At 56.3% G+C, this 57,671-nt stretch carries 52 protein-coding genes and 1 tRNA gene (2 of these 53 cut by a window edge); 39 read left to right on the plus strand and 14 right to left on the minus strand.

What is annotated here, in order from left to right; genetic code table 11:
• Together ABY734_RS12145 and ABY734_RS12150 are read left to right on the plus strand one after the other, a co-directional pair.
• Positions 1-491, plus strand: the 3' portion of a protein-coding gene (locus ABY734_RS12145; RefSeq protein ID WP_372779458.1) for an ABC transporter ATP-binding protein. Its footprint begins 466 nt before the window's first position; only the last 491 of its 957 coding nucleotides appear in the window; its start codon lies off the left edge, out of view; its stop codon occupies positions 489-491.
• Positions 488-1,411: an oligopeptide/dipeptide ABC transporter ATP-binding protein gene (locus tag ABY734_RS12150; protein WP_372779460.1), complete on the plus strand. Its 924-nt coding sequence runs from the start codon at positions 488-490 to the stop codon at positions 1,409-1,411. Before ABY734_RS12145 ends, ABY734_RS12150 begins: the two co-directional genes overlap by 4 nt.
• Before the next feature lie 19 nt (positions 1,412-1,430).
• Here ABY734_RS12150 and ABY734_RS12155 read toward each other — a convergent pair whose 3' ends face one another.
• A complete protein-coding gene (locus ABY734_RS12155; protein ID WP_372779462.1) occupies positions 1,431-2,444 on the minus strand; it encodes a hypothetical protein in 1,014 nt (337 codons plus the stop codon).
• 268 nt (positions 2,445-2,712) lie between these two features.
• Between ABY734_RS12155 and ABY734_RS12160 the strand changes: the two genes are divergently transcribed.
• From ABY734_RS12160 to ABY734_RS12200, 9 genes are all read left to right on the plus strand, one after another.
• Positions 2,713-2,874: a hypothetical protein gene (locus tag ABY734_RS12160; protein WP_372779463.1), complete on the plus strand. Its 162-nt coding sequence runs from the start codon at positions 2,713-2,715 to the stop codon at positions 2,872-2,874.
• 202 nt (positions 2,875-3,076) lie between these two features.
• Complete coding sequence (locus ABY734_RS12165; protein ID WP_372779465.1) at positions 3,077-4,774, plus strand: AMP-binding protein; 1,698 nt, start codon at positions 3,077-3,079, stop codon at positions 4,772-4,774.
• 80 nt (positions 4,775-4,854) lie between these two features.
• Positions 4,855-8,736, plus strand: a complete 3,882-nt coding sequence (gene hrpA / locus ABY734_RS12170; RefSeq protein WP_372779467.1) for an ATP-dependent RNA helicase HrpA — start codon at positions 4,855-4,857, stop codon at positions 8,734-8,736.
• Between the two features lie 250 nt (positions 8,737-8,986).
• Positions 8,987-9,406 carry a hypothetical protein gene (locus ABY734_RS12175; protein ID WP_372779468.1) on the plus strand — a complete coding sequence of 140 codons (420 nt, stop codon included), beginning with the start codon at positions 8,987-8,989 and terminating at the stop codon, positions 9,404-9,406.
• A 17-nt stretch (positions 9,407-9,423) separates the two neighbouring features.
• Positions 9,424-10,251, plus strand: a complete 828-nt coding sequence (locus ABY734_RS12180; protein WP_372779469.1) for a DUF692 domain-containing protein — start codon at positions 9,424-9,426, stop codon at positions 10,249-10,251.
• The gene (locus ABY734_RS12185) at positions 10,251-10,994 is read left to right on the plus strand and encodes a DUF2063 domain-containing protein (RefSeq protein ID WP_372779471.1); all 744 of its coding nucleotides are present in this window, start codon (positions 10,251-10,253) and stop codon (positions 10,992-10,994) included. Before ABY734_RS12180 ends, ABY734_RS12185 begins: the two co-directional genes overlap by 1 nt.
• Before the next feature lie 80 nt (positions 10,995-11,074).
• A complete protein-coding gene (locus ABY734_RS12190) occupies positions 11,075-11,797 on the plus strand; it encodes a VacJ family lipoprotein (protein ID WP_372779473.1) in 723 nt (240 codons plus the stop codon).
• A gap of 93 nt (positions 11,798-11,890) precedes the next feature.
• Positions 11,891-13,078: a PP2C family protein-serine/threonine phosphatase gene (locus tag ABY734_RS12195; RefSeq protein ID WP_372779475.1), complete on the plus strand. Its 1,188-nt coding sequence runs from the start codon at positions 11,891-11,893 to the stop codon at positions 13,076-13,078.
• 262 nt (positions 13,079-13,340) lie between these two features.
• A complete protein-coding gene (locus ABY734_RS12200) occupies positions 13,341-13,826 on the plus strand; it encodes an STAS domain-containing protein (RefSeq protein ID WP_372779476.1) in 486 nt (161 codons plus the stop codon).
• Between the two features lie 9 nt (positions 13,827-13,835).
• Here the strand turns inward: ABY734_RS12200 and ABY734_RS12205 are convergent, their stop codons facing one another.
• Positions 13,836-16,340 carry an acyl-CoA dehydrogenase gene (locus ABY734_RS12205; RefSeq protein ID WP_372779478.1) on the minus strand — a complete coding sequence of 835 codons (2,505 nt, stop codon included), beginning with the start codon at positions 16,338-16,340 and terminating at the stop codon, positions 13,836-13,838.
• Between the two features lie 501 nt (positions 16,341-16,841).
• On the opposite strand from ABY734_RS12205, the gene ABY734_RS12210 reads away from it, so the two are divergent.
• Both ABY734_RS12210 and ABY734_RS12215 read left to right on the plus strand, forming a co-directional pair.
• Positions 16,842-17,348, plus strand: a complete 507-nt coding sequence (locus ABY734_RS12210; protein WP_372779480.1) for a 6-pyruvoyl tetrahydropterin synthase family protein — start codon at positions 16,842-16,844, stop codon at positions 17,346-17,348.
• Positions 17,348-18,052, plus strand: coding sequence for an SDR family NAD(P)-dependent oxidoreductase (locus ABY734_RS12215; protein ID WP_372779482.1), 705 nt, complete (start codon positions 17,348-17,350; stop codon positions 18,050-18,052). The genes ABY734_RS12210 and ABY734_RS12215 overlap by 1 nt, the downstream gene beginning before the upstream one ends.
• A gap of 29 nt (positions 18,053-18,081) precedes the next feature.
• Here ABY734_RS12215 and ABY734_RS12220 read toward each other — a convergent pair whose 3' ends face one another.
• From ABY734_RS12220 to ABY734_RS12240, 5 genes are read right to left on the minus strand one after another with little or no spacing between them, the layout of a single operon-like run.
• Complete coding sequence (locus ABY734_RS12220; protein ID WP_372779484.1) at positions 18,082-18,828, minus strand: queuosine precursor transporter; 747 nt, start codon at positions 18,826-18,828, stop codon at positions 18,082-18,084.
• 48 nt (positions 18,829-18,876) lie between these two features.
• A complete protein-coding gene (locus ABY734_RS12225; RefSeq protein WP_372779486.1) occupies positions 18,877-19,689 on the minus strand; it encodes an enoyl-CoA hydratase-related protein in 813 nt (270 codons plus the stop codon).
• 25 nt (positions 19,690-19,714) lie between these two features.
• Entirely contained in the window at positions 19,715-20,680 is a 966-nt protein-coding gene (locus ABY734_RS12230; RefSeq protein WP_372779488.1) for a biotin-dependent carboxyltransferase family protein, read from the minus strand.
• A complete protein-coding gene (gene pxpB, locus ABY734_RS12235; RefSeq protein ID WP_372779490.1) occupies positions 20,673-21,437 on the minus strand; it encodes a 5-oxoprolinase subunit PxpB in 765 nt (254 codons plus the stop codon). The genes ABY734_RS12230 and pxpB overlap by 8 nt, the downstream gene beginning before the upstream one ends.
• Positions 21,434-22,339: a LamB/YcsF family protein gene (locus ABY734_RS12240; protein ID WP_372779492.1), complete on the minus strand. Its 906-nt coding sequence runs from the start codon at positions 22,337-22,339 to the stop codon at positions 21,434-21,436. Before ABY734_RS12240 ends, pxpB begins: the two co-directional genes overlap by 4 nt.
• A gap of 239 nt (positions 22,340-22,578) precedes the next feature.
• On the opposite strand from ABY734_RS12240, the gene ABY734_RS12245 reads away from it, so the two are divergent.
• The 6 genes from ABY734_RS12245 to ABY734_RS12270 are packed head-to-tail and all read left to right on the plus strand — an operon-like array spanning position 22,579 to position 29,954.
• Positions 22,579-24,543, plus strand: a complete 1,965-nt coding sequence (locus ABY734_RS12245; RefSeq protein WP_372779494.1) for a TonB-dependent receptor plug domain-containing protein — start codon at positions 22,579-22,581, stop codon at positions 24,541-24,543.
• Positions 24,543-25,100, plus strand: a complete 558-nt coding sequence (locus ABY734_RS12250; protein WP_372779496.1) for a YfiR family protein — start codon at positions 24,543-24,545, stop codon at positions 25,098-25,100. The genes ABY734_RS12245 and ABY734_RS12250 overlap by 1 nt, the downstream gene beginning before the upstream one ends.
• Before the next feature lie 4 nt (positions 25,101-25,104).
• Positions 25,105-26,688 carry an ATP-binding protein gene (locus ABY734_RS12255; protein WP_372779498.1) on the plus strand — a complete coding sequence of 528 codons (1,584 nt, stop codon included), beginning with the start codon at positions 25,105-25,107 and terminating at the stop codon, positions 26,686-26,688.
• Positions 26,688-27,632, plus strand: coding sequence for a DUF3369 domain-containing protein (locus ABY734_RS12260; protein ID WP_372779499.1), 945 nt, complete (start codon positions 26,688-26,690; stop codon positions 27,630-27,632). The genes ABY734_RS12255 and ABY734_RS12260 overlap by 1 nt, the downstream gene beginning before the upstream one ends.
• Before the next feature lie 16 nt (positions 27,633-27,648).
• On the plus strand, positions 27,649-28,824 hold the full coding sequence (locus tag ABY734_RS12265) for an ATP-binding protein (protein ID WP_372779501.1): 1,176 nt from the start codon (positions 27,649-27,651) through the stop codon (positions 28,822-28,824).
• 11 nt (positions 28,825-28,835) lie between these two features.
• Entirely contained in the window at positions 28,836-29,954 is a 1,119-nt protein-coding gene (locus tag ABY734_RS12270; protein WP_372779503.1) for a diguanylate cyclase, read from the plus strand.
• Positions 29,955-29,961: 7 nt separating this feature from the next.
• On the opposite strand, the gene ABY734_RS12275 is transcribed toward ABY734_RS12270, so the two are convergent.
• Positions 29,962-30,912: a tRNA dihydrouridine synthase gene (locus ABY734_RS12275; RefSeq protein ID WP_372779504.1), complete on the minus strand. Its 951-nt coding sequence runs from the start codon at positions 30,910-30,912 to the stop codon at positions 29,962-29,964.
• A 114-nt stretch (positions 30,913-31,026) separates the two neighbouring features.
• Between ABY734_RS12275 and ABY734_RS12280 the strand changes: the two genes are divergently transcribed.
• The 4 genes from ABY734_RS12280 (at position 31,027) to ABY734_RS12295 (ending at position 33,507) form a co-directional block, all read left to right on the plus strand.
• On the plus strand, positions 31,027-31,752 hold the full coding sequence (locus tag ABY734_RS12280) for a hypothetical protein (protein WP_372779506.1): 726 nt from the start codon (positions 31,027-31,029) through the stop codon (positions 31,750-31,752).
• 28 nt (positions 31,753-31,780) lie between these two features.
• Positions 31,781-33,010: a sorbosone dehydrogenase family protein gene (locus ABY734_RS12285; protein ID WP_372779508.1), complete on the plus strand. Its 1,230-nt coding sequence runs from the start codon at positions 31,781-31,783 to the stop codon at positions 33,008-33,010.
• Between the two features lie 89 nt (positions 33,011-33,099).
• Positions 33,100-33,273: a rubredoxin gene (locus ABY734_RS12290; RefSeq protein ID WP_372779510.1), complete on the plus strand. Its 174-nt coding sequence runs from the start codon at positions 33,100-33,102 to the stop codon at positions 33,271-33,273.
• A gap of 75 nt (positions 33,274-33,348) precedes the next feature.
• Positions 33,349-33,507 (plus strand): DUF3012 domain-containing protein, encoded by a 159-nt coding sequence (locus ABY734_RS12295; RefSeq protein WP_372779511.1) that lies wholly within the window; start codon positions 33,349-33,351, stop codon positions 33,505-33,507.
• A gap of 86 nt (positions 33,508-33,593) precedes the next feature.
• Here the strand turns inward: ABY734_RS12295 and ABY734_RS12300 are convergent, their stop codons facing one another.
• The 3 genes from ABY734_RS12300 to ABY734_RS12310 all read right to left on the minus strand — a co-directional run bounded on the left by ABY734_RS12300 (position 33,594) and on the right by ABY734_RS12310 (position 37,060).
• Positions 33,594-34,775: an acetyl-CoA C-acyltransferase gene (locus ABY734_RS12300; RefSeq protein ID WP_372779512.1), complete on the minus strand. Its 1,182-nt coding sequence runs from the start codon at positions 34,773-34,775 to the stop codon at positions 33,594-33,596.
• A gap of 144 nt (positions 34,776-34,919) precedes the next feature.
• Positions 34,920-35,927, minus strand: a complete 1,008-nt coding sequence (locus ABY734_RS12305) for a Rieske 2Fe-2S domain-containing protein (protein WP_372779514.1) — start codon at positions 35,925-35,927, stop codon at positions 34,920-34,922.
• Positions 35,928-36,067: 140 nt separating this feature from the next.
• Positions 36,068-37,060 carry a GlxA family transcriptional regulator gene (locus ABY734_RS12310; RefSeq protein WP_372779515.1) on the minus strand — a complete coding sequence of 331 codons (993 nt, stop codon included), beginning with the start codon at positions 37,058-37,060 and terminating at the stop codon, positions 36,068-36,070.
• A 107-nt stretch (positions 37,061-37,167) separates the two neighbouring features.
• On the opposite strand from ABY734_RS12310, the gene ABY734_RS12315 reads away from it, so the two are divergent.
• The 8 genes from ABY734_RS12315 (at position 37,168) to ABY734_RS12350 (ending at position 48,823) form a co-directional block, all read left to right on the plus strand.
• Complete coding sequence (locus ABY734_RS12315) at positions 37,168-39,015, plus strand: beta-ketoacyl synthase (protein ID WP_372779517.1); 1,848 nt, start codon at positions 37,168-37,170, stop codon at positions 39,013-39,015.
• Positions 39,016-39,208: 193 nt separating this feature from the next.
• Positions 39,209-39,721: an SRPBCC family protein gene (locus tag ABY734_RS12320; RefSeq protein ID WP_372779519.1), complete on the plus strand. Its 513-nt coding sequence runs from the start codon at positions 39,209-39,211 to the stop codon at positions 39,719-39,721.
• A gap of 4 nt (positions 39,722-39,725) precedes the next feature.
• The gene (locus tag ABY734_RS12325) at positions 39,726-40,292 is read left to right on the plus strand and encodes a nitroreductase (RefSeq protein ID WP_372779521.1); all 567 of its coding nucleotides are present in this window, start codon (positions 39,726-39,728) and stop codon (positions 40,290-40,292) included.
• A 22-nt stretch (positions 40,293-40,314) separates the two neighbouring features.
• On the plus strand, positions 40,315-41,127 hold the full coding sequence (locus ABY734_RS12330; RefSeq protein WP_372779522.1) for a crotonase/enoyl-CoA hydratase family protein: 813 nt from the start codon (positions 40,315-40,317) through the stop codon (positions 41,125-41,127).
• A 93-nt stretch (positions 41,128-41,220) separates the two neighbouring features.
• A complete protein-coding gene (locus tag ABY734_RS12335) occupies positions 41,221-41,799 on the plus strand; it encodes a lysophospholipid acyltransferase family protein (RefSeq protein ID WP_372779524.1) in 579 nt (192 codons plus the stop codon).
• 36 nt (positions 41,800-41,835) lie between these two features.
• Positions 41,836-44,010, plus strand: coding sequence for a PQQ-dependent dehydrogenase, methanol/ethanol family (locus ABY734_RS12340; protein ID WP_372779526.1), 2,175 nt, complete (start codon positions 41,836-41,838; stop codon positions 44,008-44,010).
• Between the two features lie 328 nt (positions 44,011-44,338).
• The gene (locus tag ABY734_RS12345) at positions 44,339-46,039 is read left to right on the plus strand and encodes a hypothetical protein (RefSeq protein WP_372779528.1); all 1,701 of its coding nucleotides are present in this window, start codon (positions 44,339-44,341) and stop codon (positions 46,037-46,039) included.
• A gap of 93 nt (positions 46,040-46,132) precedes the next feature.
• Complete coding sequence (locus ABY734_RS12350) at positions 46,133-48,823, plus strand: TonB-dependent receptor domain-containing protein (protein WP_372779530.1); 2,691 nt, start codon at positions 46,133-46,135, stop codon at positions 48,821-48,823.
• A gap of 101 nt (positions 48,824-48,924) precedes the next feature.
• Here the strand turns inward: ABY734_RS12350 and ABY734_RS12355 are convergent, their stop codons facing one another.
• On the minus strand, positions 48,925-49,818 hold the full coding sequence (locus ABY734_RS12355) for a DMT family transporter (RefSeq protein WP_372779532.1): 894 nt from the start codon (positions 49,816-49,818) through the stop codon (positions 48,925-48,927).
• 84 nt (positions 49,819-49,902) lie between these two features.
• Between ABY734_RS12355 and ABY734_RS12360 the strand changes: the two genes are divergently transcribed.
• Entirely contained in the window at positions 49,903-50,328 is a 426-nt protein-coding gene (locus tag ABY734_RS12360; RefSeq protein WP_372779533.1) for a hotdog fold thioesterase, read from the plus strand.
• On the opposite strand, the gene ABY734_RS12365 is transcribed toward ABY734_RS12360, so the two are convergent.
• Positions 50,325-51,785: a DUF3336 domain-containing protein gene (locus ABY734_RS12365; RefSeq protein WP_372779534.1), complete on the minus strand. Its 1,461-nt coding sequence runs from the start codon at positions 51,783-51,785 to the stop codon at positions 50,325-50,327. The genes ABY734_RS12360 and ABY734_RS12365 overlap by 4 nt on opposite strands.
• A 242-nt stretch (positions 51,786-52,027) precedes the next feature.
• Here ABY734_RS12365 and ABY734_RS12370 point away from each other — a divergent pair, with 242 nt between their 5' ends.
• From ABY734_RS12370 to ABY734_RS12380, 3 genes are all read left to right on the plus strand, one after another.
• Positions 52,028-53,332, plus strand: a complete 1,305-nt coding sequence (locus ABY734_RS12370; RefSeq protein ID WP_372779535.1) for an ABC1 kinase family protein — start codon at positions 52,028-52,030, stop codon at positions 53,330-53,332.
• A 95-nt stretch (positions 53,333-53,427) separates the two neighbouring features.
• A complete protein-coding gene (locus ABY734_RS12375; RefSeq protein WP_372779537.1) occupies positions 53,428-54,237 on the plus strand; it encodes an enoyl-CoA hydratase in 810 nt (269 codons plus the stop codon).
• Positions 54,238-54,407: 170 nt separating this feature from the next.
• Positions 54,408-55,760 (plus strand): FimV family protein, encoded by a 1,353-nt coding sequence (locus ABY734_RS12380; RefSeq protein WP_372779539.1) that lies wholly within the window; start codon positions 54,408-54,410, stop codon positions 55,758-55,760.
• A 105-nt stretch (positions 55,761-55,865) separates the two neighbouring features.
• Here the strand turns inward: ABY734_RS12380 and ABY734_RS12385 are convergent.
• Positions 55,866-55,953 (minus strand) — tRNA-Ser (locus ABY734_RS12385).
• A 259-nt stretch (positions 55,954-56,212) separates the two neighbouring features.
• Here ABY734_RS12385 and ABY734_RS12390 point away from each other — a divergent pair.
• The 4 genes in view from ABY734_RS12390 to moaE are tightly spaced (at most 2 nt apart) and all read left to right on the plus strand, a layout consistent with a single transcriptional unit that may run on beyond the window.
• The gene (locus ABY734_RS12390) at positions 56,213-56,857 is read left to right on the plus strand and encodes an MBL fold metallo-hydrolase (RefSeq protein ID WP_372779558.1); all 645 of its coding nucleotides are present in this window, start codon (positions 56,213-56,215) and stop codon (positions 56,855-56,857) included.
• The gene (gene moaC / locus ABY734_RS12395; protein ID WP_372779540.1) at positions 56,857-57,342 is read left to right on the plus strand and encodes a cyclic pyranopterin monophosphate synthase MoaC; all 486 of its coding nucleotides are present in this window, start codon (positions 56,857-56,859) and stop codon (positions 57,340-57,342) included. Before ABY734_RS12390 ends, moaC begins: the two co-directional genes overlap by 1 nt.
• Positions 57,339-57,587: a molybdopterin converting factor subunit 1 gene (gene moaD / locus ABY734_RS12400; protein WP_372779541.1), complete on the plus strand. Its 249-nt coding sequence runs from the start codon at positions 57,339-57,341 to the stop codon at positions 57,585-57,587. Before moaC ends, moaD begins: the two co-directional genes overlap by 4 nt.
• A 2-nt stretch (positions 57,588-57,589) precedes the next feature.
• Positions 57,590-57,671, plus strand: partial view of a molybdopterin synthase catalytic subunit MoaE gene (moaE, locus tag ABY734_RS12405; protein ID WP_372779542.1) — the 5' end (the start) only. Its footprint extends 383 nt past the window's final position; only the first 82 of its 465 coding nucleotides appear in the window; it begins with the start codon at positions 57,590-57,592; its stop codon lies off the right edge, out of view.

A 57,671-nucleotide genomic window follows, 5' to 3' on the forward strand; every position in this document is an offset into this window, starting at 1 on the left:
AGCGGGCGGTGATCGCGATGGCGGTGGCCTGCGGGCCCTCTCTGCTGATCGCGGATGAGCCCACCACGGCGCTGGATGTCACGGTGCAGGCCGAGGTGCTGATGCTGCTGAGGGAGTTGTGCAGTGACGAAGGTTTAGGCTTGCTGTTGATTACCCACGACCTGGGTGTAGTCAAGGATATGGCTCGGCAACTTGCTGTCATGTATGCGGGCCGTATTGTCGAGTCTGGAAGCTGCGAGCAGGTGCTGCGTGATCCGGCCCACCCGTATACGCGGGCGCTGCAGGCGGCGATGCCAAGCCTCGGCGGAGAGGCGCAATCACTGCAAGGTATTGCCGGTACGCCGCCGGATCTGTCCCGGCAGATCGACGGCTGCGCATTCGCGCCGCGCTGCCCACAGGCCATGAATATCTGTCCCCGACGTTTGCCGCCGGCATTCAGCCCGGTACCGGAGCAGCGGGTGGAATGCTGGCTTTGGGAGCAGGCGCGATGAGTCTGCTGGAGATTGATCGACTGACCTGCCGTTTTGGTGAGGTCACGGCGGTGGATGAGGTCAGCCTGAGCGTTAATGAAGGAGAGTTGCTGGGGCTGGTGGGGGAGAGCGGTTCTGGCAAGTCCACCCTGGGACGCGCCATCTGTGGGCTGGTGCCCCCGTCGCAGGGCCGAATTCGCTTTGCCGGTCGCCCTTTGCCTGAACGGTTTACCGCCAGTACCTTCCGGCGTCAGGCCGCGCTGGTGCAGATGGTTTTTCAGGATGCTTACAGTGCTATGAACCCGCGCATGACCCTGCTCGACAGCCTGCGCGAACCTCTGCTGCTGCAAGGCAAACAGTGCGGCAAGGAATCTCGGCTGGCGCTGGACTGGCTTGATCGGATCGGGCTTCCCCGGCGCTTTGCCATGCGCTACCCCCATGAATTATCCGGTGGCCAGCGCCAGCGTCTGGGTATTGCCCGCGCCTTTATCACCGAGCCCAAGCTGGTGATCTGCGATGAGCCGGTTTCTGCGCTGGATGTGTCTGTACAGGCCCAGATCATCAATCTCCTGCAGAATCTGCAGCGCGATACCGGCGTCGCCATGCTGTTTATTGCGCACGATCTGGCCGTTGTGCGCCATCTGGCTGAGCGTACAGCGGTGATGTATCACGGGCGGGTGGTTGAGCTCGGGGGGCGGGATTTGTTCGCCAGGCCGCGCCACCCCTACACCCGGGCTCTGGTAGCTGCAAACCCCGGAGCGGGCGGTGAGCTTATGGAATCGAGGAGTCTGCTGCCGCCGGCAGCGACGGGCTGCGCTTATCGAAAGCGCTGTCCCTATGCGGCATCAGTCTGCGAAGCTTCAGTGCCGAAGCTGATAACTGACGAAGCTGACCGGCAGGTGGCCTGTCACCGGCTGGAGGACATTGACAAGCTGCGGTAGTGGAGAGAAATACGGAGGACTAACTATCCAGCGACTCCGGGTAAGCAATGATACGCGGCGCGTCGCGGTCGCTCGCATCCATCAGAATCACCATCTCTTGACCGCCGAATTCTTCGGGCATCTCTATATTCCAGCGAAAAAATGACACGCGGATGCGGTTTTCACCAGGCTGAATAACCGTGTTCGCTCGGTACTGATAGTTTCCCAGACCTTTGAAACGGTCGCTGTTCTTCTCCACTTCCTGTCCATTCACAAAGTGGCGAACATTCAGAATCTTGTTACTGCGAATCTTCAGACCGTCGCCACCGATGCGCAGCTGCAGGTTGGCAAGTTCCGTCAGCACCTGTGCGCGGCTGGTCAGCAGGGTGAAGTCGCGGTCCAGCTCCAGCGGTTCATTGCTGCTTGCCACTTTATTGTCGGGCTCTGACTTTGCTTTGGTCTCGGCTTTGGCGACCGGTTTTTCGGCGGCGGAGGGCTGGTTGTTGTTTGCCTGAGCGCGATTGCGGGCTTCGGCCTCAGCGCGCCGAGCCGCCTCTGCTTGCTGGCGCTCGCGATAGGCTGCAATTTCCCGCTTCATTTCAGGGATGCGTTTTTCGACCCGCTCAAGTTCACGGCGAACGCGGATCAGCTCGCTTTCCACGCCGTCCTGTTTGGCCTCCAGCTGACGCAACTGACTATTGGCTGAACGAAATTTGCGCTCTGCCAGATGCATCTTGAATTCGGCGTTGCGCAGCCGGCTTTTGTTGGTTGGTGTGGGGTCGGTTTCGTACTGCTCGCTGGCCTCTTCAAAACCGGCGACAGCTTCGTCGTAGGCGGCTTTTTCGGGCCCGTCCGACGGCTCCGTATTGGCCATCTGCTGGCTCAGCGAAACCGATTGCTCGCGCAGGGACTGAATTTCTTCCTGCAGCTCTGCCTGACGTGCCTGCAGGCGGGATAAATCCTGGCTTGAGGGTTGCGCCAACGCACTCTGGCTCACGATGCTGGCTGCCAACAGGCAAACTTTGCCCAAGCGAATAATATCTGAGGGTTTCATGGCTGAAGTGGAGGCTCTAAGCGATTTCTACAAAGGTGTCACTGGTATACAGTCATTATTGTTTTGCTTGTCTATTGTACAGTGAGGACGGCAATATCCCCGCCCCTACAAAACAGCGCCAACTATTACAGAAAATGGTCGTCGGGTCAAAAATCCTCAGTTCCGTTCATCCGATGGTAATCTTTCCGGTCTGGTCGACAGCGGAGCAGATTTTTTCAATCATGGCAATAACTTGTGAATTCTGGCGCGGCAGGTTTCGGGTGGGCTTGTGACGTCGAAACCCGAGTTGGCAGGCGGTTTGCGTCAGATCAGTGCTTTGAGCCTGAAAGCGGTCGTCTATATCGGCAGCATTCGGCTGGAGCGTGTGAAGGAGTGGACAGCGACCGATGCCCTTGCTCGCTCGATCGTTTGTGGAGAGGAGTTGAACTGAGTTCATCAAGCGCTTGTTTTCAATGGGTTTAGCTGGCGGGTCCATAGATTGCATGAATGCCCGCTATTGCCGCTGTAACCCCGGCAGAGTGCGTTGACAGGGTTATCAAAGACCGTTAGCTTCACCTAGCCCAAATTCAAACAAGACGGATAAGCCTGCGCCAAGGCTGACCGCGATAAATAATACCGATCGAGGAAGGACCGTGTCCGAACAAAACAAGACCGTGAACGAAGCCATTTCCGCCGCGCGTGCCCGGGCGCGAGTGCCCGAAACCATTGATCCAGACAAATTCAAGAATCTCGTCGAGCTGTTTCACTTTTGCGTAGAAAGCTACCGCTCACGCGATGCGGTCAGCAGCATCGGTCACACCCTGACCTATGACGATCTGGAGCGCCAATCGGCTGCGCTCGGTGCTTATCTGCAACATAAAACAAATCTCAAGCCCGGTGATCGCGTTGCGATCCAGATGCCCAACATTATCCAGTATCCGGTTACTTTGTTTGCGGTGCTTCGCGCTGGATTTGTAGTGGTTAACACCAACCCGCTGTACAGCCCGCGTGAGATTAAGCACCAGCTGAACGATTCTGGTGCCAAAGCGCTGATTCTGTTGGCGAATGTTGGGGAAGCAGCGGCGGAAGTGCTGGCGGAAACGCCGGTCGAAACTGTCATCATGACTGAGCTGGCCGACCTGCACCCCGGTTTCAAGGGGCGTCTGATCAACTTTGCCGCCCGCCACGTCAAGAAGATGATTCCCGACTACGATATGCCGGGTGCTATTTCCTTCCGCAAGGCGATTGCCCAGGGGCGCAAGCTCACCCTGAAAGAAGCGTCGCCTGACTCCAACGAGGTAGCACTGCTGCAGTACACCGGGGGGACCACCGGTGTGTCGAAAGGGGCGATGATAAGCCACCGCAATCTGGTCGCCAACATCCTGCAGGCGGCGAGTATTTTCGATACCTACGGCTTTGAGGAAGGCCCTCAAACCTTTATCGGGCCGCTGCCGCTGTATCACATCTACTCCTTTACCCTGGGCTTTATCGTGATGATGCAGGGTAACCACACGGTTCTGATCCCCAACCCGCGGGATATGGATGCCTTTGTCAAGGAGATGAAAAAGTGGAAGTTCAGCGGCATGAGCGGCCTGAACACCCTGTTTGTGGGGCTTTGCAAGCATCCTGAATTCAAGAACGTTGATTTTTCTCACCTGAAAATGACTCTGTCAGGTGGTATGGCACTGACCACGGCGGCAGCGAATACCTGGAAGGAAATTACCGGGTGCGAGGTTTATGAAGGTTACGGCCTGACCGAGACCTCGCCGATTGTATCTACCAATCCCGGTGGTGCGAATGAGCTGGGTACGATCGGCGTGCCGGTGTCGAATACCGAGATCAAAATCGCCGCCGAGGATGGCTCCGAGCAGCCCATCGGAGAGCGCGGTGAGCTCTGCGTGCGCGGCCCTCAGGTGATGCTGGGCTACTGGCAGCGCGATGACGAAACCGCCAAGATGATCGACGAAGATGGCTGGCTGCACACTGGCGATGTTGCGGTTGTGCGTGAGGACGGTTACCTGAAAATCGTCGACCGGATGAAAGACATGATTCTGGTATCAGGCTTCAACGTCTACCCCAACGAAATTGAAGATGTGGTCTGCGCCCACCCGGAAGTAGCCGAGTGTGCGGCAATTGGGGTGCCGGACGACAAATCCGGTGAAGTGGTCAAGATCTTCGTGGTCGGCAAGAATGGAGCGGTCAACGAAGATTCCCTGCGCGCCCACCTGCGCGAACAGCTGACGGGTTATAAAATGCCCAAGCATATTGAGCAGCGCGACGAGCTGCCCAAATCCAATGTCGGCAAGATCCTGCGCAGGGAGCTGCGTGACGAGGAAATGAGTAAGGCCTGAGCACTTGCTTTATAATTGCCGCTGAATTCTCAGTGGTTAATGAGAAACGCCCTGCGGGGCGTTTTTTCGTTTTGAGGGCTATGCAGACTAAACAGCAGATTGACGCCATCTGGCTCGCCGACGAACCCCGCTTGCGGCGTTTGCAGGGCGATATTAGAAAGCGATCGCGCCAGGGCAAGCCAACGGATCGTTTGCAGGCCAAATTCAGCGATATGTTGGCTCAGTCGCAAGCCAAGGTGGCTGCGCGCCGGCAGACACTGCCACAGATCAGCTATCCTGACCTGCCCGTCGCCCGTGAAGTGGAGCGCATCCGCGCGGCCTTGTTGGACAATCAGGTTATTGTGGTGGCCGGCGAAACCGGTTCCGGCAAAACCACCCAGTTGCCCAAACTCTGTCTTGAGGCCGGGCGCGGTATTCACGGTCTGATCGGCCATACCCAGCCGCGACGGCTGGCGGCCCGCACCGTCGCCCAGCGCATTGCCAGCGAACTGCAGACGGAGTTGGGCGCGGCGGTGGGCTATCAGGTGCGCTTTCACGATCAGGTGTCAGATGGCACCTATATCAAGTTGATGACCGATGGCATTCTGCTCGCTGAAATTCAGCACGATCCTTACCTCTATCGCTACGATACGCTGATAATCGATGAGGCCCACGAACGCAGCCTCAATATTGACTTCCTGCTCGGCTACCTGAAGCTGTTGCTGCCCAAACGGCCCGATCTGAAAATCATCATCACCTCAGCGACCATCGACGTGCAGAGATTTTCCGAGCACTTTGATAACGCGCCGGTCATAGAGGTCTCGGGGCGGACCTATCCGGTGGATATCCGCTATCGACCGCTGGAAGAGTTGAGTCCCGAGCTGGACCAGGCCGAGGCCATCGAGCAGGCGCTGCAGGACCTGGACGCCGAGGGCGGTCGTCGGCAAGGCGATGTGCTGGTTTTTCTGAGTGGCGAGCGCGAGATTCGCGCAGCGGCGAAACAGTTGCGGCGCTCCAGCCTGATGGGACTGGAAGTCCTGCCCTTGTATGCACGCCTGAGCGCGCGTGAGCAACAGCGCATCTTTGACGAGGGCGGGAGACGGGGATGGCGCGTTGTGCTGGCGACCAACGTCGCGGAAACCTCGTTGACCGTGCCGGGTATTCGCTTTGTTATTGACACGGGCACGGCGCGCATCAGCCGCTACAGTTATCGCAGCAAGGTGCAGCGCCTGCCGATCGAGCCGGTGTCACAGGCCAGTGCCAACCAGCGGGCCGGGCGCTGTGGGCGCGTCGCGCCAGGCGTTTGTGTGCGCTTGTATTCCCAGGAGGATTTTGAGGCCCGCCCGGCCTTTACCGAGCCGGAAGTGCAGCGCACCAATCTCGCATCAGTGATTCTTCAGATGCTCAATATGCGATTGGGCGATATCGAAAACTTTCCTTTTGTAGACGCGCCGGATCGCCGCTTTATCAATGACGGCTACAAGCTGCTCGAAGAGCTGGCGGCGGTGGACAAGGGTGAACTGACGCCGCTGGGCAAAACTCTGGTGCGCCTGCCGGTTGATCCGCGTATGGCGCGCATCCTGCAGGCGGCCAGCCAGCTCGGTTGTCTGCAGGAAGCCTTGATCGTTGTCAGCGCGCTCAGTATTCAGGATCCGCGCGAACGGCCCGCCGACAAGCAGCAGGCCGCCGACGAAAAGCACCGTCGCTTTATCGATAAAGACTCGGATTTTTCGGCCTATGTGAATCTCTGGAACTATCTGGAGGAGCAGCGTCAGGAACTGTCCAACAACCAGTTCCGAAAAATGTGTCAACGCGAGTTTATCGCGCCGAGTCGCGCTCAGGAGTGGCGTGAGCTGCACTGGCAGCTAAAGCTAGCCTGCCGCGATAACGGTTGGAAACTCAACGCGGAACCAGCCTCCTTTGAAGCCCTGCACCGGGCGGTGCTGGCCGGCTTTTTGAGCCACGTGGCCAAGAAGGACGAGCAGCACTGGTATCGCGGCACCCGCAACCGCAAGCTGCGCATTTTTCCGGGCTCCGGGCTGTTCAAGAAAAACCCGGCCTGGATTGTGGCGGCAGAACTGGCGGAAACCTCCCAGCTTTTTGCCCGCTGCGTGGCCAGAATTGAACCGGAGTGGATACCCGGCATCAACGACGCAGTGCTGAAACACCAGTATTTTGAACCCCACTGGCAGGCAAAGGCGGGGCGTGTCAGCGCCTTCCGGCAGACCAGCCTGTATGGGCTGGTCATTCAGGATCGGCAGCGAGTCAATTACGGGCCCATCGATCCGGTGTTATCGCGGGAGATACTAATTCGCAGTGCATTGGTAGAAAGGCAGTACCGGGGCAAGGCGGCATTTTTCGCTCACAACAAAGCAGCAATTGATAAGGTGCTGGCGCTTGAAAGCAAGCTGCGGCGGCGAGACCTGTTGATCAGCGATGATGCCATGTTTGCCTTTTACGACCGCCGGCTGCCGCCGGAAATTGTCAGTGCCCGACATCTGGAGAGCTGGCTGGGCAAGGCGGAAGAAAGCGAGCGCAAGGCACTGGAGATGAGCGATGACGATGTGCTGGCCGTTAGCCAGAGTCGCGAGGCCATCAATCAGTTTCCGGACACCTGGCGTTGGGGCGAGCTGCGCCTGCCCCTGCGCTATCGCTTTGAGCCCGGTCATCAGGGCGACGGTGTGACTCTGGTGGTCCCGTTGGTGCTGCTCAATCGAGTGCCCGAGCACCTTCCCGAGTGGCTGGTTCCGGGTTTGCTGGAAGATAAATGCGTCGCGCTGCTAAAAGCTCTGCCCAAACAGTGGCGCAAAAAGCTGATGCCGATACCCGTCACGGTCGGAAAAGCGCTGTCACTGATGGAGGCCGGTGATCAGCCCCTCAGTCGCGCGCTGGCCGAGGCGCTGCGACGGGTGGTCGGCGAGACGATACCGCCGGAGCTGTGGCGTGGAGATCTGCTCGACGCGTTCTATCTGATGAACTTCGAAATTGTGGATGAGCGCGGCAAAGTGCTCGCGCAGGGTCGGGACCTACAGGCACTGAAAGCGCGTTACAGCGAGCAGTCGGCGGCCGAGTTACAGGCTCGGGGCGAGCAAAACACCGAGCAGCAGATATTTACTGAATGGACACTTGATCGGCTGCCGCAAAATAAACGTATCAAGCAGGGCGGTGCCGAGGTTACGGCCTATCCTGCTCTGATAGACCGCGGCGACGCGGTGGAGCTGACCCTGCTGGATACGGCAGACGAGGCCGACCGCCAGAGTCGCAGGGCGGTAGTCAGGCTGCTGACGCTGCAGTTGACCCGCCAGTTGAAACCCTGGCGGGAAAGTCTGTTGCGCGGCAATACTGAGCAGTTACAGTTGGCGGCCCTTGGCGTGCGGCGCAAGGATTGGGTTGAAGACGTGATTGAGGCGGCCGTCTACCAGACATTTGTCGACGGTCGCGAATTGCCCCGTGACAGCGAAGATTTCGCTGCGCTGATTGCCTTACCGGGGCTCGAAGAGCAGTTGGAGCGGACGGCAGAGCTGACAAAACGCATACTGGAAAGCGCAGCCGCGGTACGCAAACGACTGAAAAAGCTGACCCAGCTGACCTGGATAGAAACGGTCGGCGACGTCAGAGAGCAACTGGACGCTCTGTTGTTCAAGCGGTTTTTGCGAGAGCTGCCGACAAACAGGCTGGAGCAGTACCCCCGGTATCTTGATGCTGTGTCACAGAGGCTGGACAAACTGGAGGGGCACTATCAGCGTGAGCGGCAGATACTGATCGGCTTGCGTAAACTGACTGAGCCGCTGTGGCAGACGACGAGTCCGGAGAAACTGGCGGCTGACAGTTCAAATGCGGTGCTAGAAGAGTATCGCTGGGTATTGGAGGAGTATCGGGTCTCGCTGTATGCTCAGGGGCTTGGGACGCGGGCTCCGGTGTCGGAAAAGCGACTCAAGGCGCTGTGGCGAGATTATGAACAAAGCCGTGCCGCCCGGGTTTAAGGCGAGTGCGCTGATGCGCGACTAAGCTAATTGGGTATGCATAGAAACAGTAAGGAAGTGATGTTTCGGCAGAAAGTGGCTGTGCACGAATTTATGCCTTGACCTGCCTGTGCAGAACGCGGGTAAATCCGTCAGGGTAGCGTAATAGAATAATGAAACGTATGAGCGCGAATATCGATTTTTCTGTGGGCTGTAACAAATCGGTATTTGCTTCATCTAAAAGGCAACATCAACTCAGGAGAGTACTCCCATGGCGAAAATGAGCAAAAAACCTTTGGCTGCAGCATTGAGCGCAGCGGTATTGGCTGGCGGTGCAGTATCCACAGTCAGTGCGGAAACCAACCCCTTCGCGGCAACGCCGCTGACCGCGGGCTACGATTTGGCATCCTTTGGTAAACACGCCGAGGGCAAGTGTGGCGAAGGTAAATGTGGTGCTGAATCCAAAGCCAGGGGTGAGGGCAAATGTGGCGAAGGCAAGTGCGGTGAAGGCAAGTGCGGCGCTGAGTCCAAAGCCAAGGCTGAGGGCAAGTGCGGTGAAGGCAAATGCGGAGAAGGTAAGTGTGGTGCCAGCTCCAAAGCCAAGGAAGGGAAGTGCGGCGAAGGCAAATGCGGCGCCAGTTCCAAAGCCAAAGAAGGTAAATGTGGCGAAGGCAAGTGCGGCAGCCACTGAGCACGCTGTACTGAGCTATGTCTGAAGTACTGGCAGGACTGGGATTGCGTCGCGGTCTGAGTGACGCCTTGCAGTCCGTGGAGCCGGGGCGTATCGACTTTATGGAGGTCGCCCCGGAAAACTGGATGCACCTTGGAGGGCGACTGCGCCGTGAGTTCCGGCGCTTTGCCGAACGCTACCCTATTTATCTGCACGGCTTGTCCCTGAATGTCGGCGGTTTTGCTCCGCTCGACAGGGACCTGCTGCTGTCGATCCGGCAATTCATGTCGGAGTTTGACTGTCCCCTTTACACTGAGCATCTAACCTATTGTGCAGATGACGGTCATCTTTACGATCTGCTGCCGATTCCCTTTACCGAAGAAGCCGTGCAGCACGTAGCTGCCCGGGTTCGCCAGGTACAGGATATTCTCGGTGAGCAGATCGCGCTGGAAAACGCCTCCTACTATGCAGCGCCGGGCCAGGTTTTGTCTGAGAGCGAGTTTATTCGCGCCGTTCTTGAAGAGGCCGACTGCAAATTGCTGCTCGACGTCAACAATATCTATGTAAATAGCATCAATCACCGCTATGACCCGCTGCGGTTTCTTGATGAGCTGCCGCTGGAGCGCGCCTGCTATATGCATATTGCCGGGCACTATGAAGAGGCGGAAGATATTCGTGTCGATACCCACGGCGCCGATGTTATAGAGCCGGTGTGGGCACTGCTGAATGAAGCCTATGCCCGGGTGGGTCCGCTACCCACCTTGGTTGAGCGGGATTTCAATTTCCCACCCATTGAAGAGCTCTTAGCAGAGGTCGATCAGGTTCGATCTGCCCAGCTCAGGTACGCTGCGGCGGTGACAGACTGATGCATTTCCAGCAGTTACAGCGCTCACTTACGTCACACCTGCGCGATCCTGAACGGCGCGCGGCACCGCCCGATATCGAGTCGCGCCGGGTGGGCATCTACCGCGATCTCATTTACAACAATATCGAAAGTTTTCTCAGCGGCGGTTTTCCGGTGCTGCGCAGCATCTATAGCGATGAACGCTGGCACGCACTGGTACGAGACTTTGTGCGCGACCATGTCAGCCATTCGCCGTATTTTCTGGAAATCAGTGAGGAATTCCTCGCCTATTTGCAGCATGAGCGCGGCGAGCGGGCCAGCGATCCGCCCTTCCTGCAGGAGTTGGCGCACTACGAATGGGTTGAGCTGGCATTGGATGTTGCGCCCGATGAGGAGCTGGAGGCAGACCCTGAGGGTGACCTGATGTCGGGGCGCCCACTGGTTTCACCCCAGGCCTGGCCCTTGGTTTACCATTTTCCGGTCCATCTGATCGGTGAGTCTTTCCAGCCCGACGAGCCGCCCCCGCAGCCGACCTGGCTGGTGGTGTACCGCACGCCGTCACTGGAGATTGAATTCATGGAAATCAACGCGGTGACCTTTCGCCTGCTGGCGCTGCTGGACGATACCGTTAGCGGACAGGCGGCGCTTGAAGCGCTCGCAGCGGAGTTGCGGCACGACGATCCGGCACAGCTGATGCAGTTTGGGGGCGAGCTACTTGAACAGTTGCGTGAGGCCTCCATTCTGCTCGGAACGGAGCTCTCCTGATGACCTTGCTGCGGCTGGATTTACGGGTGAATCCGCTATATCGTTGCAGCTCAATAAAACTGATAAATTCCGGACTCCGAATGCGTCTTTCTGCTCTGTTCAGGCTTTGCTCCCTGTGGCTTTTGGTTGTGCTTGCTGGCTGCGCCAGTCAGCCGGAAAACCCCGACCCCTGGGAAGGTTTTAATCGTAAGGTGTTTGCCTTCAACGAGGTGGCGGACAAGTATGTCGCCAAACCCGTTGCCGAGGGTTATCAGGCGGTGCTGCCCAATTTTCTGGAGCAGGGCATCGACAATATGCTCGGTAACCTGCGCGAACCGCTGAATATCGTGGCCGACCTCGGTCAGCTGAAATTCAAGGCGGCTGTCGTTGACGGCGGTCGCTTTGTAATTAACTCCACCGTGGGTATCGCCGGCTTCTTTGAAGTTGCGTCACATATCGGCCTGGAAAAACGTACTGAAGACTTTGGTCAAACCTTGGGCTATTGGGGAGTTGGGCCCGGCCCCTATCTGGTGTTGCCGATTTTGGGGCCGTCTACGGTTCGGGACGCGGGTTCTTCGGTGATCGATGCACAGGTTGACGCCATCAGTCAGGTCGATCACGTGCGTACCCGCAATCAGATGCGCTTTCTCGATCTGGTTAATACCCGCGCCAACCTGTTGAAGACCGAAAGTCTGCTGTCGGGAGACCGCTACACGTTTATGCGCGACGCCTATTTGCAGCGGCGTGAGTATCTGATCAGTGACGGTGCTGTTGTGGAAGACAGCTTCGGCGAAGAGGAATTCGAGGAGTGGGACGAGTTTTAGCGGTAATTCCGCGCTCGTCTGTCTATACTTTTTCTGAAATGATGCTCGCAGCGAGAGGGATATGCCTGTCCCTCCATGCCGCAAAGGCCTGACATGACCCAGCAAGAACGACGAAAACGCCTGTTGCTGATTCAGCGCGCTGATGATCAGCGGGAAGAGCTTGTGTCTGCCCTGAGCCGTCTGGGGTATACGGTAAGCGTCAGTGACAACGGCGAAGCGGCTTTCGAGCGTTTTCATGAGCAGACGCCGGATGCTGTGCTGCTGGATCTCTATGTCGGCGAGGATGGTCGTCGGATACTGGAAGTGCTGACCGCTGACAAGCGAGAAGTGCCGGTCATCGTTATCTCACGCCGTCGTGTGATGGCCGATGTGGTGGAAGCCCTGCGCAAGGGCGCCTGTGACTACCTGATGATTTCGGGCACCATCGGTGACGAAAAGCTGCTTGGTCATGCGATGGAGCGCGCTTTCCAGCAAGGCGCATTGCGCCGCGAAAACCGCGAATACCGGAGCAAGCTGGAAGCGGCCAACCGGGAATTGCTGGAAAGCCTCAGCCACTTGAAGAAAGACCAGCAGGCCGGCCGTCATATCCAGCTCAAAATGCTGCCCGAAACCCCAAAGACTATTGGCAAGTTCCGTTTTCATCAGCATATTCTGCCGTCGCTGTATCTCAGCGGTGATTTTATCGATTATTTCATTGTCGGTGACCGCTACGCGGTGTTCTTTGTCGCCGATGTGTCGGGGCACGGCGCCAGCTCGGCCTTTGTGACGGTCATGCTGAAGAACCTGTTTGCCCGCAAACGCAGTGATTTCCATCATCGCCACAGCAGCGCGATCCTGTCTCCTGCCCATATGCTGGACAAGGCCAATCGGGAATTGATCGGCATGGAGATCGATAAGCACGTCACCATGTGTGTGGGCGTGATCGATCTGCACAGCGATGAGCTGTGTTACAGCATTGCCGGCCATCTGCCGGCGCCCATACTCAGTGTGGACGGTACCGCCCGCTATCTGGACGGTCACGATTTGCCCGTCGGCCTGTTTCCGGACGTAAATTATTCGGAACATCGGATGTTACTGCCGCCCAAGGCTGTCCTCACCTTGTTCTCCGATGGTATATTGGAGGTGTTGAACCCCAAGGGGGTGATCGCCAAAGAGCAGTATCTGCTTGAGGCGCTCGAGGATGGCCCGCAGACGGCCGATGATGTTATTCAAACCTTCAGGCTGGATAGCATCGAGGAAGCGCCCGACGATATCGCTGTGTTAGTGGTGTCGCGAGTTTAGTGCCCTGAGCCAGACGTTCGATGCGTCTCAGAGCCTGCAAAAAAGCCAACTACAAGACGTGTTCCGCAGGCAATAGCAGCCGGCAAGGAGTACTGAAACAGTAGTTGGCTTTTTTGAAAGCTCCCGTAGGGCGCGTCCAAAAAGCCCTGCGACGGCGTTGCGCGCCCTGGGAAGGACTTGCCATTCCCGGCAGAGCGCGCCCTGACGCAAGACTTTTGGGGTCGCTGAAATAAACGAACTTTTGGCTTAGGGCACTTGCCATATGCAACCAGGTAGAATCATGGTTGCTGAACATCAGGGTTCTAATGTTATCAAGCTGGTCGGCGATGTCCGTCTGACTTTGTGCAACGTGCTTGATGACTACTTTGAAGAGATGTTCAGCAGTAGCGATTTTTCCAGTGTTATTGTCGATCTGACAGAAGCCGATAATGTGGACAGCACCACACTCGGCTTGCTTGCCAAATTGGCCTTAATGGCGAAAAACCGCTTTCAATTTGTCCCTGTCATTCTTTCTACCAACCCGGATATTACCCGGGTGTTGCAGAGCATGGGCTTTGATCGGGTATTCAAAATTCGCCAGCACCCGCTGCACACCGACCAGGATCTGGGTGAGTTGCCCCAGGTCGAAGGCAGTGAAGGGGTAGTGAAGGAAAAAGTGCTGGAAGCCCACCGGGTATTGATGGGCTTGAACGAATCCAATAAAGCCCGCTTTCGCGAGCTGGTCTCAATGCTTGAGAAAAAACACTGACCTGTCTGGTCAGTTTTTTTCCGCAGGTCGCTCGACCACCCGTCTTTTTCCCCGCTGCGATTCCGCAATCTCCTTCAAACCCTCTGCATCAAAGGCATCAACCCGTATCACGTCGTAGAGCGCGGTCAGTGCTTCCAGCAGGCGATCGCGGTCGGCGCTGTCAATAATCTCATTGGACACTGCCCAGTCCACCAGTTCCTCGCGCTCGTGTCCCATCAGCAGGGCAATGCCATCGAGTTCGTTGACGTCGCGGTTGCGCACCGCCGTGTGCAGGCGATCGCGCAGTGAACGGGTTTCATTGGCAAGCTGATAGGCGTGCAATACCCGGCCCACAGGATCTTCCGGATTACTGTTCAGGTAGACGCCCTGGGTAATGCGGTCGCGCAAACGGGTATCGTGGGTAATGGCTTTGGCCAGCTCGGTGCCGGTTTCGGCCGAGGGTTTGCGCAGGCCGACGGGCCCCAGCGGGAAGATCACCAGCCTGAGAGGCCAGCGCAGGGCTTTAACCGGAAAGTCGTCAATGACGCTGCGCAGGTGCTCCTGCAGCATGTGCAGACAGGTCTGCAGACCCCATTCCACCACTAGGCGGTCTGATTCGGGATACCCCTCTTCATGCCACTGCTTGATGATCGCCGAAGCGTAATAGAGCTGCACCAGACAGTCCGCCATATGTCCCGACAGACGCTGCCGGGCTTTCAGAGCGCCGCCCTGGGTGAGCAGGGCAACGTCGGTGAGGAGGGCAAACCCGGCGGAAAAGCGGGTGAGTTGTTTGTAGTAGCGTTTAATATTGCCGCGTGCGGGCACGGTGGCCAGCGCACCAAAGGTCAGCCCCAATGCCATTGCGCGCAGGGCATTGCCGCTGGTGTGGCCAATGTGCCTGAAGAAGACGCCATCGAGCTGCTCAACCGCAGCGGCTTCGTCCTCCATATTGGCGGCCTCAATTTCGTCCACAATAAAGGGGTGGCAGCGAATGGCGCCCTGGCCAAATACCATCAGGCTGCGGGTCAGAATATTGGCGCCTTCAACGGTGATGGCAATGGGCACCGCCTGATAAATGCGGGCCATGAAATTGCGCGGCCCGGTAATCACGCCGCGGCCGGCGACCACATCCATGGAGTGGTTGACCACCGTGCGCATCAGGTCGGTATTGCGGTACTTGAGTAGAGCCGAGGGAACCGCCGGGCGCACGCCGCGATCCAGCATGGAGGCGGTAAACAACCGCGCTGCATCCATCATGTAGGTGTAGCCGGCAATCTGTTCCAGAGCTTCCTGCACACCCTCAAACTCACTGATACTTCGGCCGAACTGCTCGCGCACGCTGGCGTAGGCGCCGGTGGTGAGAGTTGCGAGTTTACCCGCGCCGGCTGCCAGCCCGGGCAGGGAAATGGAGCGGCCGATGGAGAGGCACTCCAGCAGCATGGTCCAACCCTTTCCGAGCATGGCTTCGCCGCCGATGATCTGTGACAGGGGAATAAATACCTCGGTGCCCCAGGTTGGGCCATTCATAAACACGGTGTTCATCGGCAGGTGGCGGGCGCCACTGTTTGCGCCTTCAGTGTCGCGGGGCACCATGACGCAGGTTACGCCGATGGTATCCTCCTCGCCCAGCAGGTGGTCCGGGTCGTAGACTTTGATGGCCAGGCCAATCAGTGTGGCGACCGGGGCGAGCGTAATGTAGCGTTTGTTCCAGGTGACCTTGAGGCCCAGTACCTCTTCACCCTGCCACTGGCCTTTGCAGACGATGCCCTTGTCGGGAATGGCGCCGGCATCGGAGCCGGCCATCGGCGAAGTGAGTGCAAAGCAGGGAATCTCCTGACCGGTCGCCAGACGGGGAAGATAATGGCTTTTCTGTTCGTCGGTGCCGTATTCCATCAGCAGCTCTCCCGGGCCCAGGGAGTTGGGTACCATGACTGTCACCGCGGCGGAGACACTGCGGGTGGAAATCTTCATCACGATTTCAGAATGCGCTCGCTGGGAGAAGCCCTTGCCGCCAAAGTCTTTGGGGATCACCAGCCCGAAAAAGCCGTTGTCGCGTATAAACTGCCAGACCGGTTCGGGTAAATCATAGTCTTCGTGGGTAATGCGCCAGTCATCCAGCATGGCACAGAGTTCTTCGACCGGGCCGTCGAGAAAGGCTTTTTCTTCCGCGCTGAGTTCACTGTGTTTTACGCCGAGCAGGTAGCTCCAGTCCGGCCGTCCCGAGAAAAGTTCCCCGTCCCAGTCGACACTGCCTGATTTCAGCGCCTCGGATTCCGTGTCAGATAGCTGCGGCAGCATGCCGCGCACCCAGCCCAGCAGCGGCCGGCTCAGCTCCTGCTTGCGCAGATTGGAGGGAATCAGCAGAAACAGGGCGGCAGCCAGCGACAGGGCGCCAAACAGGATGCTGGCGAAGTGCCAGTTGTCGAGATACATCCCAAACAGTGTTGCCAAACCGAGAGCAATCGCTGCTGTATTGCCTCCGGCGCCGAGGTAGAGCAGTGCCATGGCAGCGATAATCAGCAGTAACACACTCATTGCGCGATCTCCCTAAAGGTTCCTGAGTAAAGTTCCAGCATCAGCCAATCGATGCTTAACTGCAAGCTTGAGCGGATTGTGAATATTGCCGGTTCCAGCGGGGTGTTTTTACCGTACCAAGACCGCTGTGGCAGAAAAAAGGCGAACCGGGGTTCGCCACTAATCGGCCTGGATGGCCTTACACTGATTGCAGGTGTCGCAGAAGCGTGTGTGCAGGGAGTAAATCAGGTGCGCGTGACAGAACCTGAGAGACGTGCGAAAGCGAGTGTGTTGTACAAGGTATTCATTGGCTTCCTATCTGAGTGGAAGCGCGGCCAAACCGGCCCGGGCTGCGTTGTTATAGTTATCAATTGGTCTATTTCAGGCTAGCACAGCCAGTCAAAAGGGAAAGTAGAAGCCGGGAATTGTAATGTGCTGTTCATGTTAACCACCGGGCTTTGCTTTTTGCGACGCCAGGCAGTACTTTGTCTGCCTGCAAAACAAGCCGTCACAGTGAAGTCGATGCCGATAGATACCCTGACAACCATTGAAATCACCAAGGAGGATCTGAAATTCTCCGCGGCACATTTCACCATTTTCTCTGCCACCGAGCGCGAGCGATTGCACGGGCATAATTTCAAGGTGTCGCTGGATATCACCGCAGAAGTCGGTGATAACGGCATGTGTTTCAGTTACGTTGAGATCAAACAGCGCCTGCGCAAGCTGGTCGCCCAGTACGATGAATACCTCGTGCTGCCAGCACTGTCGCCTTACCTTGTGATCGCTGAGGAGGGGGACAACTACCGGGTGGAGTTCAACGGCGAAGTCATGCACTTTCTTAAGGCCGATACGCTGCTGCTGCCGATTCGCAATTCCACCGTGGAAGAGTTTGCCAGACTCTTGCTGGAACGCTTGCTGGAAGACTCGGCGTTTATTCAGGGTAACGGTGTGCAGAGTCTGATTATGAAAGTATCGTCGGGGCCGGGGCAATCGGGCTCCGCGACCTGGCAGCACAGTGTGGGGGATTGATGAATAAACTGGTTTTTATCACCGGGGGCAGCAAGGGTATTGGTCGCGCCACGGTTGAAACGTTTTTGAACAATGGCTATCAGGTCGTAAATTTTTCACGCAGCACGCTGGATCTGGACGGCGTGACCCAGATAGCGGTCGACATGAGCAAACTGGACTGGGTCGGGGCCTGCGCCGATCAGGTGGCCGAGCTGGCCCGCGAGGCCGAGTCGATCTGTGTGATTCACAATGCAGCGGTGCTTTACAAGGACAGCATCCGGGATCTGGAAGCCGAGCGGCTGCAGCAGGTATTGCAGCTTAACGTGGTTGCCGCACTGCAGTTGAATCAGCTGCTGCTGTCCTCAATGAAGGGCGGCTCCTCCATTATGTATGTCGGGTCGACTTTAAGTGAGAAGGCGGTCGCCGGCAGTTGCTCGTATGTCACCTCAAAACATGCGGTTGTCGGTTTGATGCGCGCCACCGCTCAGGATCTGGCGGGCAGCGGCATCCATACCGCCTGCGTCTGCCCCGGCTTTACCGACACCGAAATGCTGCGCGAGCACCTGGGCCATGATCAGACCATTCTCGATGCCATTGCCGGAGGCGTTACCGAGGGGCGCTTGATTCAGCCTCAGGAGATTGCCGATACCCTGTGGTTTGCCTCACAGAATCCAGTGATCAATGGCGCCGTGCTGCACGCCAATTTGGGGCAGATCGAGCACTGAACGGTTCTTCGATACGCTTTACTAAAAGCTTAGTCGGCGTGCAGATAGCGCCGCAGATAATGCACCGCGATGTAGAGTGGAATCGTGTCGATCAGGGCAGCGCAGAACTTGAACAGATAGTTGCTGCCCATCAGTAGCAACATCTGCTCCAGACTCAAGCCCCCAGCCAGAAAGACCGCGCCAAAGGTCACTGAGATCACCATAAATGAGTCCACCCCCTGGCTGATCAGGGTGCTGAAATTGTTTCGCAGCCACAGGTGGCGGCCCTTGGTCAGGTTTCTCCAGAAGTGATAAAGGTGCACATCGCAGTACTGGGCGGCGACGTAGGCCAGCATTGAGGCGATGACGGCGCCGCTGGTGGTCGCATAGATAAGAAAGTAGAGCTCAACCGAACCGCTGATACTGGCACCGGAAGGGCTGGCAATATCCTGAGCCAGCTGCAGTACCTGCCAGGGGGGCTGGTTGTCGATCGAGACAGCGGGAAGCCAGTTGCCTATGCTCAGTACCAGAATCACAAAAACGTTCATGATCAGACCGACTGTCACCATGAAATTGGCGCGGCGCTTGCCGTAAAGCTCACTGACCAGATCGGTACAGAGAAAGGTTAGCGGGTAGGGCAGCACCCCCACCGCCAGCGCCATCGGCCCCAGCTGCACGAATTTGGTGATGCCTATTACGTTCAGCAGTGTCATCGAGCACAGGAAAAAGCCGGCCAGCAGCAGGAACACCTGCTCGCGGCGGCGGCTTATCAGGTCGCTGTTGTCGTATAGCTGCACTGGAAACGTTCCCGATTAATGGTGTTTGTGGCAATGACAGTGAGCGCGTTATTCACCCGAATACGTTGTGCTTTCTTTGTTAATAAAGGCATTCAGTGCGCGGCTGTGGTCTTCGCTGTAATGACAGGCAGCCTGAACGCTCGCGCAATGGTCGAGAAAATCATTCAGCTCCTGCCGCTGGGCAATTTTCATCAGCCGCTTGCTGGCGCGCAGTGCCTGGGGAGGTTGTTTGGCAAAGGATTGAGCCATCGCCTCGGCGTTGGCCAGCAGGTCCTTGCTGTCGACCACGTCCAGCAGCAGTCCCAGTGACCTGGCTTCATCGGCTTTAATTAGTCGTCCGGAAAAGGTCAGTTCGGCCGCGCGCTGGTAACCTACGAGTCGCTGCAGGAACCAGGCGCCGCCATCGCCGGGAATGATGCCCAGGTTAATAAAGGTCTCGCCAAACAGCGTGTGCTCGCAGCCGAGGCGAATGTCGCACATGCAGGCCAGGTCGAAGCCGGCACCCACGGCGGCACCATTGACGGCGGCAATCAAAGGCAGCTCGGCGTGGAAGACCGCGCGGCTCATGCGCTGAATACCCCGGCGATAGCTGTCGCTTATTTGCATGGGGCTGCCGCCAAACATGCCTTTTTTGTCGGCCATTTCCTTGATATTGCCGCCGGAGCTGAAGCCCTTGCCGGCGCCGGTGATGATCAGGCAGTTCAGGTCACTGTGATTGGCCCAGTCGATCGCTGCGCAGATGTCGTCGACCAGCGCGGTGCCGGTCAAGGCATTGCGCACATCGTCGCGCTCAAAGGTCAGAACGGCGTAGCGATCTTCAACGCGCAGGCTGGCGTCGGTGAGTTTGGGCGGTGTTGTCATGGCGTCTCTCATGAGTTATTGCTGTTTAGTCTAGGGTGATCAGTTGCTTGGGCAACGTTGCCAGCCAATGTTGCCGCTTCTGTCGGGCGATGTGGGCTTCTTCGAGGCTGACCGAGCGGAAGCTGACCTCCGCGCCGGGCGGTAACTGCGCCAAATCCGGCAGGTCGGTCGAAATCACAGTGGCGATTTTTGGATAGCCGCCGGTGGTCGGACAGTCTGCCATCAAAATCAAGGGGTGGCCGCTGGCAGGAACTTGGACACAGCCGGGCACCACCGGGTCGGACACAATGTTGCCGTCACCGAGGTATTCCAATCGCTTGCCGGCCAGACGGTAGCCGAGGCTGTCTGAATCCTTGTCGATGCGAAAGGCGGTGGTGTTGAGGAAGCTGTAGATGCCCTCGGGGGTAAAGCGGTCTGCCTGGGGCCCAAGAATAACGCGGAACTGGCGTCGGGTTTTCGGAAACAGCATATATGGCAGGGAGACTTCTTTTCGCGTAGGGGCAAGTTCCTGCAGACAGATCAGTTCCTGCCCGGCTTCCAGCGGCCCACCATCAAGGCCGCCGAGGGCCGAGCGCACGTGGGTGGCGCAGCTGCCGAGAACGGGTTCGAGTTCAAAGCCGCCTTCGACGGCAAGGTAGCCGCGAATGCGCTGGCGGGCGCTGTTGATGCTGATGATGTCGCCCTGGCGCAGATGCAGGCTGGTGGAAACCGGTGCGGGCAGACCATTGATGTCCAGGGTGAAATCGCCGCCGTGAAAGGCGCAGCGCAGGGAGTCGGTAGTAACCCGGAAGTCGGCGCCGCCTATATTCAGCTCGATGCAGGGTGTGTCAAAGGGGTTACCCACCAGACAGTTGGCGACCTGCAGGGCCAGCGGGTCCATAGCGCCGCTGCGAGTGACGCCATAGCGGCGATAACCCGGGCGACCGAGATCCTGAATCATGGTGCCGATACCCGCCTGTAAAACCAGTAAGCCTCTGGAGCCGCTACTCATGACTATCGGCTCCTTCTGACAGTGATACCTTTTCGGCGGCCCATTTTCCCTTGGCCGCGGCTTTTTCGAGGCGTTTGAATTCTGTGGCGTTGACCGGATGAAAGTGCACTTCGTCGCCTGGGGCGATCAGAAAGGGCGGATCTCGTTGGGGGTCATAGGTGGCCAGTGGTGTCTGTCCGAGCAGCTGCCAGCCACTGGGCATGGCAACACCGGCAATCAAAGCCTGCATGCCGCCAATGGACACGCTGCCAGCCGGCGTGTGCAACCTTGGGTTGTCGCGGCGGGGCGTGTGCAATTGCTCCGGCAGCCCGCCCAAATAGGTAAAGCCTGGCGCAAAACCCATCATATAAACCCGGTAACGCGCCTTGCTGTGCAGCCGAATCACTTCCGCGGTGGTCAGGTGATGATATTCGGCGACGTAATCCAGGTCGGCCCCGAATTCGCCGCCGTAACACACCGGAATTTGCCAGCCAAAGCGTTGTCTTTCTGCCGGCAGACTATCAAGGTGAATGGAGCTTACCGTCGCCTGCAGGTCGGAGAAGCTGACCTGATCCGGGTCGTAGTGCAGCAGCAGGGACGCGTAGGCGGGAGTGGTTTCGACGACACCGCTGACTCTGAGCTTGCGAATCTGGTTTTCGAGCTGCAGCACGCGCTCGTTGATGGTTGGATCAATTCCCTGGCCCAGCTCGATCAGCATGGCGCAGTCGCCGACGGGCGAATAACAGGGTGTCTTGTAAAGCAGTGAGGGCTGACTCAAGGGCTGAAGCTCCTTGGCGATTGCAGGTGGTAAGGGCGAATGGTGACGCCGTTCTGTTCCAGTGCGTGGCGAACTTCAGCAGCAAGGGCCAGCGCGCTCTCGGTATCGCCATGAACACAGATCGTATCGAAGCTGACCGGAATAGCCTCGCCTTCAAGGCTGGTGACCTTGCCGCTGTCCAGGGCGCTGAGCAGCCGCGGAATGATAAGCGCGGGTTCATGCAGCACGCTGCCGCTTTGTTGGCGCGACACCAGTTGTCCATGTCGATCATAAGCGCGGTCTGCAAAAAACTGTCGAATCACTGGCAGGCCTGCTTCAATTGCGGCCTTTTCGGCTGCTGAGTGTCCCAGCGTCATGATGGCCAGGTTCTGCTGCGACGCAACTGCGCACAGCAGTCGAGCTGCCTCTGGATCTGCGTCGGTGAGATTGCCCAGCGCGCCGTGGGCCCGGAGATGGGTCAGAGGCGTTCCTACTGGTTCCGCATGGGATTTGAGCGTATTTATCTGTTCGTGAAGCAGTTGTTGCAGCGCATTGTCGTCAAGAGACTGGGGCCGGCGACCGAAATGTTCGGGGTCGCGGTAACCGGGGTGGGCGCCCACCGCCACGCCGCAATGCTTTGCTGCTGACAGTGCGGCGACCATGGTGTGCTGATCACCCGCATGGGCTCCACAGGCGATATTGGCGCTGGACACAATCTGCAGCAGCTCGCTATCGGACCCCATGCCTTCTCCAAGGTCGCAATTCAGATCGATCGCCGTTCGCACGTTGCGGGTTCCACTGCTAAGTAACAGAAAATAGCGGGAAAATTTAACACACTGCCCGGCATGTCCCAAGTTTTCAGAAAAATGATCCAGATGGGACGTTAGCGCGTAAAACCGCATGAGTAGTGATGATATTCCCATCCCGTTTCTTTCCGGGGCCCCTTGGGGCCCCTTTTTTATGCCTCCAATAACGTATTATTGCTGATGGTGTACTAATATTCTTGTGACTCAGATGCCGTCAAATGTGCGGTTGTAATCGTGGAAACTCCGTATAAACACTAATGCACGGGGGCTTCGCTTTTGCCTAGTCTTGGTCTATAGGTCGACGAAGCTTCTTGCCCCCATAGCAAGGGGCTCCGGCCAGGCAAAGGGGTTTAAGGGTGTCAGGCAAGCGATCAGTCTCCAAAGCTTTGTATTTCGCATTGATTGGTAGTGCGTTTTCGGTCGCGCTGTCGCTTCCGGGGCAGATTTATGCAGCCAGTTTCCCGCAAACGGATTCTTCACGGCTGGATGATCTGACCGAGCTGTCGCTTGAGCGGCTGATGGAAATCGATGTCTTTTCCGTATCAAAAACGAAAGAGCCCTGGCGCCGCGCCGCGGCCGCAACCTATGTGCTGACCGGTGACGATATTCGCCGGGCCGGGGTCAGCAATTTGCCGGCGGCATTGCGGCTTGTGCCCGGTCTCACTGTTGCACAAGTGAATGCCCATACTTGGGCCGTGACGGCCCGGGGCTTCAATTCAACACTTGCCGATAAACTTGAAGTGTTGCTCGACGGGCGCAGCCTCTATACGCCACTTTTTTCAGGTGTGTACTGGCAGAAGCACAATATCCCGCTGGCTGATGTGGAGCGGATCGAGGTCATTCGCGGCCCGGGTGCCGCGTTATGGGGCGCCAACGCCGTTAATGGCGTAATCAATATCGTGACGCGCAAAGCCACTGATACCATGGGTAATCAAGTAGCCGTCGGGGCAAGCCATGCGGGTGAGCGTTATGGCTATGTTCGCAGTGGGTTCGGCTCGGAGGCTATGGCGAGCCGGGTTTACGCCAAGCGTGAAGCGGTATCGGATTACCGCGATCGTAGCGGTGTTGATGCAGAAGATGGATACGGTGCAAACCGGGTGGGCTTTCGATCCGATCTTTCCCTGTCGCAAAATACAAAGCTGTCACTTTGGGGAGAAAGCTATCGGGATAGCGTTGATCGGGTAGGCGGAGGAAGCGACGAGGAGCAAGCGAACGACTACCTGATGGCGGCCTTGTCTGGCGAGCGCAATGGCCAGCCACACTTTGATGCGCGACTTGTGGTTGAAGATAGCGAGTACGATATAGAAGGCTTGTTTCTGGAGAAGCGCGAGACCGTCACGCTAGAGTACCGCCACTATTTTTACCCGGGTGAAAAGCACAATGTGGTGATCGGTGGTGGCTATCATTTTACCGGCGATGATATCGAGTCGCCCAACCTCAATTCACTGGGTTTCCTACCGGAGAGTGAAAATGATGAAACGGTTGATATCTATTTTCAGGATGTCTACACCGCCATTCCAGACCGGCTTAAACTGACGTTTGGGGTAAAGGCGGAGCACAATGATTACTCGGGGCTTGAAGTTCAGCCATCGCTGCGTCTGGCCTACACCCCGAACGACGAAACCACATGGTGGACGGCGCTGTCACGAGCCGTACGTATTCCTACCCGCCTTGACGAAGATTTTGTTATCTATGCGCCGCAGCCGGCACCGGCCGGTATTATCGTTATACAAGGCAGCGATGACTTTGAGGCTGAGGAGTTGAAGGCCTGGGAAGGTGGGGTTCGCCACAGGCTTAATGCTGTCAGTAGCCTTGATCTGGCAGTCTTCTATAACCGCTACGATAACCTGAGGGGAGTCAATTCCAGTGTTGCTCCCGCACTGATTTCCAATGAAGGCGAAGGTGATAGTAATGGCGTGGAGCTGGTGTTTAACTGGAATCCGAGTGAATCGTTCATAACCCAGATCGGTTACAGCTACCACCATATAGATTTTCAGCGCAAACCCGGAAGTAGCGATACCTCGATCGCTAACGCCAACCGGAATGATCCTCGCCATCAGGGGTTTTTGCGGGTGAACTGGCGCTTGAGTCAGCGCTTCAATGTAGACGCAAGGCTGCGCAATGTCAGTGAATTGCCAGACCTTTCGGTGACAGGCTACACCGAGCTGGATGCGACCCTTAATTGGGAAATGACTGACAAGCTCACAATGAGTCTGCTAGGACAGAATCTGCTGGATCCGCAACATGCGGAATTCAGTGCCGATAACCGAACTGTCGAAATACCGCGATCGATTCAACTCAACCTGACTTGGGAGTTCTAATGAAATACCCCAAGTTGTCCTTCGTTTCGCGGATGCGACTCTGGTGTTGTGTGACACTGGCGGTGCTGTCATTGCCCACGCAGGCAGCTGCGGGTGAGATGGCGCTGGGGGTCAAGGCTGCGTTTCTCTATAACTTCACCAAATTTATCGAATGGCCGCCCTCTGCTGCGCCTGGTTCGGGCGACACATTCCAATTGTGCATTGCGGGCTCCCTGCTTGATACCGATGCCATCAGTCAGGTGCTTGAGGGCAAAACCACGCAGGGTAGAACTCTGAAAGTTCGCTTTGTAAGCCAGCGCAGCGAGCTTCCGGGCTGCCATATGTTGTATAGCACGGGCGAAAAACCTTATTGGTCCGATGAATGGCTTGCCCACTCAGTGCGTTTGCCGGTTGTTACGGTTGGCGAGGGTGAGGATTTTGTCGAAAAAGGTGGAGTCATAGGATTGGTGATCGTGGATGGTAAAGTGCGTTTTGCCATCAACGAAGCGAAGGCCAGCGACCAGGATATTGTGATAAGCAGTAAGCTTCTTTCGCTGGCGCGGCGAGTGGTCAGGTAGCCGCATGTCTATCCTGTCGCGCCTTAATGTTCTGCCGATTCGGCACAAAATCCTGTTTTCAATTATTGGTACCAGCCTCATAGTGGTTGTTATCAGCACTACCGTGTATCTAGCTATCGGTTGGGTCAATCTCAAGAATAAGGCTATCAGCGAGCTCGAGACGACAGCTAATATCTTCGCCCAAAACATCTCGGCTGCACTGAGCTTTGGCGACGCGGCAGCCGCAAACGAGCTACTGCTCTCTCTGGGTGCTATGAAACAGATAGATTTGGCCTGCGTCTATGATGAGGCCAATAAGGGCACTCTGTTCGCGTCCTATCGTAATCAGAGTACCAATAGAAACTGTCCCGATAATGTTGCGAAGGTGCCCACTGAACAGTCGGGTACGCTCATCTATGGTGAACCAGTCTATGTGGTCTCCGATAGGGTTGGAATGGTCTACCTTTACCGATCAACGGCTGATCTGAAAGACGCGATGGGGCTGAGTGTTCTGGTGGGGGTTGGTATGGTCGCCATCAGTTTCCTGATTGCCTTTGTCTTGACGGGTTTTTTCAGGGGACTGATTGAACAGCCAATAAAAAGTCTTGTTGCGACAACACGTCGCGTCTCTAACGAAGGTGATTTTGCGGTGCGGGCTGAGAAGTTTGCCGATGATGAAATCGGCACGCTGTTCGACAGTTTTAACAGCATGCTGTCGCAGATACAAACGCGGGATCTGGAGCTCGGTCGAGCTCACAACGAACTTAAACAACAGGTGGTCGAGGTGGAGGCCGCCAACGACACCCTCAATAAGACCTTGATCAAATTGCGTGAAACTCAGGAGCAGTTGGTCAACCAGGAGAAGATGGCATCCCTTGGTGGGTTGGTTGCCGGTGTTGCCCATGAGATTAATACACCGATTGGTGTCGGCGTTACCGCGGCTAGCACGCTCCACGCAGCCACTGAAGATATGTCTTCTGCCTATGAAAGTGGCCGACTGACTGACACTGGACTGCGTAAATATGTTCAAACAGCAATTCAGTCCGCAAGCATTCTTCTGAATAACTTAAATCGGGCAGCCAACCTGATCCACAGCTTTAAGCAGGTCGCCGTTGATCAAACCAGCAGTGAGTTGCGTCAGTTTGATTTGCATAACTACCTGGAGGAAATTCTGCTTAGTCTTCTTCCCAAACTTAAGAAGACGGAAATCAGTGTTTCACTCGATGTGCCGGAGAATCTTCTGATGCACAGTTTTCCTGGCGCCATGTCCCAGATCGTAACCAATCTGCTGATGAATTCGCTGGTACACGGTTATCCCGAAACCAAACACGGGAATATTCAGATTGATGTGGAGGATTTGGGCGAAGAAATTTTGCTTAGATACCGGGATGACGGGGTGGGTATGTGCAAGGAGTCACTCGCACGGGTTTTTGATCCATTCTTTACCACCCGACGGGGTGAAGGCGGCAGTGGTCTTGGGATGCACATCGTCTACAACCTGGTCAGTCAGCAGCTTCGTGGCCGCATTCGCATGGAAAGCGAACCGGGGCATGGGGTGCAGGTTTTCATCCAGGTTCCAAAACAGGTCTCAATGGAGGAGGTCGCGTAATGTCAGGAAGCGATGCGCTCAAACTCGCCAGTGAAGGTACTGGCAATGAGGAGATAAACTCTCTGGAGCCTTGGCACTTGCTCGTCGTTGACGACGACAGCGAGGTGCACAATGTCACCAGATTAGCTCTCAGTGGCTTTCAATTCGCGGGCCGGCCTCTGGCCATTCATTCGGCCTATAGCGGTCGCGAAGCGCAACAGTTTATGGCTGAGAATATCAATACGGCTGCAATTCTCCTGGATGTCGTGATGGAGAATGACACTGCCGGGCTGGATTGTGTTCGCTACATCCGAGAAGAGCTAAAAAATAGCTTTGTGCGTATTGTGCTGCGTACGGGGCAACCGGGCCAGGCGCCAGAATATGATGTCATTACCCAGTACGATATCAATGACTACAAGGAAAAGACCGAGCTGACCCGACAAAAGCTTTTTACCTGCGTCTACACGAGCCTGAGTTGCTACCGGGACCTGGTCGCGCTCGAGAAAAATCGCCGTGGTTTGTTGCGTGTTATCGAGGCCTCGTCAGATCTGTTTCGCATCAGCTCATTGGATCAGTTTGCTCAGGGTGTCATTGAGCAGCTATCGGCGTTGATGTACATGGACCAGGACTTTCTGGTGGTTCGTACCTCCGGGGTTGCGCTGGAGGAAGGGAGCGGTGATTTCCAGATTGTGGCTTCGACCGGAAAGTTCGAAGGCATAAATAGTGGTACCGAGTTGTTCGGAATTCACCCTGAAGTCAGGCAACGTATCGACGAGTCTCTGTCGCGTGGTGAGAATCGATATGGTCAAGACTACGTGGTCGCTTTGTACAATAAGAGCGTGCTTTATATCGCCGGAGACAAGCCGCTGGAGGTGCCCGACGTGTCTCTGGTCGAATTGTTTGCCAAAAATGTGGCAATTGCCTACGAAAAGCTCGTTTTGATCGAGACGGATCAACGCAGTTGAACAGCAGGATTCACAGATGAATGATGCACTCAAGTTAAGGCCGGAAAGTGATCCTCCGAGGGACGTCCTCGAAGAGACACCCTGGCAAGTGCTGGTCGTTGATGACGACGAAGAAGTACATCGCATTACCGAACTGGCCTTGAGTGACTTTGTGTACGCAAACCGCCGACTGGAGTTCATCAATGCCTATTCCGGCGCTGAGGCTCGGGAGAAACTGCAGGAAAATCCGGGTATTGCACTCATTCTTCTGGATGTCGTGATGGAGAGCGACGATGCCGGGCTGCGCTTTGCACAGTTTGTTCGACAGGAAATGGCCAACAGTTTTATTCGCATTATCCTGCGTACCGGCCAGCCGGGTATGGCTCCTGAAAGGCATGTCTTAACGGTGTATGACATCAATGACTACCGCGCGAAAACTGAGCTGACTCAGGATCGTTTGTATACGGTGGTTTATACGGCGCTCTCTTCCTATCGCGATATGATGGCTCTGGCGCGCAGCCGACAACAGCTTGTTGGTGTGGTGGAAGAGCTGGAAACTTTGTCGGAAGTGACTTCACGCACCTTTCGGCAGGCCCTGAAAACGCTGGTAACGGATACCCAGAACATCTACTACGAGCTGGAGGGCCAGATCAGCCCCACCCATCACCATGAGCTTCAGGAGATTCTTGAGCTCAGCAGAGAACTGTTCAGAAAAGTCGATGACCTTGCGCGTTATGCGAGTAGCGGGCGCTACAACGAATTGCGTGTGCCGGTCGATCTGATGACTGTCGTTGACGATGTCAGGCTCGATCTTCGCGAGTCCATTGAGGAAATGAACGCGGAAATATTCTGCGATGAACTCCCGGTGGTGATGGGATCTCGTCGGCAGCTGTATCAGGTATTTTACAATCTGGTTTCAAACTCACTGCGTTTTCGAGGTAACCAGACTCCGAGAATATCGATTCAAGCGCATAAAGATATGGATCTCTGGCGGTTCAAGCTGTCGGATAATGGGATAGGAATTTCAGAACAGGATAAGCAGAATGCGTTTTCCCTGTTTCGGCGCGACAGCTCCACAGATGTCCCCAGCAGTAGCGGTATTGGTTTGAATATCTGTCGGAAAATTGTGCGCTGGCACGGAGGTACGATTGATATTCAGGGGGTTGCAGGAGAGGGCACCTGTATCGAGTTCACCTTGCCGTTGATCTCTTGAGGGTATCGCTCTTGCAAAACCAGCGCCGGGATTTCGAATATTTTCTTGATCGCATGCTCAAAGCGACCACACAAGGTACGCGCATCCACGGCTTAAAACTGATTGATATCGATCTCTTCCGGCTGGTTAATCAATCCCAGGGTTTTACTGCCGGGAATGCTTTTCTCAATTATCTCCATGGCGTATTGCAGGGTGCATTGCTGGAAGGTGATCGTCTGTTTTACCTCGGCGAAGACAGCTTCGTCATCGTCTGCCCCTATCGCGGTCTTAAGGAGCTGTTCGCAGAGAGTCACGATATGCTCGACGCAGTGAATGGGCGCCACGCTGAGTGGGATGGCGGGCTACAGGAGGTATCATGTTCAATCGGTGTCGCTCAGACGGAAGAAACTGATCGTGGTTCGGAGGACGTGTTGCTGCGCGCAGAACGGGGCCTATATCAGGCGAAGTCCGCCGGTCGCGGTTGCGTTTATTCCGAGCTGAGCTGTGAGGGAGAACCGACCCAGGATGATCGTGTGGAACACTGGGCGCGCAGACTGCAGAACGCCTTTCTGCACGATGGTTTTGAAATAGTTTTTGAGCCCCTGCCTTTTGAGGGCGGAGATTTTTCGCTGACGCAAGTTGCCCTGCATTACGAGGGGCAAGCAGAAGATACAGCCGAGCTCCGTTCTGAGCTGGGTGCGATGGATCTGCTGCTGGCGATGGACCGCTGGGTGCTGACAAAACTTTCTGAGATGAATGATCTGAGTGCTAGGACGGTGATGAGGCTGAGCCCCGCGTCGGTTTGCGCGGAGCAGTTTACCCGTTTTTTGAGCCGTCTGCTTGCGGCAAAGCCGGAGCTTTGCACGCGGCTTTGGTTCGCGGTGTCAGAACATGATTTCCCCGTTGCGTCCGATAAGTTACAGCGCTTTCTTGTTGAGGCAGGTGCAATGGGCTTTCACTGCATGCTCATTGATTTTGGCTCCGGTACCGACAGTTTGTCCCGTCTTCGGCAGTTGCCGGTGGCGGCGGTATCGCCATACCCGTGGGCACAGTGCTACGAGGACGCCGACTGTCCCTCCATCCTGTCAGCGCTCAAGCTGGTGGCCGATGCCTCGGGCAAGGACTTTGTCGGCGCGGCTTTTCGAATCTAAAAGCGGCCTAGGCAACGCTCTGTAACTGCTCTTGCGTTAGCAGCTGGAGCATGGACCGGGCATCGGTTACGCGTTTAACGTTTCCCAGCAATAATGCGGCTTCACGAAAGTGCCATTGCAGGTAGGCCAGCCACTGTTTTAACGGCGAGCAGGCGTGGCGGGGTGGGCACGTAGCCATCAGGTCTTGCTGGAAATCAATCAGGTGCACCAGCACCTCTTGCCAGGCCATGCCTGGGTGTTGCGCATTGCGCAGTGTCTGGGCCAGCGCCGGGTGGGCCAGCATGCCGCGCCCCAGCATCACATCCTCACAGCCACTCAATTCACGGCAGCGGCGATAATCTTCGGCACACCAGATTTCGCCATTGGCAATCAGTGGAATATCGACAGATTCACGCACTCGGGCGATGGCCGCCCAGTGGGCCGGTGGGCGATAACCTTGTGCCTTGGTTCGCGCGTGGATGACCAGCTCCGAGGCCCCTGCGTCAGCCACCGCCCCGGCAACTTCCATTAAGGGGGAACTATCGGCGTAGCCGAGGCGAATTTTAACGCTCAGGGGTGTTGTGGGCATCAGCGTATTGCGAATACCGGACACGATGTCATGGATCAGCGTCGGTTCATCCAGTAATACCGAACCGCCTCGGTGCTTGTTAACGGTTTTTGCCGGGCAACCGAAATTCAGGTCGATACCCGCCGCCCCAAGGGCTTCGGCGCGGGCGGCATTATCCGCCAGGCAAAGAGGGTCGCTGCCCAGCAGCTGCAGGTAAACCGGGACTCCGGAAGGGGTTTTGCTGCCCTGCTCCAATTCTGGGCAATAGCGATAGAAGACCTTAGGCGGCAGCAGTTGCCTGGTTACGCGAACAAACTCAGTGACACAGCGGTCCAGCCCGCCGATGGAAGTCAGCAGGGCGCGCATACGAGCGTTGACGACGCCCTCCATGGGAGCAAGGTAAATCTTCATTGGCACACGCAGATTCAGTGCCGCGCAGTATACCCGCGACCGGGATCTACGCCAATGTGAGGCGCTTTCGCTCCCGGTGAAAGCTCAGTAGACTGGCGCCACAGAGGAGTTTTTATGAAGACTAAGCACCACGTATTATTTGCACTCACCTGGATGGGGCTGGTTGCCGCTATTGTCGGTGGTGCGTCACTCAACAAACGCACTAGCCTAGCTGCGGTTGAAGCTGAACTGTTTACTGATGAGGCAGCCCTTTTTGGCGAGTCGGAAGATGAGTTTGGCGATAGCTCAGCATCCGATAAGCAAAGCGGGATAGCATTGCTGAATATGGCAGCCAATGCCTCCGCATCGCGGGCACCGGCGGCTGCTGACGCTGCCGTGGTCAGTGCCGTGCTGGACGACGCGGTGCTCTTGCGGCATGGCGAGGTATACAGCCTGGATTGCTGTGTCTCCGACGCACTGAAGAAGCCCTCTGGTGAAGCGTCTGCTCCGGGGCTGATTGATCTGCGGCGCAATACCGCAGCCACACAACTGGCGCGTTCTTACCACCAGAAGCTTTACATCAATCCTTTTGCGCTGGCTGGCAAAGTCAAGATCGAAGCTTCGCGAAAAGACGGGCGCTTGCGCTATATGCTGTTTCCCGGTACGGACAGGCAAGCGTTCTCTACCTTTGGCTTGCAGGCGGGTGACCAGGTTCTGGGCGTTAACGGGGTGTCGCTGCAACGAGGTGACGCGATTCCGGTTATCTATCAGCAACTCGCAGCCGCCGACTATATAGCGGTGACGCTTGAGCGAGGCGGTAAAGCGCTTGTGGTTTTGCTGGCGCTGGATGTGCCCGCCTGATTCGTTGGTAAGGAAGATAACAATGACAATGAATAAACAACTCCATAGAGAACATGGCGGCGCGAGCCTGCGTCTGATTGGCATTACTCTGATACTGCTGATCGTCGGTGCGGTTGTGCTGTTTCGGCTCTACGTGTCGCCGCAGGTAGGGGACTTTCGCGTCATATTGAACGCGATTTTCGGTGTCGGCGTCGAAACCCCTGAAGAATCCCGCCTTCGAGAGACGCTGTCGATCGACAGGCGCTTTGAGCTGGGTATCTTTGCGGCGGACCTGCCCAATGCCCGCTGGCTGCAGGTGACCGACCGGGATGATGTGCTGGTTTCGCGCCCACGCAAAGGTGATGTTGTGCTGCTGCACGCCGATGCAGACAGCGATGGCCGTTCTGATGGGCGCGAAACGCTGCTTACCGAACTGAATATGCCCCACGGCATCGCGTTGATTGACGACTGGTTGTATGTGGCCGAGCAGGATGCCATTGGTCGCATTCGCTTCGATCACCAGAGCCGGAGTGTGGCAGGGCCTTTTCAGCGAATACTCAGTGGCTTGCCTGGCGGGGGCAATCACTGGGCCAAGAATATCGCTCTTGGCCCTGACGGCTGGCTCTATTTCAACGTTGGCTCCAGCTGCAACGTCTGCATTGAAGATGATCATCGTCGGGGCAGCCTGATGCGTGTTCGTCCTGACGGCAGTGATCCTGAAATCTACGCAGCCGGACTGCGCAATGCGACCGGCTTTGATTGGGCTCCTTGGGACAAGTCTCTTTATGCGGCGGACATCAGCCGCGACTTATTGGGTGATGATTATCCCGCCGACGAACTTAACCTTGTTGTCGAGGGCGGTTTTTATGGCTGGCCCTACGTCAACGAATTTGGCGACAGCGACCCGGATCTGGGCGCTAAGAAGCCGGCAGACCTGCAGGCCATTGACCCGGTACTGGCTATTCCCGCCCACACCACGCCGCTGGGGCTGCACTTTCCCCGTCATGAGCGGCTCATAGAGGCCTTTCCCCGCTCGGCCTTTATGGCTCTGCACGGCTCCTGGAATCGCTCAGTCCCGGATGGTTACCGGCTGGAACAGCTGATCTGGAATGGCGATGGCAGTATCAGCTCACAGACGGTGTTGGATGGCTTCTGGACGGGCGACGATCTGATCGGGCGGCCTGTCGATATTGAGGAAGACAGCGTGGGCAATCTCTACCTGTCCGACGACTACGGTGGCGCGGTTTACCGGCTGCAACTCAGGTCTGATTTGCCCTGATTTTTTGACCGTTTCTGCAATAAAACCCATAGCTTATGCGGTGTTATAATCCGCGCCTGCGCTGATGGTGACTTAACACGGAGATGGTCATGAGTGATTTCAAGAAGTGGGAGTGTGTAATCTGTGGCTTCGTTTACGACGAGGCAGAAGGTTACCCTGAAGATGGCATTGAGCCAGGTACCAAGTGGGAAGATGTGCCGGAAGACTGGGAGTGCCCGGATTGCGGTATCAGCAAATTCGATTTTGATATGGTCGAAGTCTGAGTTTTGTTAACTTCTTCGCGCCGGCGGTTAAACAGCGTGCGATACTGATTAAAACAATCACATCGGGAGATAACGATGATTCGTGGCGTAATGGCGTTGCTGGTAGTGGGTTTGCTTGCCGGCTGCGCGCCGGAAGTAGGTAGTGAAGCCTGGTGCAAGGATCTGGACGCAAAACCCAAGGGTGAGTGGACAGGGAATGAAGCGAAAGACTACACCAAGCACTGTATCTTCTGATGATGTATTTGCCGGTGAGGCTGCCATAACAGGCGGCTGACAATAAAAAAGGGGGCATAGCCCCCTTTTTAGTGCGCGTTAGAAACTCACACCAGCTCGATGGCTGTTGCCAGCGCTTCGCCGCCGCCAATGCACAATGCTGCAATGCCGCGTTTCTTGCCGTACTTCTGCAGCGCGTAAATCAGGCTGAGAATAATCCGTGAACCAGTAGAGCCAATGGGGTGGCCTTGGGCGCAGGCGCCGCCGTGAACGTTCACCTTGGCGTGGTCGAGCTCGAGATCGCGCATGGCCAGCATGGTTACCATGGCGAAGGCCTCATTGATTTCCCACAGATCCACATCGTCCTTGGTCCAGCCGGTCTTGGCGTAGAGCTTTTCGATGGCGCCGATGGGGGCGGTGGTAAACAGCTCTGGCTCATGGGAGTTGCGTGAATGGGCCACGATACGTGCCAGCGGTTTCAGACCGCGTTTTTCCACTTCCGCGCCGCTCATCAGCAGCAGGGCAGAGGCGCCATCGCTGATCGAGCTGGAGTTTGCGGCGGTTACGGTGCCGTCTTTCTTGAAGGCCGGTTTCAGGGTGGGAATCTTGTCGAGATTGGCTTTGCCCGGCTGTTCGTCATCTTTGACAACCAGCTCGCCTTTGCGGGTTTTGATGGTAACCGGCACCGACTCAGCGTCGAGGCTGCCATCGTCGATCGCTTGTTTGGCGCGCTTGAGAGATTCAATGGCAAAGGCATCCATAGCTTCGCGGGTCAGGCCGTTGTCGTCGGCAGTGGCCTGAGCAAAGGCTCCCATCAGGCCGCCTTTATAGGCATCCTGCAGGCCGTCGAAAAACATATGATCTTCCAGGCCTTTGCTGCCAGTGCCGACACCACCACGGGCACCGGGAATCAGGTGGGGCGCATTACTCATGCTTTCCATGCCACCAGCAAGGGCGACATCGCAGGTGCCTGCTTTGATCATATCGTGGGCGTAAATGGTGGTCTGCATGCCGGAACCGCAGAGCTTATTGACGGTAACGCAGCCCGTGGTTTTGGGGATGCCAGCGGCCAGCGCCGCCTGCCGGGCAGGGCCCTGTTTGAGGCCGGCCTGCAATACGCAGCCCATGATCACTTCTTCAATATCTTTGGCATCGATGCCGGCGCGCTTTACGGTTTCGGCAATGGCCGTGGTACCCAGTTCGACGGCGCTGGCGCCACTCAGCGAGCCGAGCAACCCTCCCATCGGTGTACGTGCACCACTGACGATATAGACGGAATCGGTAGACATAGCTGGCCCTCACAATGATTCGATAGATAAAACGAGGGCGCATTTAGCCATGTTGAGGCTGTCATGACAAGTTGCGGGCGTGCACAGTCAATCTGCGCGAGAAAGGGGTACCCCTCCCGGCGCGAGAGGGGTGAGGCGGGGGGATTACGCGGCCTTGCTGTCCTTGTCGCCGCTGCCGTCGGCATAGAACTGGCTAAACCACTTGCGGAATTGGGCAATTGGACCGTCGCCGTCACACAGCACCGGCTGGGGGCGATAGACCTTGTTTTCCCAGATGGGCATATCCTGCTGCACCTGCAAGGCGACGTTCTGAATGACCGCCTGCGACATGATTGCCTGCCCTTCGTTCATTTCTTTCGGTTGGGTAAACACAAAGCGCAGATGCACGGTTTTGGCGTCGATGGGGGTAACTGCGCCCATCATAAAGGTCTCAAACACACCGCTGAACCGCTGCCAGGTCTGGCCGGGTCCGTTACTAGACGTGTCCAGATACGAGTCGCGGAACAGGGTGCCGGTGGTGTCGAAGGTGCCATCTTCAAAAATCTCCGGCGCCTTGCTGACAAAATGCGCGTGACGTTGGAAGCCTTCGTGCTTCACTTCGCCTTTGGGAACATCCTGGCTGCCATGCACGTACATGAAGTGGGCCGCATCACAGCCGTTTTCAGCGGTTTCCTGAATGTGGGAGTGGAAAGTCCACTCGTAGGTGGAGATGTCGGTCCACTCATCGCTGTGCAATTCGTGCAGTTCTTCAACATCGAACAGGGGCGCTATATTGTCCGGATGGTACCAAACCCAAACGCTCTGGTTTTTCTCAACGGTGGGGTAGGCGTAAATGCAGGGTTTACCGCCGGCAATTTTGGGAGGCATGTTTTTGGCATAAGGCACGTTTTTGCATACGCCCTCGCCGGAAAACTCCCAGGCGTGGAAAGGGCAGGCGATGTTTTCACCCTGCACCTTGCCGCCGTGACCTAGGTGAGCCCCGAGGTGAGGGCAGTAGGCGTCCAGCACCTTGGCCTCGCCTGCATCTGTGCGGAACATCACCAGTTCACGATCAAAGTAGCGAATGGGTTTGACCTCACCGGGCTGCAAGTCCCTGGACAGGGAGACGCAATACCAACCAAAGGGGATAGGCAGTTCTGCGGTGTTTTCCATGGTTGACTCTCTCTTAGGGTGTACGCCGGAGTGCGCCGCACGCCGGGCCTGTGAATTAACCGATTGTGGGTTGATTATCAGGCCCGAGGGCGACAAAAGTACACACGTGTTACCCAATTCTGACGCGATTGTAACCTTTTTCAAGCTTTGTTGCGGGCACCCGGTGAGAACAGTTTTCCGCGCACACCTTCCCGGTATTGCTTGGGCGTGACGCCGTACTCGCGGCGAAACAGGCGACTGAAATAGTTGGGGTCGGGAATGCCTGCGGTCTGGGCGATATCGCTGATAGCCAGATTGCTTTGCTGAAGGAGTTCCCGGGCGGTACGCAGGCGCAGGGTATTGAGGTAGTCCAGTGGGCTTTGCCCGGTGGCCTGTTTGAAGCGGCGAGTGAGGCTGCGCTCGCTGAGGCCGGCCTGTTGCGCCAGCTGCGACAGCCGCAGAGGGCTGGCAAAATGCTTGCCCAGGTAAGACTGCACCAGGGCAATCGCCTCATCCCTGTGCAGGTCGGTCTGGCCAACCCGGTAGGCGTGAGAGTGGAAGGGGCGGCGGATCTCAGGCGAAAACTGGCGCTCGACCCGGTGGGCGATGGTAGTGCCCCAGCGCTCGCCAATCAGGTGTACCAGCAGGTCGGCGATGGAGTTGATGCTGCCGGCGCAGAAAATCCGCTCGGTTTCGGTGATCAGGTAGTTCCGGATCAGGTCGACCTGGGGATAGCGTTCGCTGAAATCTTCAAAATAATGCCAGTGGGTGGTGGCGGGGCGGTTTTGCAGCAGGCCCGCCTCTGCGAGCAGGTAGCTGCCTGTGCCCACCGTGCACAGTGTGCTGCCGGCTCGGTAGTGTTCATTGAGCCAGCCGCCGAGGTGATCCAGATCGATCCCTTTTAGCGGGTGCCGCCAGCGGGTGGGTAGGATAATCAGGTCGAGTGAGTCCGCGTCGTCGATGGCCGCTTCCGGGCTTAGTGTCAGGCCGCCAGCGGCGGTCACAGGGCGCCCGTCTAGCCCCAGTAATTGGACGCGAGGTGCGCGCTGGCGCTGTATGCGCAGCTGATCGCTGGTGGCCTGTAACATCTCCAGCGGCAAGGAAAGGCTGGAGGTAAGCGCGTTGGGCAGGGCGACCAGGGCAATGTTGACCATGCTTATTTGTGTCCTGAATATACTATAATACGGCCATAATATACTATTTTATACGCTCGGCTTTACCTAGAATCTTCCCGTCATTTGTTGTCTGGGAGTTTGAATTCGTGGCGCGGTTACCGGTTATTACAGGATTTGGCGGCATCAACGCCGCAGGCAGGTCGTCCTTCCATCATGGCTACCGGCGTCTGGTGCTGGATGCACTGCCTCAGGACAAAGCGGACCGAACCCTGCAAAGCCTGTCGGCGCTGATGGGCGTGCCAGCGGGTGATCGCGAATACATCCTTAACCATACCCTGGTTCGCAAGATTGAGGCGGGCTGGTTTGATACCGAGGCGATTCCCTGCAACAAGTCTATGCCGCTGGCACCTGCCGGGGATGTGCTGAGTTTCGTCACGCGGGCGCGCAACCTGCCGGAGCAGCTGCCCGAAAACTGGACTGTGACCGAAGTTGAAAAAGGCCGCGTGCGCGTGGATATGCGCGGCGCCAGCGATTTTCTGGTGCACACCACCCGAACCAGCGAAGTACGCGCTGCCGGTCAGTTGCCGACCGGCTTTGATCCGGCGGCGCTCTATGCCTCGCGCAGCCATCCTCGCGGTCTACAGCTCTCTGTTTACGGTGCGTCAGACGCCATCCAATCCGTGGGGATTGGCTGGGAAACGCTCCTGTCGGTGGTGCGTCCGGATCAGGTGAGTGTCTACGCCAGTTCGGCCATGGCCCAGCTCGATGAAAACGGCAATGGTGGCCTGCTGGCCGCGCGTCTTGGCGGTAAACGGGTAACCTCCAAGCAGCTCGCACTTGGCCTGGCCGATATGCCTTCGGATTTTGTAAACGCCTATGTGCTGGGCAGCATTGGCAGCACCGGGCCCTCGCTGGGTGCCTGCGCTACCTTCCTTTATAACCTGCGCGCCGGTGTCCAGGATATTCGCAGCGGCCGTGCGCGTATTGCCATTGTCGGCGCAGCCGAAGCGCCTATCACGCCGGATGTTATCGACGGCTATGCCACCATGGGTGCGCTGGCCACCGATGCCGGCCTGATGAAGCTGGACGGGGTGGACTCTCTCGACGAGGCTGCTTATCGTCGCGCCTGCCGCCCCTTTGGCGATAACTGCGGTTTCACCCTGGCCGAGGCGTCCCAGTTTGTGGTGCTGATGGATGACGAACTGGCTCTGGAGCAGGGGGCGAGTATTTACGGTTCGGTGCCCGACGTGTTTATCAATGCCGACGGCTATAAAAAATCGATCTCGTCGCCGGGTGCGGGCAATTACCTGACAGTGGCCAAAGCCGCCTCTCTAGTGCGGGAAGTGCTTGGTGAGAGAACCCTGCGCGAGCGTAGCTTTGTGCAGGCCCATGGCACGGGAACACCTCAGAATCGAGTCAGCGAATCTCATATTCTCAATGAAGTTGCTAAGGCCTTTGGCATCGAGTCCTGGCCGGTGGCGGCTATAAAAGCTTATCTGGGCCATACCGTGGCATCGGCCAGTGGCGATCAGCTGGTTACGACGCTGGGTGTATGGAGTGATGGCTTGCTGCCCGGTATCGCCACCGTGAGTGAATTTGCTGCTGATGTGCATCAAAGTAATCTCAGCCTGAGCCGCGAGCATCGTGAAATCGACACCGACGCCGCGCTGCTGAACTCAAAGGGTTTTGGCGGCAATAACGCCACAGCGGCTGTGTTTTCTCCCGGGGTGACTAGGGCGCTGCTCCAGGCCCGTCACGGAAAGGCTGCGCTGAGCGATTGGCAGGGCCGCGAAGAGCAGGTGGCGGCAACGGCCCGGGCCTATGATGACTCGGCCATTGCGGGCCGTGCCGAGGTGATTTATCGCTTCGATCACAATGTGCTAAAGGGGGACGAGTTGGCTATCAGCGACACCAGTATCAGCCTGCCGGGCTACGCCAATGCGGTGGACCTGAAGATCGACACCCCTTACGCCAGCTGGCTCTCCTCGAAGTAATCAACCTTTCACGAACCTCTGAGGGGCGGCTTCCGGTCGCCCCGTGACGTCAAATCTGTCCGTTTTTTCTTAAAAATTGCTTAGGTGTCGCCACTTGGCAAGACAAGGCAGGGCTTTCATGGTTGAATGTCGCCCGGGGGAGCAGTGGCAACATAGCCATCTGCAGGCACTAGCTTCTGTATGGAGAGATGCATTGAAGAACGAAGCAAAAGCGCGGGTGGTCATTAATATGCCGCGTGAACAGGCCTGGATGAAATTGCGTGACTTAGGCCTGGCCCACAACTACGTACCGGGCATTATCAAAACCGAAATTACCACTGAAAAGAAAGAAGGTGTCGGCGCCAGTCGCAAAGTGTATCAGAGTGAAACCAAGGCGCTGGATGAGACCGTAGTGGAGTGGAAGGAAGGCTACGGTTTTCTGATTCGTCTGCACAAGGGGGATACCGGCAGTCAACCACCCTTCAAAGAAGCCTTTTTTCGCTATCACATTGACGAGGCGGGCAATGGGCAGACTGCTCTGACGACGTCCCTGATCTACACCATGCGCTGGGGCTGGTTTGGCGAGTTTCTTCAAAACCGATTTCTTGCTGGTATCTTTCGCTCTGTCATTCGCGATGTGGCGATCAGCATGAAAGCCTATTATGAGAGCGGCGAGCCGACCACACCGGAGAAGCTGAAACAGATCAAAGCTGATATGAAGTCCTGACCTTATGGATGCCTTGACCCTTCTCCAAAAGCGAAATTCTGCGCCAAAATTGACTGAACCGGGGCCAACCCCGGACGAAATAAACACCTTGATTCGAGCAGCACTGCGGGCGCCTGACCACGCCCGATTGCGGCCCTGGCGTTTTCTGCTGATTGAGGGGCAGGCGCGACACCACCTAGGCGACGTATTCGCGCGCGCCCTGCAGCGCCGCAACCCAGAGGCCGGCGAGGCCGATCTGGACAAGGCGCGCAGCAAAGCGCTGCGGGCACCACTGATTATCGCGGTGGTTACGGTCTACACTGAGCACCCCAAAGTTCCCTTGTTAGAACAGCAGCTCTCTGCTGGCTGCGCCGCTCACAGTATATTGTTGGCCGCTGAGGCCTTGGGTTACGCCGGTATCTGGCGCACAGGCGCAAACGCCTTCGACCCGAAGGTATTGGCGGAGCTAAACCTCGCAGAAAACGAAACGCTGGTCGGCTACCTTTATATTGGTAGTCGCGACGGCCGCGCTAAACCCCTGCCAAATTACGACAGCGCCGACTTTGTTTCTTATTGGCAGGCTGATGAATAACGCCCAATCACGTGGAGCGACCATGCAAACCTTTGAAACGCTTACCCTCAGTATTGAAAATCATATCGCCCATGTAGAGTTGAATCGGCCGGATAAGGCCAATGCGATGAACCTTCCAATGTGGGGCGAGCTGCAGACCTGTTTTGAGTCGCTGTCCGATGATCCCGAGGTCCGTGTGGTTGTACTCAGTGGCGCGGGCAAGCACTTCTGCTCTGGTATAGACCTGGATATGTTTGCCGCTATCGCCAATGACAGTCAGAGTGAGCCGGCCCGCAAGGCAGAGCAATTGCGTCAAACCATATTGCGTCTACAGGATAACCTCAGTGCCATAGAGAAATGCCGCAAGCCGGTATTGGCAGCGATTCACGGCAGCTGTGTCGGCGGTGGTATCGATATGGTGAGCTGCTGCGATATGCGCTACTGCGCACAAGGCACTACTTTTTCCATTAAAGAAATCGATATCGGTATGACCGCCGATGTGGGTACCTTGCAGCGCCTTCCCCACATTATTCCCCAGGGTGTTGTGCGTGAGCTGGCTTATACGGGCAGAAATGTTGAAGCGAGCGAAGCGCGTGATATCGGTCTGGTCAATGCGGTCTATGAAAATCGCGAAGCGCTGCTGGAAGGCGTAATGGGCATTGCCGCTGATATTGCCAGCAAATCCCCCTTGGCCATTCGCGGTACCAAGGAAATGCTGGTATATACCCGGGACCACTCGGTGGCTGATGGCCTGAACTTTATTGCGACCTGGAATGCTGGCATGTTAAGTCAGGCCGATGTGATGGCTGCACTGACCGCTCGTATGGAAAAGAAAGTGGCAAAGTTTGACAGCTAGCGTGACCGTTCGCATCACTGTGTATGCGGAGCGGTTTGCTATCATAACAACGACTATAAACGAGCGATCTGCGGTTTGATCAAACAGAAAAACATGACCATTTTCAGCACGCCGCTGATTTCCCAGCTTTTGCGTCTGGTGTCATTCATCGGCCTGAAACTCACCGGTTGGAAGACAGTTGGTGAACCGCCTAAGCAAGATAAATACGTGATGATCGCGATACCTCACACCAGCAACTGGGATTTTCTGGTGATGCTGACGGTGGTGCTGAAATACAAGCTGGATGTTCACTGGATGGGAAAGCACACCCTGTTCCCGGCGCCGATACGTTGGCTTGTGCGCTGGATGGGGGGAATCCCGATCGACCGCCGCTCAGCGCAAAATACCGTTGAGCAGGTAGCTGAGGCTTTTCACCGATCAGAAGAGCTGGTTCTACTGATCACGCCCGAGGGCACCCGCCGCAAGGTGGATAGTCTAAAGGCCGGTTTTTACCATATTGCCACGCGCGTCAATGTGCCCATTCAGCTTGCCTACCTCGATGCCAAAACCAAGGTTGTTGGTTTCGGTCCTCTCGTTCACCCGACGGGTGACTACGAAAAAGACGTTAAAGAGATACTTGCCTTTTACAGTGACAAGCAAGGTCTCCGCTCTGAATTTGATATGGACGGCTGAAGATACAGCCGCCAGAAAGCTGTTAGAGGAAGGGAAATGCACAAACTGTTTGTGATGTTGCTGGGGCTATCTCTGGCGACGAGTGGCTTTGTGGCCGCCAACACGCCAGAAGATATTCGCGCTGCCACGGAAACCGTCGATACCGCCGCGATTTCGGCGGAAAACCCGGATAACTGGTTGGGCCACGGCAATGATTACCGCGAGCAGCGCTACAGCCAGCTTGATCAGATCAACGAGGCCACGGTAGGCGATCTCGGGTTGGCCTGGTCCTTCGACACAGATTTCAATCGCGGGCTGGAAGCAACGCCGATCGTGGTCGATGGTGTTATGTTTGTTACCGGCAACTGGAGCGTTGTCTACGCGCTGGATGCGAAGACCGGCAAGTTGCTCTGGAAGTATGATCCTGAGGTGCCCCGCGAGTGGGCAAAAATGGCCTGCTGCGATGTGGTGAACCGCGGAGTGGCGGTTTACCGGGGCAAGGTTATTTTCGGCACGCTCGATGCGCGCCTAATCGCATTGGATGCGGCCACCGGTGAAAAACACTGGGAAGTCCAGGCCGCAGACATCAAGCAATACCCCTATACCATTACCGGTGCGCCGCGTGTATTTAAAGACAAGGTGATCATCGGTAACGGCGGCGCCGAATACGGTGTACGCGGCTTTGTCAGTGCTTTCGATGTGAATACCGGCGAGGAGCTGTGGCGCTTTTACACCGTGCCGGGCAACCCGGCCGACGGATTCGAAAATGAGGCCATGGAGCGCGCTGCCGACACCTGGACGGGTGAATGGTGGAAGATGGGCGGCGGCGGTACCGTCTGGGATTCCATCGTCTACGACCCTGAGCTCGACCAACTCTATATTGGTGTTGGTAACGGCTCTCCGTGGAACCACAAAATTCGCAGCCCGGAAGGCGGCGACAATCTCTACCTTTCCTCTATCGTCGCGCTGAACCCGGATACCGGTGAATACCTGTGGCACTACCAGCAAACACCTGGGGAAAGCTGGGATTTCACCGCTACCCAGCACATCATGCTGGCGGATATGGAATGGCAGGGCGAAGCCCGCAAGGTGCTGTGGCAGGCTCCGAAAAATGGTTTCTTCTTCATTATAGATCGCAGTAACGGAAAGCTGTTGTCTGCAGAGCCTTATGCCCGAGTTAACTGGGCAACCCACTATGACATGGAAACGGGCCGCCCGGTGGAAACTGACCGCGCGCGCTACCAAGACAAACCTGAATTTATCCGGCCGTCTTCAATGGGAGCCCACAATTGGCACCCGATGGCCTACAGCCCCAAAACCGGACTGGTGTACATTCCGGCAATAGATGCCTTGTTCAAATACGGTGATGCCAAGGATTACTTGCACAAGTGGGGGCATTGGAACCTCGGGGTACCCTTGGAGCAGGATGCAGCTCCCAACCATATTCTCGCCCAGCTGATGCTGAAGAAAGTGACCACGGGCTCGCTGCTTGCGTGGGATCCAAAAACTCAGTCAGCCGCCTGGTCTGTGCCTTACCAGCGCCCCTGGAACGGTGGCGTATTGGCTACTGCGGGCAATCTGGTATTTCAAGGGACGGCGACTGGCGAGTTTCGAGCCTACCGGGCCGACAACGGTGAGCAGATGTGGTCCTTCGATGCCCGCACCGCTGTCATAGCCTCGCCGGTAAGCTATACCGTTGGCGGTGAGCAGTATGTGACGGTGCTCGCCGGGCAGGGCGGTGCATTTGGTTTGATCGCTGGTTACGAACAGGAGGGTGGCATTCCTCCCAGTCGTGTACTGACCTTCAAACTGGGCGCAAATAAAACTCTGCCGGCGAACCCTGAAAAAGTCCTGTTCGAGGCGCCAGCGCCTGAAGAAGTTACCGATGAAGAGTTGGCGAGGGGACGAACGCTATTCCATGAGTACTGCGCCGGTTGTCACGGCACTGATGCCGTATCCAATGGCGCGATCCCGGATCTGAGGCACCTGCCGCCGGTGTTCTACGAAAACTTCGACGCCATCGTTCTCGACGGCATGATGCGCAAGGCCGGTATGGTGGGTTTCAGTGACGTGCTCAGTAAAGACGATTCCCGTGTAATTAAAGCCTATGTGCTGACTCAGGCAGAAGCAGATCGGAAAATCCGCGAAACACCGAGCTGGTGGATGTCGATCAAGATGGTGTTTTTCCAAACGATCGCCAATATTCTCGGCTGGATTATGGATAAAGTCTGACCGAAATGCTCAGGCGCGCAGTATTCTGGCTGCGCGCCCTTCCGTAATACCTTCCCCAAACTGTCATAAAGCTGATTCGTCTTATCGCGTCTAATTTCCTGAATCCAGGGCGGTTCTTCCTCTCATATTCATCAAAATGTTCTTTTCCCACTGAGCCGCCTTTCAAAGGTTTCACATTACTGTCGTGTGGCTGACATAAATACGTCACACATCCCCATTAACCTCTGCCGCAGTTACAGACATGGAGGCGTGGGTTGAAAACATGGAGCAACCCCGCGAGTAACTGAACGACCAATTACACAGTCTTTCTCAGTTGGGAGCAGCATAAATGTTGAAACGAGTCATGATATCCACCGTAGTGGCCGGCGCTCTGGTCGGTTGTACCGACAGCGGTGACGTAAACCTTTCACCCACCAATATCAGCGGTTCCGGTTCCGGTGGCAGCACAGCTGGCAGCAATGTCTGTGCAAGCTACACAGAGTCAGGTCAGACTTTCCAAGGGTCATTTGACGGCACAAACTGTATTTACTCTTCGCTTTTCTCAAGCAGCAGCAAGCCGATCACTGTTGATTCTGTAACCTTTTCAAACTTCGGCGGCAAGCACATCTTCGAAGACAGCCTGTTTATCGGTGAAGACGTCAACGCGAGCGCAGCTCAAGCTGGCAAGCGCATTCCCCAGGAAGGCGAGGGCACCCGCCTGAACATCGCCGCTGGTGTGACCATGGTCTTCAAGAATACCGACGGTTATGTTCGCATTGCTCGCGGCTCGCAGATCTTTGCAGAAGGCACGGCTAATAGCCCGATTGTTTTCACTTCTGATGAAGACGCTATTCTCGGAACGGCAACAGAAAGCGATCGCGGTCAATGGGGCGGTATCCAGATTAACGGTAATGGCCGCACCAACAAGTGTCACGACGGTACCAGCACCGGTTCTGGCTTTGCGTCCAAAGGCAGCACCAGTGACTTTGCCGCTACCGCAAACAATGTACACAACTGCCACGTAACAGCTGAAGGTCGTCCTGCGACTTACGGTGGCAACAACAACGCCGAAAATTCCGGTGTCCTGAAATACGTTGTCATCAAGCACGCTGGCTTTGAAGTGGTAGACGGTGATGAGCTGAATGCCCTGACCCTGAACGCGGTTGGTAGCGGCACCACCATCAGCCATGTACAAACCTACACCTCGCAGGATGATGGTTTCGAAATGTTCGGCGGTGCGGTGAACATGGATCACATTGTGGCTGTGAACGTAGGTGATGACTCCATCGACTACTCTGAAGGCTACAATGGCGACATCCAATACGCTGTGGTAGTGCACACTTCGGGCGCTAACCGTTGTATCGAGGGTGATAACACGGGCGGCAGCCGAGACGATGGCTTCACTCCGACCACCAAACTGCGTATTTCCAACCTGACCTGTGTCACCAGCAACGTCGGCGAAAATGCAGGCACAAACCCCAGTGGTAAGGGTAGCTCGGAAGGCCCGCTGTATCGGGAAGGTGCCTTCTTTGAAATGTATAACTCGCTGGTAACGTCCTACGCAACCTCAATGGCGAGCAATGAGTGTCTCGAGCTGGATGACTCAGAAGGCCCCCAAACCATTGACGCGGCGCAGGCTGGCACCAGCAAAGCTTCCAGCAACGTTATTGCCTGTGGCGAAGCTACAAAAGTGGGTGCAGATGCCGCAAACGCTGGCTTTGATCTGGTCAACTGGCTGGCTGGTGGCGGCGTCAACGCGCAAACTCCTGCCAACAGCAATACCAATAACGTACTGATTACCGGTTCCGATGTGGCTGCCGACGCAATTGGGTCTGTTCTGGAAGGCACTGCTGGATCGCGCGCCTACCTGACGGCTGCGAGTATTAAAAATGGTTCCGGCACACAGGTATTTGATCAGTCCACTCAACTGTTTGACGCATCTACTCTGGGGTCGATTTTCAAGAAACCGACTTATCTGGGCGGCGCCAACAGCGGTGACAACTGGCTGGACGGTTGGACTGTCGGCTTCGACAAGTCTTTCACTCCGTAACCCTCTGTTGAAACACGACCGGCTGGGAGGGCGCTTTAGCGCCCTCTCTTTCAGCCAAACAATCAGACTCTTCAGAATTGTGGGTTACTTATCATGAAACTATTTAAACGAAGCCGTTTGTCGCAGGCCATCCTGCTTGGCACCGTCTTCGGATCAGGCACAGTGCTGGCGCAGCAGGACGAGGGCTACAAGCCCGAGATTGCCGCGCCGGGGCCGATCGAAGAAGTGGTGGTGACCGGGCGCTTGAAAAGCGTTGCCGCGTCCATTGTCGATGAGCGGATTGAGATTCCATTCTCGGCAGATTTTCTGGGATTTGAAGCTATTGCCCGCGCGGGTGATTCCACCATCGCCGGTGCGCTGCGCCGACTGCCCGGTCTGACACTGATCGACAACAAGTTTGTTTATATTCGCGGGCTGGGTGAGCGCTACTCCAGTGTTACGGTTAACGGTGCGGTTGTGCCGTCACCCGATCTGGCGCGCAGTGTTATCCCGCTCGATCTATTCCCGACCTCTATTGTTGAATCCATCAAGGTGCAGAAGGCTTTCGGTTCATCGACACCAGCTAACTTTGGCGGCGGTGCCATTGATGTTCGGACTAAAACCTTTCCGAAGGCGCCGCTGATAAGTTTCAGTGTGGGCACGGGCGGAAACAACATTAGCCATAAAGGCCTGGAATACAATGACAGCAGCATCAAGCCTCTGCCTGATGAAATTGCCGGCGCTATCGCGCGCTATCAGGGTGATATTTCCCAGAGTAATATCTTCAACACCGAGAACGACGCCGGAAACAACACCACGGCACAGCAGGCCGAGCAGATCCAGCGGAACCTGATGCTGGCCCTGCCGCGCAAAATCGGCATGGGTGAAAGTCTCGATAACAAACCCGACACGGATTACAAGCTTGCGCTGGGTAATTCCTGGGATGTGGGTTATCAGTGGTTGGTCGGTGGTTCGCTCAGCGCGTCTATCGGCGAAAAGTTTCGTAACAAGGATCAGATGAAGCGTGAAATTGGTAACCCCGATGAGCGTTTTTCAGATATCCGTCGTACCACAGAGGAAGAGCGCGAAACTTACTCGGCAACACTGGGAGCCGAATATGGCAATACCCATGCGGTTGGCTTGAGCTACTTCGACATTCAACACGATGTCAAAGACGCGAGTATTTCCAGAGGCTTTGATTCCAACAACACGCCCGCTGATGGCAGACAGATTATCGGCTACCAGACACGGACCGAAGAGCGCGCTCTGGAAATGTACCAGCTGACCGGTGAGCATAGCTTTGAAGGTCTGGAGTACCTCTATAACTGGAGCGAACATCTGGCATTTTTGGAGCCGCTGCGGTTTTCCTGGTTTTACTCGGACGCGCAGGTCACTACCGATGTGCCTAACCAGACCAACTACAATGGCTCTACGAATCTTGCCACCGGATTTACCCAGATTTCTCCGGCCCCTGCAGCCGGTCAGCATACCTTTCTAGAGCTGGAAGACGAGGAAGAGAGCTGGGGTGGCAGCTTTGAGTTGCCGGTCTATCTGGATCAAACCGAGGTCACGGTGAAGGCCGGCTACGCCGCGTCTGAAAAATTTCGGGAGTACTACCAGTACACATTTAATGTGAGCACGACCGGGCTTTCCAGCTCGGTGCTGGCAGGTGGCCCCGGTCGCGTCATGTCAGACTCGGTGCTGGGAGACCTCGATAATAATTTTAAAGCATCCCTGGGTAGTAACTTCGGCACAGAAAGCTATGTCGCGGCGCGCAAGCTGAACGCTTACTTCGGTGAGATGGACGTGCGCCTCAGTGAGAAATGGCGGGTTACCGTCGGCTCACGCTGGGAAGAGTACAAACAGGCGCTGCTGACGGTAGATCTGTTGGACTTCAGCGGTGCTGCAGTTCAAGCGCAGATTCAGGCGCTGCAAGACCCCAATCAGCGTTTTGCCTTTATCGAAGATGACTGGTATCACTCGGCAGCTCTGACCTTCTCTGACTACGGCCTGTTTGGCTCAGAGGAATACCAGTTGCGTGCGAGCTATGCGCAAACCGTGGTTCGCCCCGATCTGCGTGAAACGGCGCAAGTGGTCTATATCGATCCGCAGATTAACCAGCGGGTGCGCGGTAATCCTTTTGTAGAGAAATCTGACATCGATCATCTGGATCTTCGCGCAGAGTTCTTCTACGAGAACGGTGACAACTTTACCGTGTCTCTGTTCTACAAGGATATCAGTGCGCCGATCGAGACGGTTCGCCAGCCAGGCTCAGACGACAACGTAGTGCTGACCTACGAGAATGCCAAATCCGGTGACATCTATGGTGTCGAGGTTGAGGGGCTGCTGACAGTGCCTGCTGACCTGATCGGTATCGACGGCTTCTTTGTGTCGGGCAATATGGCGTTGAGTGATTCTGAAGTAGAGATTGATACCACCAACAACGTGTTGACCAATGAGACGCGCCGGCTGACTGGCCACTCCGAGTACGTGATGAACGCCCAGCTGGGTTACGATTCACCGGGCGGTATTCACAGTGCCTCATTGATCTACAACGTGTTTGGTGAGCGCATCTATTTTGCCGGAGTGGCGGGCAATGACGATGCCTTCGAGCAGCCTTTCCACTCGCTGGATCTGACCTACACGTTCTATCCGACGGAAACCCTGTCTTTCAGCCTGAAAGTTCAGAACATTCTGGAGGAAGAGCGTGAGTTCGAGCAGAAGAACTCCTCTGGCCGTAACGTCACGATCCTTGAGCAGGAAGTTGGCCGCAGCTGGGGCTTGAGCGCCAAGTGGAGCTACTAACGCTCACTGCACTCAAGTGAAGCACCCCGGGTGGTTATGCCATCCGGGTTTTTTGTTTTAGGCTCCTGATTTTTGCGGCAGGGCGGGAAGTGCCCCGCTTCTCAGTTGTCGTCGGCCCCTGTGCCGGGTGTACGCAGAATCAACAGGCCACCGCTGACCACTAGCGCAATGCCCAGCACGGTTGGGGTGTCCGGGATGACACCCCAGATCATCCAGTCCAGCAAGCCGCTGAAGACCAGCGCGAAATAGCTGGTGGGCGCCAGTATTGACGAGGGCACATAGGCAAAGGCCTTGGTGTAAATAACAAAGGTGCCGTACATAACAACGCCAACGTAGGCCAGCCAGGGCAGGGCATCGATCGGGATCGGCTGGTAGTTGAGCGCAAAGAAGGGTAGTACGAACAGCAGTGAGATCGTGAAATAGTAGAACAGTATCCGGCTTTCCGGTTCGGTGCGTGCCAACTCCCGGGTGCCGACCATGGAGATGGCAAGCCCGACGCCCGAGCTCAGGGCAATCAACTGCCATAGGCTAATCCCGTCGAAGGTGGGGCGCAGGACCAGCGTCACGCCGGCAAACCCAATGATCAAAGGGAACAGGCGGGCAACCGGTATGGCGCTGCGATACCAGACCAGTATCACCAGCGGGACGAGCAGTGGGGCTGTGTTGCGAAACAGGGTCGCTTCTACCAGTGGCATATGCTGCATGGCCAGATAGTAGGTATAAAAGCAGGCGCAGCCGCTGACGCCGCGAACAATATGGGTAATCGGGCGCTTGGTCAGTACCGCGCGTTTGCCATTGCGCAGCCACCAGGGCAGAACCATCACAAAGCAGATCAGGTATTGGGCCAGTACGATCGCCGAGATATGCACCTGGCTGCTCAGGTGCTTGCCCGCAGCCGCGACGGTGCTGCCGAGAAATACGGTCAGAATGCCGAGGCCTACGCCTAGGGCAAATTGTCGGGGGTTGGCAGCGTTGATAGTTGTTGTCCGTTGCACAGACTTTGTGCGTTAAGCCCGGCTTTCTTAATTGCTTTGGAAAGGTAGACTGTTCTCTTCGAGTGGCAAGTGTAAGGGTAAGTGATGTCTTTGTGGAAGCAGTCTGCAACCGTGGAAGAGCTTAATCGAATGCAGAGTGGCAGTATCGCCAGTTATCTGGGCATTGAATTTGTGGATATTGGCGACGACTATCTGGTGGCAACGCTGCCGGTGGACGAGCGCACCCGTCAGCCCTTTGGTCTGTTGCATGGCGGCGCTTCTGTCGTGCTGTCGGAAACGATGGGCAGTGTCGGTGGCTTTCTTGCCGCAGACCCGGGGTCAATCGTAGTCGGCCTGGAAGTGAACGCCAATCACCTGCGTTCGGCGACCGAGGGGCGCGTCACAGGAACTTGCAGGTCTTTGCATATCGGGCGTACTACACAGGTATGGGAAACCCAGATACATGACGCAAAAGAGCGGCTGATCTGTGTGTCTCGTTTAACTGTGGTGGTGAAAGCGCCTAGAACCTAGACGCCCTGCAGTTTCCGCACCGCCTCAACTTCAAGGTCCTGCAGGTCTTCGAGAATGCCATCGAGCACCTTGCTGATTTTGGTGCAGGTGCGGATGGTTTCTATTTGCGGCCAGGCGGCGCGTTCGCCTTCGCGCATCAGGCCGACCAGCTCCTCTTCCGAGAGTTTGGCCAGCAGCTTGCGCAGATCGTAGAAGCGAAAGCTGGGTACTATATTAATATCCCCGGAATACTCCTGCTTGGCCAGGCTGTGCATGCTGTTGAGCACCATATTGACCCTGGGCATATCCTGCAGGTAGTTCTGGGAAATAAAGCGCTGGGCGTCCAACACTTCGGTCAGGGCAGCGCGGCCGATGCCGGTAAAAACGGTAGACAGGCCACCGCGTTTTTTCTTGCGGCTGATAAAGGGCAGTACCACCGGGTTGATCTGGCTGACCAGAAAATGATTGACGCCGTACATGCGTGACAGGCGCTTGGCGGGCAGGTCGTCGGAAATCGAGCCATCAATCCACTTGCGTGAGGCCAGATAAGGCTGGCTGTCGCCGTAGACATTTTTTGCCTGCAGGCTGACCGGCGGGTAAACGCCTGGTACCGCACAGGAGGCCAGCACCGCTGTGCGGATGTAGACGTTGGGCGAGGCGATGGCATTTAGCAGACGTGAGGTCTGGTGCGGCTCCGCCGGCGCGATGGAGATACAGATATTGCGCCCGGTTTTGCGGTAGGCCTCTTCAAAGGTCATGTCCGGAATCAGGCGCGCGATCAGGTTTTGCAGATCGTGGATATCGATGTTGGCGCGGGTGCCCCGGAACATGCGGTTAAACCAGCTCGCTTCCTGCTTGGCCTCGAACGCGAGGTGCTTCGCGTCCATAAACTGTTCCATTTCATCGTCGTTGTGCGTGCCCAGTACGGCGGCGACAATGGAGCCGGCGCTCGAACCGGAAATTACATTGGGCAACAGGCCCTGTTCCAACAGCGCTTTGACCACGCCAATATGGTAGAAACCGAGGGCGCCACCACCACTGAGCATAAGTGCCGAGCGGCCATAACACTGGCTGGCGCGGTTGAAGAAGTCGAGCTTGTCTTCAAAGCTGATCTTGGGGTTGTTGGTGGTCGCGATGTGCTGCAGGGCTTCGGCAATTTCATCGACATAACTTTCGATGAGATGCTTGGTTCCGAATTTGGATCGGGAGTGCACGGCGGCTTTACCCATCCCGGCCATATTGCCGTGAATTCCTTCGTTCAGGGTAAACAGCAGGCCGATATCATCCTGTCGGCTGCGCAGCGCTCGCAGCCTGTCCAGACGATAGCGGATGGAGACGTGATCATAGAGACGGGTTTGGTCCATCTTGCGCCACTGGCTGAGACCGACCAGATCGTCCCAGGCTTGAGCTGCCTGAGCCCACTGCTCGTAGGTTTCGGCGCTGCGAAGTCGCTCTTCAAGCTGTTTGCGTCGTCTCATTGGTAACTGCACATCGTCATCCTGTGTAATATTGACACGCGAAACATTGTAGAGGGTCTAACAGTTGAATAACAGCCGCCCTAACCACACTTGCTCGCCTTTAAGGAAAAATGCCAGCACATTGTTGCTGCTTTGTGAAATAGTGTGATTTACGGTGAAGTCGCTCACCCTCGCGATTTGACTTGCGTATAATTACCGCTCGCATTACCGTCAGGGAAGAATCTATGGGCTCCGAATCCTTCATGGCTGAAAAATTACCGCAACGTCGTCGACCTCTGCAGATGGCCGAACTGGGGGTGCGCGGCTCGGTGCGTCTGTTGCAGACCTGTGCTGCTGTCTATCCAAAGGCCTTGCGCTGGTTGATTGACTGGCGGGTTCCCGCACCCGCAGAGATGCGCGAGCTGTTTGAATCGCTAGGCGTCACCTATATCAAATTTGGTCAATTTATCGCCAGCTCGCCCTCTATATTCCCGAAGGAGTATGTCGACGAGTTTCAGAAATGCCTTGATCAGACCCCGGCAATTCCCTTCCGTAAGGTAAAGGCCATTATCGAGGACGATCTGGGCAAACCGCTGGATCGGGTATTTGAGCATATCAGCCCTCAGCCGCTGGCATCGGCGTCCATCGCTCAGGTTCATGCCGCGACTCTTCTCAGTGGGGAGCAGGTTGTGGTCAAGGTGCAAAAGCCGGGTGTCAAAGCGACCCTGACCACGGATCTGAATACGGTTTATCTTGTTACCCGCTTGTTCGAACGAATTATCCCCAACCTGGATCGGGGCTCTATTGCCGACCTGGTGGAAGAGATGTACCAGGCGATGCTGGATGAATGTGACTTCGTCAAGGAAGCCGACAATCTGGTTCATTTTGAGCGATTTCTCACCGGGGCGGGTAATACCAGCGTGGTGGTGCCGAAGCCCTATCTGGAGGCCAGCAACGAACGGGTGCTGACCATGGAGCGTTTCTATGGCGTTGCACTGACCGATATTGAAGCGCTGAAGGCGTCCGGCCACGATGCGGCGGAAAGTCTGTTTAATGCCATGAATACCTGGTTTGCCAGCCTTACTCAGTGTGAGTTTTTCCACGCCGACCTGCACAGCGGCAACCTGATGCTGCTTAAAAACGGACAGGTCGGCTTCATCGACTTTGGTATGGTAGGGCGCATCAAGCCCAGCGTGTGGGAGGCCACCTTCAAGCTGTTTATGGCGGTCAGCGAGCAGGACTACCAGACAATGGCAGAATCCATGCTCGCCATTGGTGTTACCCGCAGTGAAGTGGATGTAAACGCCTTGGCTCGGGATATCGAGCATTTGTTTGGCCGGCTGGATGCCATGGACCCTGAATACCTGCTCGGCAGTGGTGGTTCTGAGCCCGATGGTGTTACCAGCCTGATGACCGAGCTGGGCGCCGTGGCCCGAGACTACGGTATCCGTTTTCCGCGCTCGTTTACGCTGCTGCTCAAGCAGTTTTTGTATTTTGATCGCTACATGGATTTGCTGGCACCCGGCGCCAATATGTTTGGAGACGACCGCGTTACCCTGTATCAGTAGGTCGCTCGCCTTTCGCGCTAAATTGCTGCTTGTTAATGGATTTTGGTCGGTGTCTGGTTTTCAATGACCCGACCATAACCACAACGAGCTTCAGCATGTCTTTCATTCTTGTCGACAAACCCCGTCCTCACGTTACCCGCATTACCCTCAACCGCCCTGAACGCATGAACGCCATGGCCTTCGATGTGATGGTGCCGTTAAAGGAAGCGCTGGAAGAAGTGGGCTTCGACAACGACACCCGCGTGGTCATTCTGACCGGCGCAGGCGACGGCTTCTGCTCCGGTGCGGATCTGGAAGATCCGGGTTATCTGCCGATCTTTGATGGTCTGACCATGCCGGGTATTGCCCGTCGCGCTATGCGCGTTCTGGACGATGTGATCAAAGCCATTCAGGATATGCCCCAGCCGGTAATCGGCGCCATAAATGGAGCGGCTATTGGCGGCGGTTTCTGTCTGGCGATGGCAACCGATATCCGACTTATGTCGGAAAAGGCCTATTTTCGTGCTGCGGGTATTAACAATGGTCTCACAGCCGCCGAGCTCGGTTTAAGCTATATGCTACCCAGAGCCATAGGCTCAAGCCGCGCCTTTGAGATCATGCTGTCCGGGCGAGACGTCAGTGCGCAAGAGGCCGATCGGATTGGGCTGGTTTCGCGGGCGGTGTCGGCAGATTCTCTGCTTGACGAGTGCTATGCGCTGGCTGAGCGTATCAGTGGTTTCAGTCAGATGGGCGTCGAAATGACCAAGCAGCTGATGTGGGCAGGGCTGGAGGCGAGCAGCAAACATGCTCATATGAATTATGAAGGGCACGCCCAACTGTTTGTTCGCATGACGACACAGAATTTTGAAGAGGCGATACGGGCGAGAAAAGATAATCGCAAGCCGGTATTCAAAGACGGCGCCTGAGGCAGGAGCAGTAATTTATTGGCATTTTTAATGGTTAAACCGCTCTGGTGCTTCCATTTTTGCAGTTAAGCCTGTGTCACGACTATAAATTTGTGTGAAATTGCGCTAGGCTCTAGGAGGGTGATTTTTAGCTATAAAATTACCGTAATTATTGACCAAGAGCAGATTACATGCGGGCTTGCCTGAAATATACAGCTTTAATCGCCATGCTGCTGATGGGCCGGCTGACGCACGCTATCGGTCTTGGCGATCCGCAATTGCGCTCGCATTTTGGCTCTCCGCTCGATTTAAGTATACCGGTACACCATGCAGCGGGCTTGACAGGCGATGACTTCCGTATTGCCGTGACAGCGATGAATGACGCTGTTTCCGGCAGCCCGCTGGATACGATGGTGGGTAGTAAATACCAAGTCAGTTATGACCCTGAAACCGAATCTGTCCGGCTTCGCTCGGATGAAGCGATCGTAGAACCGTACTTGGCTTTTACGCTGGTGTTGCGTTGGCCGCAGGGTTTTCTGAAACGTGATTATACGGTTCTGCTCGAATTTCCCGCATTCCATCGTTCAAAGCCAGTCACTCGCATCGCTGAAGGCGCTGGAAAAGAATCAACTGTTGATAAGTCGTCAGCAGAGCAATCAACTGCCTCTGCGCTTGATCCTGCGCAGCGGGATTTGGCCTTGCCCAAGCAAAAACAAGAGACCCAAGAGACCATAGCTGAGCGACCAGCTGTTGCTATAGAGCCGGGTCACTATCGCGTTCAGCGAGGTGATTCGCTCTGGGGGCTGGCGAATGATCTCTCGCGACAGCACGACGGTAATCGGGCTCAGTGGATGGCCAGCCTGTTCCAGGAAAACCCCAAGGCGTTTATGGGTGGTCAACCGAGCCGACTCAAAGAAGCTTATCTGCTAGTTGTTCCGGCAACCTGTTCCGATACCAGAATGGTGTTGGGTGACAGCTTTAGTAACGGGTATCGGCTGGTTAACGATCAAGAGCTACCTGCAGTGTCTGAGGTGGCGGTAATAGAAGCGGCTCCTGCCGAAGTCTCTCCCGAATTAGCGGAGCCGGCACAGTCACCTGAAGCTAGTGACGCACCAATGCTCATTGATGAGCAGGCGACTCCGGCAGTCGCGGATGATTCCTCCGGTCTTGCGACGGAAACTCTCCCTGTTGGTGAGGGCGCGCTGACGGCGGCTCAGCCCGCTCTTGCTTCCAAGCAGGATGCACCCGCGTCAGCGTCTCAGGTCGAGCATGCTTTACAGCGGGTCGAAGAGCTGGAGCGGCAGCTGGCCAAGGCACTGGCTTTGATGGCTCAGCAGGAGCAGCAAGCTCAGCAGGCGACGCCGGCGGCGGCTGAGCCACCGGCTCAGGTTGTTTCGGCCAAGCCTATGCTGGCTGATATGTCAGGGCCGGCTTACCTTCTTCATTCAATCGGTTGGCTGTCAGCGGGCATGCTGCTGGTATTTGGCTACATGCTGTATCGCGATCGCCGAGATTCCAGAATTCGACTGCGTCGTATCAGATAAAATCCAGAAGGGCTTTGTTGCTGTGTATGAGTAGCATTGTTTCGATGGTGGCCCATTACTCCTATCCATAAAAAAACCCGGCTAAAAGCCGGGTTTTTTTATGGATGGCGGTGAGGGAGGGATTCGAACCCTCGATACGTTGCCGTATACACACTTTCCAGGCGTGCTCCTTCAGCCACTCGGACACCTCACCAGGTCAATCTTTTGCGTATTTGTTCGGGTATTGCCTGTCTCCCAAATCCGCACGCCTGCGTGCTCGTTATCGCCCTGCAGGCGCTCTCTACGGTGACCTTCGAGTCAGCCACTCGGACACCTCACCGCAGAAGGGCCGCTACTCTATAGAAATGCCCGTTAAATGGCAATATGGGAAATCGCTTTCTCTGCGGCGGGCTGCCGAGGGTTGGGCTGTGTGATAAGCTTGCAGGCTTGATTTGACAGGTTTTTGAATGATGTTGAAGTGCGCGATTGTGCCGGTAACGGCCTATCAACAGAACTGCAGTATTCTGGTTTGTGAGGCCACAGGTAAGGCTGCGGTGGTCGACCCTGGTGGTGATCTGGATCGTATCAAGGCCGGCCTCGAACAGCTGGGTGGCACCTTGGAAAAGGTACTGCTGACTCACGGTCATATGGATCACTGCGCGGCAGCTGATGATATGCGCAAGGAGTTTGGCGTTCCCATCATCGGCCCACAGAAAGAAGACAGCTTCTGGATCGATAAGCTGCCGGAGTGGTGCCAGATGTCGGGGTTTCCGCACGCGGATGCTTTTGTGCCCGATCAGTGGTTGGATGACGGCGACACAGTGACAGTGGGGGAGCAAGCCCTGCAGGTTCGTCATTGTCCGGGGCATACGCCGGGGCACGTGATCTTTTTTCACGACGGCGTGCGTCTGGCAATTGTGGGCGATGTGCTGTTTCAAGGCTCGATCGGCCGCACGGACTTTCCCATGGGTAACCACGAGGAGTTGATCAGCTCCATTCAGCAAAAGCTCTGGCCGCTGGGTGATGACGTTACCTTTATTCCAGGGCATGGACCGACCTCTACCTTTGGGCAAGAGCGCAAGACCAATCCCTTCGTCGCAGATACGCGGTTCGGCTGATGACAAAAGATTCTCTGACCCACATAGACGCCCAGGGCAATGCCCAGATGGTGGATGTTACCGCCAAGGCGGTCACTGAGCGGGAGGCGCGAGCCCAGGCTTTAATCAGTATGAAGCCGGAAACCCTGTCTATGATTGTTAATGGTGAGCACAAGAAAGGAGATGTGCTGGCGGTCGCCCGTATTGCAGGTATTCAGGCGGCTAAAAAATGCTCCGATCTCATTCCCCTGTGCCACCCGCTGATGCTGACCTCGGTCAAGGTCGAACTGACCCCTGACCCAGACAACAATGCTGTGCGTATTGAGGCCCGCTGCAAGCTGGCTGGGCAGACCGGCGTGGAAATGGAAGCGCTGACGGCGGCCTCTGCGGCGGCCTTGACCATTTACGATATGTGCAAGGCGGTCGACAAAGGCATGGTTATCGGTGAGGTCAAGCTGCTGGAGAAACTGGGTGGCCGCTCCGGTCACTGGCAGGCGGCGACATGATTAAAGTGCTGTTTTTTGCCAAGTTGCGCGAGGCGCTGGGGCAATCCGAACTGCAGTGGCCGCTGGCCGCTGAAGCCAGCGTCGAGGACGTTCGCGCGGCATTGGTCGCTGAATACCCGCAGTGGCAAGAGGCGCTCTGTGCTTCCAATGTGCTGACGGCGCTGAATCAGGAAGTGGTTAACGCCAAGGCGCGGGTAAAGCCGGGTGATGAACTGGCCTTTTATCCGCCGGTCACCGGGGGCTGACGATGGGTAGTACGGCGCGGCTAAAAGTGCAGGTCGGTGCGGCAGATTTTGACGCCGGTGAAGAAATTCGGCTTGTTCAGGCTC

The organism is Litorivivens sp. (assembly GCF_041624475.1).
In the GTDB taxonomy this organism is placed as follows: Bacteria; Pseudomonadota; Gammaproteobacteria; order Pseudomonadales; family Spongiibacteraceae; genus Litorivivens.

Bases quoted from the DNA above. Each gene is read 5' to 3' on its own strand.
- ABY734_RS12310 (WP_372779515.1), bottom strand. From the start codon at position 37,060: ATGGTCAACATTGCCCTGGTCGCCCTGCCCAACGCGCTTACCTCCAGC.
- ABY734_RS12205 (WP_372779478.1), bottom strand. From the start codon at position 16,340: ATGAGTGTGTTACTGCTGATTATCGCTGCCATGGCACTGCTCTACCTC.
- ABY734_RS12370 (WP_372779535.1), top strand. From the start codon at position 52,028: ATGGCTGAAAAATTACCGCAACGTCGTCGACCTCTGCAGATGGCCGAA.
- ABY734_RS12210 (WP_372779480.1), top strand. From the start codon at position 16,842: ATGCCGATAGATACCCTGACAACCATTGAAATCACCAAGGAGGATCTG.
- ABY734_RS12215 (WP_372779482.1), top strand. From the start codon at position 17,348: ATGAATAAACTGGTTTTTATCACCGGGGGCAGCAAGGGTATTGGTCGC.
- ABY734_RS12380 (WP_372779539.1), top strand. From the start codon at position 54,408: ATGCGGGCTTGCCTGAAATATACAGCTTTAATCGCCATGCTGCTGATG.
- ABY734_RS12305 (WP_372779514.1), bottom strand. From the start codon at position 35,927: ATGGAAAACACCGCAGAACTGCCTATCCCCTTTGGTTGGTATTGCGTC.
- ABY734_RS12290 (WP_372779510.1), top strand. From the start codon at position 33,100: ATGAGTGATTTCAAGAAGTGGGAGTGTGTAATCTGTGGCTTCGTTTAC.
- ABY734_RS12275 (WP_372779504.1), bottom strand. From the start codon at position 30,912: ATGAAGATTTACCTTGCTCCCATGGAGGGCGTCGTCAACGCTCGTATG.
- moaD (WP_372779541.1), top strand. From the start codon at position 57,339: ATGATTAAAGTGCTGTTTTTTGCCAAGTTGCGCGAGGCGCTGGGGCAA.
- ABY734_RS12260 (WP_372779499.1), top strand. From the start codon at position 26,688: ATGTCAGGAAGCGATGCGCTCAAACTCGCCAGTGAAGGTACTGGCAAT.
- ABY734_RS12300 (WP_372779512.1), bottom strand. From the start codon at position 34,775: ATGTCTACCGATTCCGTCTATATCGTCAGTGGTGCACGTACACCGATG.
- ABY734_RS12180 (WP_372779469.1), top strand. From the start codon at position 9,424: ATGTCTGAAGTACTGGCAGGACTGGGATTGCGTCGCGGTCTGAGTGAC.
- ABY734_RS12360 (WP_372779533.1), top strand. From the start codon at position 49,903: ATGTCTTTGTGGAAGCAGTCTGCAACCGTGGAAGAGCTTAATCGAATG.
- ABY734_RS12330 (WP_372779522.1), top strand. From the start codon at position 40,315: ATGCAAACCTTTGAAACGCTTACCCTCAGTATTGAAAATCATATCGCC.
- ABY734_RS12155 (WP_372779462.1), bottom strand. From the start codon at position 2,444: ATGAAACCCTCAGATATTATTCGCTTGGGCAAAGTTTGCCTGTTGGCA.
- ABY734_RS12185 (WP_372779471.1), top strand. From the start codon at position 10,251: ATGCATTTCCAGCAGTTACAGCGCTCACTTACGTCACACCTGCGCGAT.
- ABY734_RS12325 (WP_372779521.1), top strand. From the start codon at position 39,726: ATGGATGCCTTGACCCTTCTCCAAAAGCGAAATTCTGCGCCAAAATTG.
- ABY734_RS12265 (WP_372779501.1), top strand. From the start codon at position 27,649: ATGAATGATGCACTCAAGTTAAGGCCGGAAAGTGATCCTCCGAGGGAC.
- ABY734_RS12280 (WP_372779506.1), top strand. From the start codon at position 31,027: ATGAAGACTAAGCACCACGTATTATTTGCACTCACCTGGATGGGGCTG.
- ABY734_RS12190 (WP_372779473.1), top strand. From the start codon at position 11,075: ATGCGTCTTTCTGCTCTGTTCAGGCTTTGCTCCCTGTGGCTTTTGGTT.
- ABY734_RS12375 (WP_372779537.1), top strand. From the start codon at position 53,428: ATGTCTTTCATTCTTGTCGACAAACCCCGTCCTCACGTTACCCGCATT.
- ABY734_RS12200 (WP_372779476.1), top strand. From the start codon at position 13,341: ATGCAACCAGGTAGAATCATGGTTGCTGAACATCAGGGTTCTAATGTT.
- ABY734_RS12250 (WP_372779496.1), top strand. From the start codon at position 24,543: ATGAAATACCCCAAGTTGTCCTTCGTTTCGCGGATGCGACTCTGGTGT.
- ABY734_RS12350 (WP_372779530.1), top strand. From the start codon at position 46,133: ATGAAACTATTTAAACGAAGCCGTTTGTCGCAGGCCATCCTGCTTGGC.
- ABY734_RS12195 (WP_372779475.1), top strand. From the start codon at position 11,891: ATGACCCAGCAAGAACGACGAAAACGCCTGTTGCTGATTCAGCGCGCT.
- ABY734_RS12335 (WP_372779524.1), top strand. From the start codon at position 41,221: ATGACCATTTTCAGCACGCCGCTGATTTCCCAGCTTTTGCGTCTGGTG.
- ABY734_RS12230 (WP_372779488.1), bottom strand. From the start codon at position 20,680: ATGAGTAGCGGCTCCAGAGGCTTACTGGTTTTACAGGCGGGTATCGGC.
- ABY734_RS12340 (WP_372779526.1), top strand. From the start codon at position 41,836: ATGCACAAACTGTTTGTGATGTTGCTGGGGCTATCTCTGGCGACGAGT.
- ABY734_RS12150 (WP_372779460.1), top strand. From the start codon at position 488: ATGAGTCTGCTGGAGATTGATCGACTGACCTGCCGTTTTGGTGAGGTC.
- ABY734_RS12225 (WP_372779486.1), bottom strand. From the start codon at position 19,689: ATGACAACACCGCCCAAACTCACCGACGCCAGCCTGCGCGTTGAAGAT.
- ABY734_RS12345 (WP_372779528.1), top strand. From the start codon at position 44,339: ATGTTGAAACGAGTCATGATATCCACCGTAGTGGCCGGCGCTCTGGTC.
- ABY734_RS12285 (WP_372779508.1), top strand. From the start codon at position 31,781: ATGAATAAACAACTCCATAGAGAACATGGCGGCGCGAGCCTGCGTCTG.
- ABY734_RS12365 (WP_372779534.1), bottom strand. From the start codon at position 51,785: ATGAGACGACGCAAACAGCTTGAAGAGCGACTTCGCAGCGCCGAAACC.
- ABY734_RS12175 (WP_372779468.1), top strand. From the start codon at position 8,987: ATGGCGAAAATGAGCAAAAAACCTTTGGCTGCAGCATTGAGCGCAGCG.
- hrpA (WP_372779467.1), top strand. From the start codon at position 4,855: ATGCAGACTAAACAGCAGATTGACGCCATCTGGCTCGCCGACGAACCC.
- ABY734_RS12240 (WP_372779492.1), bottom strand. From the start codon at position 22,339: ATGGGAATATCATCACTACTCATGCGGTTTTACGCGCTAACGTCCCAT.
- ABY734_RS12255 (WP_372779498.1), top strand. From the start codon at position 25,105: ATGTCTATCCTGTCGCGCCTTAATGTTCTGCCGATTCGGCACAAAATC.
- moaC (WP_372779540.1), top strand. From the start codon at position 56,857: ATGACAAAAGATTCTCTGACCCACATAGACGCCCAGGGCAATGCCCAG.
- ABY734_RS12295 (WP_372779511.1), top strand. From the start codon at position 33,349: ATGATTCGTGGCGTAATGGCGTTGCTGGTAGTGGGTTTGCTTGCCGGC.